This is a genomic window from Erwinia sp. OLFS4 (assembly GCF_002752165.1).
GTDB lineage: Bacteria > Pseudomonadota > Gammaproteobacteria > Enterobacterales > Enterobacteriaceae > Izhakiella.
This window is the reverse complement of the sequence record NZ_MOMB01000058.1, coordinates 1-57,671: the sequence shown is the minus strand read 5'-3', so window position 1 is coordinate 57,671 and position 57,671 is coordinate 1. Positions and strand designations below refer to the sequence as shown.

Annotated in this window: 48 protein-coding genes and 1 pseudogene; 26 read left to right on the top strand and 23 right to left on the bottom strand. The window is 46.7% G+C overall.

Annotation, left to right across the window (positions count from 1 at the left end; translation table 11 throughout):
* Nucleotides 1-55 precede the first annotated feature (55 nt).
* The 7 genes from BL249_RS14880 to BL249_RS14850 all read left to right on the top strand — a co-directional run bounded on the left by BL249_RS14880 (nucleotide 56) and on the right by BL249_RS14850 (nucleotide 8,172).
* Nucleotides 56-1,984, top strand: coding sequence for a PTS mannitol transporter subunit IICBA (locus BL249_RS14880; protein ID WP_099707375.1), 1,929 nt, complete (start codon nucleotides 56-58; stop codon nucleotides 1,982-1,984).
* 60 nt (nucleotides 1,985-2,044) lie between these two features.
* Nucleotides 2,045-3,193: a mannitol-1-phosphate 5-dehydrogenase gene (gene mtlD / locus BL249_RS14875; RefSeq protein WP_099707376.1), complete on the top strand. Its 1,149-nt coding sequence runs from the start codon at nucleotides 2,045-2,047 to the stop codon at nucleotides 3,191-3,193.
* Between the two features lie 65 nt (nucleotides 3,194-3,258).
* Nucleotides 3,259-3,804, top strand: a complete 546-nt coding sequence (locus BL249_RS14870; protein ID WP_099707392.1) for an MltR family transcriptional regulator — start codon at nucleotides 3,259-3,261, stop codon at nucleotides 3,802-3,804.
* Nucleotides 3,805-3,887: 83 nt separating this feature from the next.
* Nucleotides 3,888-4,250 carry a YibL family ribosome-associated protein gene (locus tag BL249_RS14865; protein WP_099707377.1) on the top strand — a complete coding sequence of 121 codons (363 nt, stop codon included), beginning with the start codon at nucleotides 3,888-3,890 and terminating at the stop codon, nucleotides 4,248-4,250.
* A gap of 335 nt (nucleotides 4,251-4,585) precedes the next feature.
* Complete coding sequence (locus BL249_RS14860) at nucleotides 4,586-5,242, top strand: helix-turn-helix transcriptional regulator (RefSeq protein WP_099707378.1); 657 nt, start codon at nucleotides 4,586-4,588, stop codon at nucleotides 5,240-5,242.
* Between the two features lie 18 nt (nucleotides 5,243-5,260).
* The gene (locus BL249_RS14855; protein WP_099707379.1) at nucleotides 5,261-5,749 is read left to right on the top strand and encodes a hypothetical protein; all 489 of its coding nucleotides are present in this window, start codon (nucleotides 5,261-5,263) and stop codon (nucleotides 5,747-5,749) included.
* Complete coding sequence (locus BL249_RS14850; protein WP_099707380.1) at nucleotides 5,749-8,172, top strand: FKBP-type peptidyl-prolyl cis-trans isomerase; 2,424 nt, start codon at nucleotides 5,749-5,751, stop codon at nucleotides 8,170-8,172. Before BL249_RS14855 ends, BL249_RS14850 begins: the two co-directional genes overlap by 1 nt.
* 55 nt (nucleotides 8,173-8,227) lie before the next feature.
* Here the strand turns inward: BL249_RS14850 and BL249_RS14845 are convergent, their stop codons facing one another.
* The 4 genes from BL249_RS14845 to fdhD all read right to left on the bottom strand — a co-directional run bounded on the left by BL249_RS14845 (nucleotide 8,228) and on the right by fdhD (nucleotide 11,047).
* Nucleotides 8,228-8,506, bottom strand: a complete 279-nt coding sequence (locus BL249_RS14845; RefSeq protein WP_099707381.1) for a FaeA/PapI family transcriptional regulator — start codon at nucleotides 8,504-8,506, stop codon at nucleotides 8,228-8,230.
* 701 nt (nucleotides 8,507-9,207) lie between these two features.
* On the bottom strand, nucleotides 9,208-9,825 hold the full coding sequence (gene sodA, locus BL249_RS14835) for a superoxide dismutase [Mn] (RefSeq protein WP_099707383.1): 618 nt from the start codon (nucleotides 9,823-9,825) through the stop codon (nucleotides 9,208-9,210).
* Between the two features lie 113 nt (nucleotides 9,826-9,938).
* The gene (locus BL249_RS19030; protein ID WP_158233087.1) at nucleotides 9,939-10,103 is read right to left on the bottom strand and encodes a hypothetical protein; all 165 of its coding nucleotides are present in this window, start codon (nucleotides 10,101-10,103) and stop codon (nucleotides 9,939-9,941) included.
* Between the two features lie 116 nt (nucleotides 10,104-10,219).
* Complete coding sequence (fdhD, locus tag BL249_RS14825; RefSeq protein ID WP_099707385.1) at nucleotides 10,220-11,047, bottom strand: formate dehydrogenase accessory sulfurtransferase FdhD; 828 nt, start codon at nucleotides 11,045-11,047, stop codon at nucleotides 10,220-10,222.
* A gap of 151 nt (nucleotides 11,048-11,198) precedes the next feature.
* Between fdhD and fdnG the strand changes: the two genes are divergently transcribed.
* Genes fdnG through fdhE form a run of 4 tightly spaced genes read left to right on the top strand, consistent with a single transcriptional unit; the run spans nucleotide 11,199 to nucleotide 16,710 of the window.
* Nucleotides 11,199-14,246, top strand: a complete 3,048-nt coding sequence (gene fdnG / locus BL249_RS14820) for a formate dehydrogenase-N subunit alpha (RefSeq protein WP_099716799.1) — start codon at nucleotides 11,199-11,201, stop codon at nucleotides 14,244-14,246.
* Nucleotides 14,247-14,258: 12 nt separating this feature from the next.
* Complete coding sequence (gene fdxH / locus BL249_RS14815; RefSeq protein WP_099707388.1) at nucleotides 14,259-15,140, top strand: formate dehydrogenase subunit beta; 882 nt, start codon at nucleotides 14,259-14,261, stop codon at nucleotides 15,138-15,140.
* Nucleotides 15,137-15,784, top strand: coding sequence for a formate dehydrogenase cytochrome b556 subunit (fdoI, locus tag BL249_RS14810; protein ID WP_099707389.1), 648 nt, complete (start codon nucleotides 15,137-15,139; stop codon nucleotides 15,782-15,784). Before fdxH ends, fdoI begins: the two co-directional genes overlap by 4 nt.
* Nucleotides 15,784-16,710 carry a formate dehydrogenase accessory protein FdhE gene (gene fdhE / locus BL249_RS14805; RefSeq protein ID WP_099707390.1) on the top strand — a complete coding sequence of 309 codons (927 nt, stop codon included), beginning with the start codon at nucleotides 15,784-15,786 and terminating at the stop codon, nucleotides 16,708-16,710. The genes fdoI and fdhE overlap by 1 nt, the downstream gene beginning before the upstream one ends.
* A 120-nt stretch (nucleotides 16,711-16,830) precedes the next feature.
* Here fdhE and BL249_RS14800 read toward each other — a convergent pair whose 3' ends face one another.
* Nucleotides 16,831-17,319: a hypothetical protein gene (locus tag BL249_RS14800; RefSeq protein ID WP_099707391.1), complete on the bottom strand. Its 489-nt coding sequence runs from the start codon at nucleotides 17,317-17,319 to the stop codon at nucleotides 16,831-16,833.
* Nucleotides 17,320-18,420: 1,101 nt separating this feature from the next.
* Between BL249_RS14800 and BL249_RS14795 the strand changes: the two genes are divergently transcribed.
* Nucleotides 18,421-18,906, top strand: coding sequence for a winged helix-turn-helix domain-containing protein (locus BL249_RS14795; RefSeq protein ID WP_099706289.1), 486 nt, complete (start codon nucleotides 18,421-18,423; stop codon nucleotides 18,904-18,906).
* 203 nt (nucleotides 18,907-19,109) lie between these two features.
* Here the strand turns inward: BL249_RS14795 and BL249_RS14790 are convergent, their stop codons facing one another.
* From BL249_RS14790 to tssH, 18 genes are all read right to left on the bottom strand, one after another.
* Nucleotides 19,110-19,598 (bottom strand): type VI secretion system baseplate subunit TssE, encoded by a 489-nt coding sequence (locus tag BL249_RS14790; RefSeq protein WP_099706288.1) that lies wholly within the window; start codon nucleotides 19,596-19,598, stop codon nucleotides 19,110-19,112.
* On the bottom strand, nucleotides 19,595-20,404 hold the full coding sequence (locus BL249_RS14785; protein ID WP_099706287.1) for a type VI secretion system accessory protein TagJ: 810 nt from the start codon (nucleotides 20,402-20,404) through the stop codon (nucleotides 19,595-19,597). The genes BL249_RS14790 and BL249_RS14785 overlap by 4 nt, the downstream gene beginning before the upstream one ends.
* 18 nt (nucleotides 20,405-20,422) lie before the next feature.
* The gene (locus BL249_RS14780) at nucleotides 20,423-21,238 is read right to left on the bottom strand and encodes a TagK domain-containing protein (protein WP_099706286.1); all 816 of its coding nucleotides are present in this window, start codon (nucleotides 21,236-21,238) and stop codon (nucleotides 20,423-20,425) included.
* Nucleotides 21,222-21,485 (bottom strand): PAAR domain-containing protein, encoded by a 264-nt coding sequence (locus tag BL249_RS14775; RefSeq protein WP_099706285.1) that lies wholly within the window; start codon nucleotides 21,483-21,485, stop codon nucleotides 21,222-21,224. The genes BL249_RS14780 and BL249_RS14775 overlap by 17 nt, the downstream gene beginning before the upstream one ends.
* 53 nt (nucleotides 21,486-21,538) lie before the next feature.
* The gene (locus BL249_RS14770; protein WP_099716842.1) at nucleotides 21,539-23,995 is read right to left on the bottom strand and encodes a type VI secretion system Vgr family protein; all 2,457 of its coding nucleotides are present in this window, start codon (nucleotides 23,993-23,995) and stop codon (nucleotides 21,539-21,541) included.
* Between the two features lie 73 nt (nucleotides 23,996-24,068).
* Nucleotides 24,069-24,755 (bottom strand): hypothetical protein, encoded by a 687-nt coding sequence (locus BL249_RS14765; protein ID WP_099706284.1) that lies wholly within the window; start codon nucleotides 24,753-24,755, stop codon nucleotides 24,069-24,071.
* Nucleotides 24,756-24,769: 14 nt separating this feature from the next.
* The gene (gene tssM, locus BL249_RS14760; protein ID WP_099706283.1) at nucleotides 24,770-28,678 is read right to left on the bottom strand and encodes a type VI secretion system membrane subunit TssM; all 3,909 of its coding nucleotides are present in this window, start codon (nucleotides 28,676-28,678) and stop codon (nucleotides 24,770-24,772) included.
* 10 nt (nucleotides 28,679-28,688) lie between these two features.
* On the bottom strand, nucleotides 28,689-30,065 hold the full coding sequence (gene tssL, locus BL249_RS14755) for a type VI secretion system protein TssL, long form (RefSeq protein ID WP_099706282.1): 1,377 nt from the start codon (nucleotides 30,063-30,065) through the stop codon (nucleotides 28,689-28,691).
* Nucleotides 30,065-31,411, bottom strand: a complete 1,347-nt coding sequence (gene tssK, locus BL249_RS14750; protein WP_099706281.1) for a type VI secretion system baseplate subunit TssK — start codon at nucleotides 31,409-31,411, stop codon at nucleotides 30,065-30,067. The genes tssL and tssK overlap by 1 nt, the downstream gene beginning before the upstream one ends.
* 7 nt (nucleotides 31,412-31,418) lie before the next feature.
* Nucleotides 31,419-31,976, bottom strand: coding sequence for a type VI secretion system lipoprotein TssJ (tssJ, locus tag BL249_RS14745; protein ID WP_099706280.1), 558 nt, complete (start codon nucleotides 31,974-31,976; stop codon nucleotides 31,419-31,421).
* A 62-nt stretch (nucleotides 31,977-32,038) separates the two neighbouring features.
* Nucleotides 32,039-32,524: an Hcp family type VI secretion system effector gene (locus BL249_RS14740; protein WP_099706279.1), complete on the bottom strand. Its 486-nt coding sequence runs from the start codon at nucleotides 32,522-32,524 to the stop codon at nucleotides 32,039-32,041.
* Nucleotides 32,525-32,675: 151 nt separating this feature from the next.
* Entirely contained in the window at nucleotides 32,676-34,187 is a 1,512-nt protein-coding gene (tssC, locus tag BL249_RS14735) for a type VI secretion system contractile sheath large subunit (RefSeq protein WP_168174293.1), read from the bottom strand.
* Nucleotides 34,188-34,201: 14 nt separating this feature from the next.
* A complete protein-coding gene (gene tssB / locus BL249_RS14730; protein ID WP_099706278.1) occupies nucleotides 34,202-34,732 on the bottom strand; it encodes a type VI secretion system contractile sheath small subunit in 531 nt (176 codons plus the stop codon).
* A 93-nt stretch (nucleotides 34,733-34,825) separates the two neighbouring features.
* Nucleotides 34,826-35,422: a fimbrial protein gene (locus tag BL249_RS14725; RefSeq protein ID WP_143354795.1), complete on the bottom strand. Its 597-nt coding sequence runs from the start codon at nucleotides 35,420-35,422 to the stop codon at nucleotides 34,826-34,828.
* Nucleotides 35,407-38,007, bottom strand: coding sequence for a fimbria/pilus outer membrane usher protein (locus tag BL249_RS14720; protein WP_342633900.1), 2,601 nt, complete (start codon nucleotides 38,005-38,007; stop codon nucleotides 35,407-35,409). The genes BL249_RS14725 and BL249_RS14720 overlap by 16 nt, the downstream gene beginning before the upstream one ends.
* Before the next feature lie 76 nt (nucleotides 38,008-38,083).
* Nucleotides 38,084-38,848, bottom strand: coding sequence for a fimbria/pilus periplasmic chaperone (locus BL249_RS14715; RefSeq protein WP_099706277.1), 765 nt, complete (start codon nucleotides 38,846-38,848; stop codon nucleotides 38,084-38,086).
* 124 nt (nucleotides 38,849-38,972) lie between these two features.
* On the bottom strand, nucleotides 38,973-39,512 hold the full coding sequence (locus BL249_RS14710) for a fimbrial protein (protein ID WP_099706276.1): 540 nt from the start codon (nucleotides 39,510-39,512) through the stop codon (nucleotides 38,973-38,975).
* 68 nt (nucleotides 39,513-39,580) lie between these two features.
* Complete coding sequence (tssH, locus tag BL249_RS14705; protein ID WP_099706275.1) at nucleotides 39,581-42,241, bottom strand: type VI secretion system ATPase TssH; 2,661 nt, start codon at nucleotides 42,239-42,241, stop codon at nucleotides 39,581-39,583.
* A gap of 353 nt (nucleotides 42,242-42,594) precedes the next feature.
* Here tssH and tssF point away from each other — a divergent pair, with 353 nt between their 5' ends.
* The 14 genes and pseudogenes from tssF to BL249_RS14635 form a co-directional block, all read left to right on the top strand.
* The gene (gene tssF / locus BL249_RS14700) at nucleotides 42,595-44,472 is read left to right on the top strand and encodes a type VI secretion system baseplate subunit TssF (protein ID WP_099706274.1); all 1,878 of its coding nucleotides are present in this window, start codon (nucleotides 42,595-42,597) and stop codon (nucleotides 44,470-44,472) included.
* Entirely contained in the window at nucleotides 44,473-45,507 is a 1,035-nt protein-coding gene (gene tssG / locus BL249_RS14695; protein ID WP_099706273.1) for a type VI secretion system baseplate subunit TssG, read from the top strand.
* A gap of 47 nt (nucleotides 45,508-45,554) precedes the next feature.
* Nucleotides 45,555-46,625, top strand: coding sequence for a type VI secretion system protein TssA (locus BL249_RS14690; protein WP_099706272.1), 1,071 nt, complete (start codon nucleotides 45,555-45,557; stop codon nucleotides 46,623-46,625).
* Entirely contained in the window at nucleotides 46,625-47,626 is a 1,002-nt protein-coding gene (locus BL249_RS14685; RefSeq protein ID WP_099706271.1) for a fimbrial protein, read from the top strand. Before BL249_RS14690 ends, BL249_RS14685 begins: the two co-directional genes overlap by 1 nt.
* Nucleotides 47,627-47,651: 25 nt before the next feature.
* Nucleotides 47,652-48,977 carry a GlcNAc-transferase family protein gene (locus BL249_RS14680; RefSeq protein ID WP_099706270.1) on the top strand — a complete coding sequence of 442 codons (1,326 nt, stop codon included), beginning with the start codon at nucleotides 47,652-47,654 and terminating at the stop codon, nucleotides 48,975-48,977.
* The gene (locus tag BL249_RS14675) at nucleotides 48,971-49,588 is read left to right on the top strand and encodes a hypothetical protein (protein WP_099706269.1); all 618 of its coding nucleotides are present in this window, start codon (nucleotides 48,971-48,973) and stop codon (nucleotides 49,586-49,588) included. Before BL249_RS14680 ends, BL249_RS14675 begins: the two co-directional genes overlap by 7 nt.
* A gap of 2 nt (nucleotides 49,589-49,590) precedes the next feature.
* Nucleotides 49,591-51,216 (top strand): OmpA family protein, encoded by a 1,626-nt coding sequence (locus BL249_RS14670; protein ID WP_158233086.1) that lies wholly within the window; start codon nucleotides 49,591-49,593, stop codon nucleotides 51,214-51,216.
* 15 nt (nucleotides 51,217-51,231) lie between these two features.
* Nucleotides 51,232-51,708 (top strand): DcrB-related protein, encoded by a 477-nt coding sequence (locus BL249_RS14665; protein ID WP_099706267.1) that lies wholly within the window; start codon nucleotides 51,232-51,234, stop codon nucleotides 51,706-51,708.
* 137 nt (nucleotides 51,709-51,845) lie between these two features.
* A complete protein-coding gene (locus BL249_RS14660; protein WP_099706266.1) occupies nucleotides 51,846-52,484 on the top strand; it encodes a helix-turn-helix domain-containing protein in 639 nt (212 codons plus the stop codon).
* A 96-nt stretch (nucleotides 52,485-52,580) separates the two neighbouring features.
* Nucleotides 52,581-53,192, top strand: a complete 612-nt coding sequence (locus tag BL249_RS14655) for a glutathione S-transferase (RefSeq protein ID WP_099706265.1) — start codon at nucleotides 52,581-52,583, stop codon at nucleotides 53,190-53,192.
* Nucleotides 53,193-53,203: 11 nt separating this feature from the next.
* A pseudogene (gene selA / locus BL249_RS14650) lies at nucleotides 53,204-54,598 on the top strand (L-seryl-tRNA(Sec) selenium transferase).
* On the top strand, nucleotides 54,595-56,433 hold the full coding sequence (gene selB / locus BL249_RS14645) for a selenocysteine-specific translation elongation factor (RefSeq protein ID WP_099706264.1): 1,839 nt from the start codon (nucleotides 54,595-54,597) through the stop codon (nucleotides 56,431-56,433). Before selA ends, selB begins: the two are co-directional and overlap by 4 nt.
* Before the next feature lie 214 nt (nucleotides 56,434-56,647).
* Nucleotides 56,648-57,214 (top strand): DNA-3-methyladenine glycosylase I, encoded by a 567-nt coding sequence (locus BL249_RS14640; protein ID WP_099706290.1) that lies wholly within the window; start codon nucleotides 56,648-56,650, stop codon nucleotides 57,212-57,214.
* Between the two features lie 326 nt (nucleotides 57,215-57,540).
* On the top strand, nucleotides 57,541-57,671 hold a 131-nt coding region (locus tag BL249_RS14635), incomplete at its 3' end, for an IS1 family transposase (protein WP_342633895.1).

The following is a 57,671-nucleotide window of genomic DNA, read 5'->3' as shown; positions in this document are numbered from 1 at the left end:
AACAAAAATCACGCGCTCTCTTATTTATCAGCGCGTACCAATAAGGGGTGTGTTTATGTCTTCATCAGTCAAGGTCAAAGTTCAGAGCTTTGGTCGTTTTCTGAGCAACATGGTGATGCCTAATATTGGCGCATTCATCGCCTGGGGTATCATTACCGCGCTGTTTATCCCAACCGGATGGACGCCAAACGCCACGCTGGCCAAACTGGTTGGCCCGATGATTACCTACCTGCTTCCTCTGCTAATCGGTTATACCGGTGGCCGGCTGGTTGGCGGTGACCGCGGCGGCGTGGTCGGTGCCATTACCACGATGGGAGTGATTGCCGGGGCCGATATGCCGATGTTCCTCGGCTCAATGATCGCCGGTCCGCTGGGTGGCTGGGCGATTAAAACCTTCGACCGCCAGATTGACGGTAAAATCAAAAGCGGCTTTGAAATGCTGGTTAACAACTTCTCTGCCGGTATCATTGGCATGTTGTTGGCGATCCTGGCCTTTCTTGCCATCGGTCCGCTGGTAGAAGGTCTCTCGCATATTCTGGCCACCGGCGTCAACCTGATGGTAAAAAACAATCTGCTGCCGTTGACCTCCATTTTTGTCGAACCGGCGAAAATCCTGTTTCTGAATAACGCGATCAATCACGGCATTTTCTCGCCGCTGGGCATCCAGCAAGCCAGTGCAGAAGGAAAATCCATTTTCTTCCTGATTGAAGCTAACCCCGGTCCAGGCATGGGGGTACTGATGGCCTATATGTTCTTCGGTCGCGGTAATGCAAAACAATCGGCCCCAGGCGCGGCAATTATCCATTTTCTCGGCGGTATTCATGAGATCTATTTCCCCTATGTTCTGATGAGCCCTCGCCTGCTGATCGCGGTGATTCTCGGCGGTATGACCGGCGTATTTACCCTTTCAGTACTGCACGGTGGTCTGGTTTCACCGGCGTCCCCTGGCTCAATCCTCGCCGTCCTGGCCATGACCCCTAAAGGCGCTTACTTCGCCAATATTGTTGCCATTATCGCCGCTTTTGCCGTCTCTTTTGTTATCTCTTCAATTCTGCTGAAAACCAGCAAAGCGAAAGATGAGGATGACATTGAAGCCGCAACGCGCCGCATGCAGGACATGAAAGCCGAATCTAAAGGTCAGTCTTCCAGCGCGGCAGCCGCAACTAACGTCAAAGATTCTGACCTGAGCCACGTGCGTAAAATTATTGTGGCCTGTGATGCCGGAATGGGGTCCAGCGCAATGGGCGCAGGCGTGCTGCGTAAAAAAGTCAGTGATGCCGGTCTGAGCAATATCTCGGTGACGAATACGGCCATTAACGCCCTGCCTGGTGATGTGGATTTGGTAATCACCCATCGCGATCTCACCGAACGAGCGATACGTCAGGCACCGCAGGCCCAGCATATTTCGCTGAGTAATTTCCTCGACAGCGCCTTATACAGCGATTTGACCGCGCGTCTGCTGGAAGCCAACCGGACAGAAGCCCATCGGGAAAAGGTTGACCAAACGCTGGCTGACAGCTTTGATAATAGCGGCGAAAACCTGTTTAAACTCAGCGCCAGCAACGTGTTCCTCGGTCTGAGCGCCAGCGATAAAGAACAAGCAATTCGTTTTGCCGGTGAGCAGCTGGTAAAAGGTGGCTATGTGCAGCCGGAATATATCGATGCCATGCTGGATCGTGAAAAATTAACCCCGACCTATCTCGGAGAGTCTATTGCAGTACCCCACGGTACTATAGAAGCCAAAGATCGGGTGCTGAAAACCGGCGTGGTGTTCTGTCAGTATCCGGCTGGCGTCCGCTTCGGTGAAGGGGAAGATGACATTGCCCGCCTGGTTATCGGCATTGCGGCACGTAATAACGAACATATTCAGGTTATTACCAGCCTCACTAACGCACTGGATGATGAAAGTGTGATTGAAAAACTGGCAAATACCCACAGTATCGATGACGTAGTAGATATTCTCTCCGGACCACGCACTGCATAATCGAAGGGGCCGGGTTACCCGGCCCTTTTTCATTTCGGGGTTATTGGTAAAGGTAGCATTATGAAAGCATTACATTTTGGAGCAGGTAATATCGGTCGCGGCTTTATTGGCAAACTGCTGGCCGATGCCGGCATCGCACTGACGTTTGCCGATGTTAATCAGACGGTACTTGACGCGCTTAATGCCCGTAAAGGCTATCCGGTACGGGTGGTAGGCGAGCAGGCACAGCTGGAACAGGTCAGCGGTGTCGACGCCATTAATAGCACCAGTGAAGAAGTTATCAGCAAAATTGCCCAGGTTGATATCGTTACCACGGCGGTTGGTCCGCAAATTCTGGAACGTATTGCGCCGGGAATTGCAAAAGGGCTGGCCAAACGCAGTGATAGCGGTAATACCCATCCGCTGAATATTATTGCCTGTGAAAATATGGTGCGTGGTACCAGCCAGCTAAAAGGCTATGTTCTCAACGCGTTACCGGCCAGCTATCATCCGTGGGTTGAACAGCATGTCGGTTTTGTTGACTCCGCCGTCGACCGGATTGTGCCCCCGGCAGAGTCCGCCAGTCAGGATCCGCTGGAAGTCACGGTAGAAACGTTCAGTGAGTGGATCGTCGACAAAACCCAGTTCAAAGGCGCGCTGCCGCAGATCCCGGGTATGGAACTGACGGATAATTTAATGGCATTCGTTGAGCGAAAACTTTTTACGCTCAACACCGGCCATGCCATCACCGCTTATCTTGGCCAGCTTTACGGTCATAAAACCATCCGTGATGCCATTCTGGATAAAAAAGTACGCACTATCGTCAAAGGTGCAATGGAAGAAAGTGGTGCCGTACTGATAAAACGCTACCAGTTTGATCCGGCGAGACATGCCGCCTACATCGATAAAATTATTGGTCGCTTTGAGAACCCCTATCTCAAAGACGACGTTGAGCGTGTTGGCCGCCAACCGCTGAGAAAACTTAGCGCCGGGGATCGTTTAATCAAACCGACGCTGGGCACACTGGAGTATCATCTGCCGCATGCTAACCTGGTGACGGGGATTGCCGCTGCCATGCACTACCACAGTGAACAGGACCCGCAGGCGCAAGAGCTGGCAACATTGCTGGCAGAAAAAGGACCGCAGGCTACGCTGGTACAGATTTCCGGTCTCGACAGTCACAGTGAGGTGGTTGCCGCGGTGGTTAAGGCTTACCACACCATTAAGTAATGCCCGCGTCAGCGCTTCATCAGGAAAAAAACTCAGGGTGCTGCTCACAGGCACCCTCCGCCGTTATGCAACAGTTACGGGCCGTTATGGAACAACCCCAGGCATTTGAAAATCTGGTCCTTGAACGTCTGAATGCAGGCAGAACAGTGCGAAGCTTTTTGATCGCCAGCGTCGAATTGCTGGCCGAAGCGGTCAATATGCTGGTGATAAAAGTATTTCGCAAAGATGACTACGCGGTAAAATACGCCGTGGAACCGCTATTACTGGGAAATGGCCCACTTGGCGAACTCTCTGTGCGTTTGAAACTGATTTACGGTCTTGGCATTATCAGCCGCCATGAATATGAAGATTGCGAACTGCTCATGGCACTGCGGGAAGAGATGAATCACGATGGTAACGAATACCGTTTTACCGATGACGAAATTATCGGCCCCTTTGCCGAACTTCACTGCGTGAACACTTTACCCACGCGCCCACCGCTGACCGGAGAAGATGTCGAATTACAGATGATGCAACAACAGCGTTATCAGCAAATGGTCCGTTCCACCATGGTCCTTTCTCTGACCGAGCTGATTGCTCGCATCAGCCTGAAAAAAGCGTTTCAGAAATAGCCAATTTACCCCGAAGGCTCCCCTTTAGTGTATCCTTAGCCTGATCACGCATTTTATGACAGGATTGATTGCCGGATACCCGAATGAAAGAGCAAGAAAAAGCAGAAATTAAGCGTCTTAGCGACAGACTGGATGCACTGAACCGTAAAGAACCCGTGCTTCTGGCGGCCGGAGACAGCGAGAAATTAAGCGAACTGCTGGCAGAAAAAGAGAAGCTGGCGGCAGAAATCGAGCGTCTGCGCGCGCTGCGCGAGCAAAAACTCAGTAAAGAAGCGCAAAAGCTGAACAAAATGGCGTTCCGCCGCCCTATCAGCCGTAAAGAGCAGGCTAACATGGGGGCCCTGAAAAAATCGGTCAGAGGCCTGGTCATTGTCCATCCGATGACGGCACTGGGACGCGAAATGGAACTGACAGAAATGACCGGTTTCGCCGATAACCGCTTCTGATCCCCGGCAGGCCTGCCCGTCAGGCTTGCTTATTCCCTCCAGACTGACTTCATCTATTCTTAAACGGATCCGGATTTTCCAGCAATATAGATTTTTTTTCACCGTTATTCATGAATAAACATCGCGCCAAATAAATTTACAGTCAAAAATGTCGCATTTTTTCCCTCCTGATTTCCTCCGTCTATTTTGCGGTATATTAGCCAAAATCTTCAAAAGAAGGCTTTTGTGGCACCTTTCTTAAAGGAAATGTCTGGCGAATAGCCACCACAAAAAAGCATCAGGACACTCTGGCCGCAGGACATTGCGTTCAGAGGCAGCTAACAGGGAAGTACAAAATGAAAACAAATCTTTCGGTACTTATATGTGACGACGATCGTTTTTACGCCTCAGGATTACAGGCACTGATAACTGAGTGGGCTGACGCACGTCATCTTCATACTCATTTTGCCGATCAGTTTCAGCCACGGGCACGTAGCGAGCTTATTTTTATTACTCAAAGCGAATTATCCCCTTATCGCCTGCACGCATTGCGCATGGAAATACCTGCTTCTCGCCGTCATGTCTTTATTATTCACGAGCAGGAAGGCGCCAGCACGGACGATTTTAATTCGCTGCAGGAAAATTGTGTCATTATGTCACGCCAGACTCAGCCAGCAATTATCAGGCAACATCTGGAAACCGCATTGCGTAAACTGGAAAATTCAGCCGGACAGACGTTACCCGCTATCGCCACCGTAACCAGTAATTCACCGCTTACTTTTCGTGAAACACAAATACTGCGTTTTCTGGCACGTGGCATCAGTCACGCCACGGTAGCACGTTATTTACAAATCAGTGAAAAAACGGTCAGTACTCATAAACGTAATATTATGACCAAGCTGAATATAAGCCGGACGACGGAGCTGAATTACTGGCTGATTGATGAAGGCTTTTTCCGTCCTCCTCACTCTTTTTCTTCACTAACAAGTAACAGTAACTCAACTAATACATAGATTTTCAGGAAGATGGATATGAAATCCCCTCGGTTTCTTATATTTGTGCTGCTGGTGAGTAGTTCACTGGCGGGTTGCCAGAGTATGTCACGCACACACACGGTGGATAAAACCAGTGAAGTGCCGTCTGCCAACGCCGCCACAGCGCCGTCAGATGATACTTCCCCTGGCAATTCGTCTAAGGCATCACCGTCATCACAACAGATCGAGGCTGAGTCAGCAAAAGGCAACGGCGCGGATAACAGCGATGAAACCATTAAGCTGGAACGCTGTAAGGCACAGCTCGAAGCGTTAAGAACGCTGGCACCGGAGAAATATTCCCAACTGAACAACGCATTTCGTTATATTATGCGCGGTGCCGCAAGCTATGCCTCGATCCGCTCTGAAACCACCAGAGAGACCCAGGATACAATAGATGCGCTTTATCATTATCGTTCCAATCTGATCTGTTCACAGATTGGGCAGACAATGATGAATAGTCTGAGCCTGCATGGAGCTATGCCATAATGCGGGCTGCGCTATATCTGAGTATTGCCGCCAGCCTCAGCCTGAGTCAATTGCCACTGGCGGCCAAAGCAGACTCAACACCACCACTTCTGCGCTTTGCCGAACGCTATGCTGCTGAACATCCCCCCCATCAGCAGAAATCATCAGCCCGGCACGTTACGACTAAGAAAAAACCAGCCGTAGCCAAAAAAAAGCACACAACCCGGCAAAAAAAACAGGCAACCACCGCGGTCCAGAGCCTGCAGCGTCAACAGCAGGAAATCGTCGCGCTAAAACGGGCGCTCAGTAAAGCACAGGAGCAGGCCCGACCGTCACAGCAACAACAGAGCCAATTGGATCTTAGCGCAGTGGCAACCGGCGTGAAGAAGCTTCGCCAGTTAACCGGACTGACCAGCAGAGAAAAACAGGCGCGGGAAAAAATTGCTGAGTTGTCACAACAGCTGGCACACAGCCAACAGCGGGCCGGAGCACTGGTGGCAAAATATCACCAGATGGTGAAGCAACGCAGTTTGCTGGAAAAGCAGATACAGCAATATCGTCAGCAGCAGCATAGCGAAAAAAACAGCGGACAGACGGCCGCCTCCAGACAGCTGAAAAAATTAGAGCAACAGCTGGCCAGAGCGCAGGCCGACGCCGAAGCTGCCCGGGCAGCCAGGCAGCAGCAGGACAAAGAAATAAAAACCGCACATAGCCAGCTGGCGCAACTGCAGGCGGCCAGTCAGGAAAGCAATAACAAGGTGGCGGCAGCAAAACAAGCGTCGGCAGAGATTGTCCGCTTGCGTAACCAACTCAACGCCGCCAACCAGCAGCTGGCCAGTGTGGAAAAAAATGTCAGCGTTGAGCAACAAAAAAAAATTCAGGCCCTGACATCCTCGCGTGAGCAGCTCAAAGAAAAACTGGACGACGCCAACCGGCAGCTGACGCAAACCCGCCAGGACGCCGGAAGCAAACTGAAAAAAATCACCCAGACATTAAAAACAACGCAAGCGCAGCTCGAAGCGGCCAATCAGCAGCTGGCCAAATCGCACAGCCACCCCAGTACTGAACAGCAGAAAGCCCTCCAGGCACTGCAATCAACCCGGGAGCAGCTCAGTCAAAAGCTGCAGGATGCCAACCAGCAGCTGGCGCAAATCCGCCAGGATGCCGCGAGCAAACAGCAACAGGCAACACGCCGCTTACAGGAAACACAGGCACAACTTGATAAGGCCAATCAGCAGCTGGCACAAGCCCAACAGGATGCCGACAGTAAGTTGCAAAGATCGGCACAGGCATTAAAAACGCTGCAAGCGCAGCTCGATACCGCCAATCAACAACTCAACCTAACCCAAAAAAATGCCGATGCCAGTCAGCAAAAATCGATTCAGGCCTTAAAAGATTCTCAGCAGCAGCTCAACAACCAGCTTAAGACGGCCAATGACAAGCTGGGCAAACTGCAGGAGCAGCTGGCGCTGAGCCGCAAAGATGCAGACAGCGCCGAAGCTGAGCGCCAGCAAACCCTTGAGAAGTTACAGGACGCCCATAACCGGCTCAATCTGCTGCAAAATCAGCTGGCGCTCCTGCGGCTAACCAGCAACCACGCAAATGCAGGGGCTGACAACAAACAGCAATCCGCCGGGGTCAGTGAACTGCAAAAACAGCTGGATGAGGCTAATGCCCGGGCCACCGCGTTACAACAGCAGCTCAACGCGGCACCATTCAAAAGCATACCGATTTTGAATCAGCAATTGTTAGAAAATCCGGCTATTCGCCAGGGCTATGCCATCGGTATATCCCTCGGTGCCGAGATTCTGCTCTTACAGCAAACGCATCAGGCTGCAGGCGATAAAGTTGATAAAAATCTTATTCTGGCCGGCATTATTGACGCCTTTAATCATCAGCCCAAACTCGATGAAAAAAGCTTTACTAAAGCGCTGGCCGATGCCGACAAACTTGCAGGTAAGCACTCGCTGACTCAGACCGACTCGAAACCACAGATAAACGCCTGGCCTCCACCGGATTTTAAACCCACCATTCGCAAACAGGATCGCGGCTTTCTTAACGCTTACAGAAAACGCAAAGGGGTTAAGAAATCTCAGTATGGCTTCTGGTACGAAATACTTAAGCCAGGCATAAAACCGCTGAAACCTGACGACACTGTCGCTATCGTGATTGAAGAGAGCCTGACGGACGGTACGGTTATCAACGACATGGAAAAAACCCGGCAAATGCTGAGCGAAAAGCTGAAAGACTATCCGCCACTGCTGAAAGCCGCATTGTCTAAACTGCGCAGCAAAGGGGTAATGAGTATGGTGGTCCCCCCGGAACTGGCCTACGGTAAAAAGGGTCTGCCACCTAAGATTCCGGCGAATGCGACAATGGTTTATCAGATTCGTATTGCCGAAGTCTGGCCGGAAGGAAAAGCGCCGTCACAACAGAAACGTTAATAAAAGCCAATATTATTTAACTAAAAGCCATCTTAATTAAAGATGGCTTTTATAATCAATGCTTAAGACCAGGGCTCTCCGTACGTTTCCAGTACAGATGTTTGGCATGTTTTCCTTTTACTGAATCAATTAAGCCCTTTTCCTGCAATAACAAAAGAATATGACGCGTTGAATAAATACTCAGACTACAACGGTCTGCAATATCACGCGTGCTGGGAAATGCGTTGCAGTCGACTGGCGATTTATCAGGTGAATCCATCATCTCTTCTATTACCTGTAAAACTTCAACGATGGTGGCCAGCCTTTTGCTGCTGCGGACATTAAATCTATCCATATTTATTGCTCCCGGAAGTACTTCAGCTGTCCATATTGGTACTGCGGCATAAAAACACCGCCGTTAACTTTATTGCGAATAAAAACAAAAAACAAATATGCCAGAATATTAGCAAATAACAAGGTGGCAAAATGATTTAATAATATTATCAGTAAGGGTATAACATGTTTTTTTGTTAGATAACATGCGTTCAATGATCATGTATATTGAATAAACAAGACTAAAATCCCGCCAATCATTAACAATCAAACAATAATATCAATCTTTACATGCTTAATGGCCCGTTTTACCTGCTTCAGAATCACCTGTCTGGTTGAGAGAACAGCATGATTGTATAGGTTATATTTAATATAATGATTAAAATCAGCCTAAGTAATGCAATGGGAAATAAACAAAAAAACAGAAAATAATAATAACTACAGAATATTTAATACTTAACCACCAGGATAACTTTTTTACCTGGTGTTGAAACATAAGTAATAGCACTGTTTTATAGTGCCTTCTCTCCGGCACCCGGTCAGGTTCTGATCAACGGAGGCCGGTTTGCCGACAAAATAAAGGGCAAACGCCAACGGAGTACCCTGATGAAAGCATCATTGTTATGCCCGCAACCGGACAGCACCTGAAGGGGAAAAACAACGGGCATAAAAAAGCCGGCAGACCAAGGGCTGCCGGCTTTTACACCAAATCAACGCGTTGATTTACTTAGCTGCAGCAAAGCGGCTGGCCGCTTCGTCCCAGTTAACAACATTCCAGAACGCCTTAATATAATCAGGACGTTTATTCTGATACTTAAGATAGTAAGCGTGTTCCCAGACATCCAGCGCGATAATTGGATAACCGGAAACACCGCTTATCGCCTCACCCATCAGCGGACTGTTCTGATTAGCGGTAGAGACCACCGCCAGCTTATCGCCTTTTTTAACCAGCCAGGCCCAACCAGAGCCAAAGCGGGTTGCCGCGGCTTTTTCAAATTCTTCTTTGAATTTTTCCACGCTGCCAAAATCTTTTTCAATCGCAGCCTTCAGCGGCCCCTGCAGCGTCGTACCGGTTTTCAACCCTTTCCAGAACAGGCTGTGGTTGGCATGGCCACCTGCATTGTTACGCAGCGCTGTTTTTTTGTCAGCGGGCACCTGATCCAGCTTAGCGATCAGCTCCTCAACCGGCAGATTTGCTAACTCAGTACCTTCCAGCGCAGCATTGGCGTTATTGACATAAGTCTGATGGTGTTTAGTGTGGTGGATCTCCATCGTCTGTTTGTCAAAGTGCGGCTCCAGCGCGTCGTACGCGTAAGGCAGGGATGGCAGTGAATAGCTCATGTTCTCATCTCCATGTTATCGAAAAGCGTGAAGACCAGTTTGCTGGCCGTCACCGCGTAAGCAGTGCGATCATTATAGTTAAATTCAACACCCGTGAAAGGGATATCAATGCGTTACAATCTATAAACAAATGCGTTTTCCAAAAAAGCGAAGGCAATATTGAACATCCTGGTATTGCCGCCGACCGCCGCCACCTTGCTGACAGCCGGGATAAAACAGCCTCTGCCCGTCGGGGCGTCATCCCGCCAGTCGGCGATGATAGCCCCTGAAACGATCATCAGAATAAATCACCACACCGCACAAATAGCTACGCCACAGACACTGGCGTCAGACTGACTCGCACGGTGATTAGGAATCCTCTGTTTTTCGCCCACGCCCCGGGCAATCGGTATGCTCAGCGTAAGCGTTGGGGATGCGAATAAATAGTGGCCCGCCCCGGCTGACAGAAACCGACCAGCGTCAGATTGCTGCGCACGGCCACCTCAACGGCCAGACTGGTCGCTGCCGAGACGGCAAACAAAATTTCCACGCCACAGATTGCAGCCTTTTGAACCATCTCATAGCTGGCCCGGCTGGAAATTAACGCAGCGCCACTCTGCCATGCGGCCTGCTGGCTGCGCGCGCCCAAAAGTTTATCCAGCGCAACGTGCCGGCCAATATCTTCATAACCGCCAACCAGCTGACCTTGCGGGGTTAACCAGCCTGCAGCATGGGTACAACCGGTGATTTTGCCCACCGGCTGGCAGGCTTTTAACTGCGGTAACGCCGCATCCAGTTGCGACAGCTGAAACCGTTGTGTAAACGGTAATGGCTTAACGGGTTTACCAATTTCCGCCAGTTGCTCCACGCCACAAACACCGCAGCCGGTGCGTCCTTCCATCGCGCGGCGTCGCGCCTTAAGGGCCATAAAACGCCGGCTGGAAAGTTCGATCTGTACTTCAACCCCCTGGCCGGTGACGTTGATATCAACGCCATAAATCTCCCCGGGCGAGGCAATAATGCCTTCTGATAAGGAAAATCCGATAGCCAGCTTATCAAGATTGTCAGGTGTCGCCATCATGACGACATGAGAAATACCGTTGTAGACCAGCGCAACCGGGACTTCTTCGGCCAGCCAGTCCATGCTGGCTTCTGCCGGCGCTTTTCTCGACCAGACTGACCGGCTAACTGCACCGGGCGGCGCGTCCGGCCCCTTATCATTTTGTGGTTTTTCAGCACGCAATCTTGCCACCTTTTTCAACCCTACAGATTATGTGGTAATATTTTAACCATAAAGCGCGGCCTAATCGCTCCATTGTGGCGCGCAGCTCCTCCCGACGCAACGTCGGTAAAATGACAAAATAAAGCAATGTCGAAACACAGGAAGGTTACTGATGAACGTCAGTCGCAGAAAATTCTTCAAAATCTGTGCAGGCGGTATGGCCGGCACAACGGTCGCGGCGCTGGGGTTTACCCCTGAAGCGGCCCTGGCAGAAACCCGCCAGTACAAACTATTACGTTGTCGCGAAACCCGTAATACCTGCACTTATTGTTCGGTAGGCTGTGGTCTGTTGATGTACAGCATGGGCGATGGCGCAAAAAATGCCAGACAAACCATTTTCCATATTGAAGGCGATCCCGATCATCCTGTCAGTCGGGGCGCACTCTGCCCGAAAGGCGCCGGCCTGATTGATTTTGTGCATAGCGAAAGCCGTCTGCACTACCCTGAATATCGTGCGCCAGGGTCAGACAAATGGCAGCGTATCAGTTGGGATGAAGCCTTTACGCGTATTGCAAAACTGATGAAAGCCGATCGCGATGCCAATTTTGTCACCCGCAATACGGCGGGCGTCACGGTCAACCGCTGGTTAACGACCGGCATGCTGTGCGCCTCTGCTGCCAGCAATGAAACCGGTTATTTAACACAAAAATTTACCCGGTCGCTCGGCATGCTTGCCGTCGATAACCAGGCGCGCGTCTGACACGGACCAACGGTAGCAAGTCTTGCTCCAACATTTGGTCGCGGTGCCATGACCAACCACTGGGTCGACATCCGCAATGCGAATCTGATTATTGTAATGGGTGGCAACGCCGCAGAAGCACATCCGGTCGGATTCCGCTGGGCAATGGAAGCCAAAATTCATAATAATGCCAGGCTGATCGTCATCGATCCGCGTTTCACCCGTACTGCCGCCGTGGCGGACTTTTACACGCCAATACGTTCCGGTAGCGACATCGCGTTTCTGTCCGGGGTGATAAATTACCTGATATGCCATGATAAAATTCAGCATGAGTACGTAAAAGCCTATACCAATGCCAGTCTGATTGTCAGATCGGATTACCGCTTTAGTGACGGCCTGTTCAGTGGTTACGATGCAGACCGACGGCAATATGATAAAACCACCTGGGCCTATGAATTAGATGAACAGGGTTATGCAAAGCAGGACGCCAGCCTGACGCATCCCCGCTGCGTATGGAATCTGCTGAAAGCCCACGTCAGCCGCTACACCCCGGAAGTCGTAGAGAATATTTGCGGTACGCCCAAAGCTGATTTTCTTCACGTTTGTGAGGCGCTGGCCAGCACCTGTGTCCCGCACCGCACCACCACCTTTCTCTATGCCCTTGGCTGGACCCAACACTCCATTGGCGCACAAAATATCCGCACCATGGCGATGGTACAGCTGCTGCTGGGCAATATGGGCATGGCCGGTGGGGGAATCAATGCCTTGCGCGGTCACTCCAATATACAGGGGCTGACCGATCTGGGCCTGCTGTCACAAAACCTGCCTGGTTATATGATGCTTCCCTCTGAGAAACAACCCGACCTGCAAAGCTATCTTGCCGCCAGTACGCCAGTCCCCCTGCTGGAAGGCCAGGTCAATTACTGGAGCAATTATCCGAAATTTTTTATCAGTCAGATGAAAGCGTTTTACGGTGACAAGGCACAAAAGGAGAACGACTGGGGTTTCAACTGGTTGCCCAAATGGGACAAAAGCTATGATGTCCTGCAGTATTTCGACATGATGTCCCAGGGCCTGGTTAACGGTTATCTTTGCCAGGGCTTTAATCCTGTCGCCTCGTTTCCTGACAAGCATAAGGTGGTGGCGGCACTGGCCAGACTCAAATTTCTGGTGATTATTGACCCGCTTAATACCGAAACCGCTAATTTCTGGCAAAACCATGGCGAGTTTAATGATGTCGACAGCGCCGCCATCGGCACCGAAGTTTTCCGCTTGCCTTCAACCTGCTTTGCAGAGGAAAACGGTTCTATTGTTAACTCTGCTCGCTGGCTGCAATGGCACTGGAAAGGGGCGGACGGACCAGGAGAAGCGAAGAACGACGGTGAAATCCTTGCCGGAATCTTTACCCGCCTGCGTGCTATGTATGCCAGACAAGGCGGAGCAGCGCCGGAACCGGTGCTGAATATGCGCTGGGATTACCTGACGCCTGACAACCCGGCGGCCGAAGAAGTCGCTATGGAAAGTAACGGTAAAGCCCTGGCCGATCTGTTTGATGACCACGGTACGCTGCTGGCCAAAAAAGGTCAGCAGCTGAGCTCGTTTGCCCAGCTCAAAGCCGACGGCTCAACGGCCAGCGGCTGCTGGATTTTTTGTGGTAGCTGGACCCCGCAAGGCAATCAGATGGCCCGGCGCGACAATACCGATCCATCCGGTCTGGGTAATACCCTCAACTGGAGCTGGGCGTGGCCCCTTAACCGTCGCATTCTGTATAACCGTGCGTCCGCCGATCCGCAGGGGCAACCCTGGGATGCTAAACGAACCTTGCTACGCTGGAATGGCAGTAAATGGGAAGGTGAGGATATCCCTGACTACAGTACTGCACCGCCGGGTAGCGGCGTCGGGCCATTTATCATGCAGCCAGAAGGCATGGGGCGCCTGTTTGCCCTCGACAAAATGGCCGAAGGTCCTTTCCCGGAACATTATGAGCCGTTTGAAACACCGCTCGGCACCAATCCGCTGCACCCCGCCGTGGTGTCTAACCCGGCTGCGCGGATATTTAAAGACGACCTGGCGGCCATGGGAACAGCAGCCCGGTTCCCGTATGTTGGCACCACCTACCGTCTGACCGAACACTTCCATTTCTGGACCAAACATGCCCTGCTTAATGCTATCGCACAGCCGGAACAGTTCGTCGAGATTGGTGAAGTGCTTGCCAGACAGCTCGGCATTACCATGGGGGACATGGTCAGGGTCAGTTCAAATCGCGGCTTTATTAAAGCCAGGGCCGTTGTCACTAAGCGTATACGCCGCCTGCAGGTGAATGGTCAGACAATCGATACCATTGGTATCCCTATCCACTGGGGTTTTGAAGGTGTGGCAAAAAAAGGTTTTCTGGCCAACACCCTGACGCCCTTTGTTGGTGATGCGAATACCCAGACGCCGGAATTTAAAACCTTCCTGGTCAATGTGGAAAAGGTGTAACGGAGAGGTAATATGGCTTATCAATCACAAGACATTATTCGCCGGTCCGCGACAAACGGCTTCACCCCCGCACCTCAGGCACGCAACCATCAGCAGCAGGTCGCCAAGCTGATTGATGTAACCACCTGCATTGGCTGTAAAGCCTGTCAGGTGGCCTGCTCAGAATGGAATGATATCCGCGACCAGGTCGGCCATAACGTCGGGGTGTATGACAATCCAGCCGATCTGAGCGCTAAATCCTGGACGGTCATGCGTTTTTCGGAAGTCGAACAACAGAACAAGCTGGAATGGTTAATCCGCAAAGACGGCTGTATGCACTGCGCAGATCCTGGCTGCCTGAAGGCTTGCCCGTCCGCCGGTGCAATAATTCAGTACGCTAACGGCATTGTCGACTTCCAGTCTGAACAGTGCATTGGCTGCGGTTACTGCATTGCAGGCTGTCCGTTCGATGTACCCCGCCTGAATCCGCAGGATAACCGGGTGTACAAATGCACGTTGTGCGTCGATCGCGTTAGCGTTGGCCAGGAACCTGCTTGTGTTAAAACCTGTCCAACCGGTGCCCTCCATTTTGGCAGTAAAGCGGAGATGAAGCAGCTGGCTGGCGAGCGCGTGCGCGAACTGAATTCACGTGGTTACCTGAATGCCGGCTTGTACGATCCCGAGGGCGTCGGCGGCACACATGTGATGTACGTTTTGCATCATGCCGACAAACCTCAGCTCTATCACGGCCTGCCACAAAATCCGGCCATCAGCCCGGCTATTCATTTCTGGAAAGGAATCTGGAAGCCACTGGCAGCATTAGGATTCGCTACCACCTTTGCAGCCGCAGTGTTTCATTACGTCGGCGTCGGACCTAACCGGGCTGAAGAGCACGAAGAAGAGGAAAAACCATGAAGCAAGCGCCGGATATTCAGCGCTACAGCGCCCCTGAACGCCTCAATCACTGGCTGGTTGCCGGCTGCTTTTTGCTGACAGCCATCAGCGGATTGGGTTTCTTCTTTCCTTCATTTAACTGGTTAATGAACATTTTGGGAACCCCGCAGCTGGCGCGCCTCCTTCACCCGTTTACCGGTGTGATAATGTTTGCCGCCTTTCTGATCATGTTTTTTCGCTACTGGCAACACAATCTGATTAAACATGACGACCTGATCTGGGCAAAAAATATTCATAAAATTGCCCGTAATGAGGAAGTTGGCGATACCGGGCGCTATAATTTCGGACAAAAGTGTGTATTCTGGGCAGCGATAACATGTTTATTGCTGCTGCTGGCCAGTGGCATTGTGATTTGGCGCCCCTGGTTTGCCGCGGCCTTTCCGCTGCCACTGATCCGTGCCGCGCTGCTGCTCCATTCGATATCTGCGGCGATATTAATCATGGTGATTATGGTTCATATATATGCCGCGTTATGGGTAAAAGGCACTATTACCGCGATGGTTGAAGGCTGGGTCACCGCCCGCTGGGCAAAAAAACATCACCCCCGCTGGTACCGGGAATTACAACAGCAGGATCCACCGGAACAACAGGAAAAACGTCGCTGATGAGTATTCGCATTATTCCACAGGACGAGCTGGCAAAGAGTGAGAAAGCAACGGCGGAGACAATTCCGCCGTTGCTTTTCCCCCGGCTTCAACATCTATACAGCCGCAGAGCAGCGCGACTAAGACAGCTGGCGGATAAAAATCCCCTGGGTGACTATCTGCGCTTTGCCGCTAAAATTGCTCAGGCGCAGGAAATTGTACTCTACGATCACCCGCTGCATATCGACCTCTATCCGCGACTTAAACAAGCCGCCAGCCTTGGAAAACCACCGCTGGATATACATAGCCTGCCGCGTGACAGCCACTGGCAACGATTACTGCACTCTCTGATAGCCGAACTAAAACCGGAAATGACCGGGCAGGCACTGGCAGTACTGGAAAATCTTGAAAAAACCGCGGGTGGTGAGCTGGAGTCAATGGCCGATGCGCTGTTCAGTCAGGAATTTGCCCGAATCAGCAGTGATAAAGCCCCTTTTATCTGGGCTGCGCTGTCTGTTTACTGGGCGCAAATGGCCGCGCATATCCCGGGTAAAGCCCGCGCCGAATATGGTGAACAACGTCAGTTTTGTCCGGTTTGTGCCAGTATGCCGGTCGCAGGCCTGGTGCATATGGCGAGTCAGCGCGAGGGATTACGTTATCTGCACTGCAATCTGTGTGAAAGTGAATGGTATGTCGTAAGGGCCAAATGTACCAACTGTGAGCAGACCAAAGATATTCATAGCTGGTCACTTGAGAGCGAGCAGAGCGCAATAAAAGCAGAAAGCTGCGGTGATTGCGGCACCTACCTGAAACAACTTTATCAGGAAAAAGATCCCGCACTGGAGCCCGTTGCTGACGACCTGGCATCGCTGGTGCTTGATGCGCGCATGGAACAAGAAGGGTTTGCCCGCAGCAGCCTGAATCCTTTTTTGTTTCCCGGTCAGTAGAGCCGCCGCTATCAGACAGCGACGGCCCGGCATGCCATTCCATAGCGCCGGTTCCAGCCAGCTAGCCACGCCTAACCCGCCTTTGACTCTACCACTGGCGTTGAGAGTCAAAGCAAGCAATTAATTGCCCGCCGACGCAATAGTCCCTCCGTCAGAAACCGCAGCGAGTTTATTTTTAACCAGTTGATATCCTTTGTATTTTATTTCTTCACACAAGGTATTTAAACGCATGTTAAGAGACATAGACAGAACTTCTCTTGCATCCGGATCCATTATATTTTTATTCTTATTAAGGAAACTATAAATTCGACTTATTTTACTGTAGCGGGTTTCAAATTCCGTGAAATCATCGGGGCTTTCACTTTTTAAAAATTTAAAGTTATCGATACAGGAATTAGCTGAGGATGGTATAGATGCCCAGTAAGTTTCCGGGACCTTTTTTCTGGGTTTACTGATTGATGTATATTGATCATGGCCTATTTTTGTAGTGATCGAACCACCAACATTTCTTACTGTCGGAATAGAACTCTCAGTATCAACAAGAGAGCATCCAGCCAGCATGAAAGTGATATAAAACACCACGATTGAACTAAATCTGGAAAAAAACACCACTGACCTCCGTGTAATGAATGGTCGTTATTAAAATAAATACGGACATTATTACAAATTCAGCATCATGGCAAAAAAATATTTTTCCATTAAAAAATGAATCACCATTATATATTTTCATCTATCAGAAAATAAATAATGAAATTATCATATTAAATTAAGGTTAAATAAAAATAAATACTGAAAATTACACAGTGAGAAACAAAATAAAAAACATCATAGTGAAGAATGATGAATAAATAAATATTATCAATAGAACAAAGTAAGTAAAATAAATTTATAAATTAAACAAAATGCGAAATATAACCATACTAAGGGAACGGTCAATAAAAAACATAGATTCTTTGTTTAGAATTTAATAACCATTCAATTTTTAGGGAAACTAAAAGTAGTTGCTTTTGTAAATCATTACCATTCAAAACAATTCACCAGGAGAAAAAATAAATAATTGCCAGCTCACCGACATTTTTAATGTTAATCGGTAAAACCGATATAAAAAGCTCATTATGCTAAAAAAATCACGGTCTTTTCAGAAGGAAAAATACGTTAAAAAAGTATGATTTTTAATCATTATCGATGGAAATGAGATAATTATAATTAAATAAAAAAAGATTATAACCATAACCACATGATCTTAGCCAATAAATCTAAAAAAACATTACTGGCAAAAAATTTAATTGTTAATAACGATCAATATTAATTATTTAATTGTTTTAATCTATTTTACTTATTGATTCTTTGAATGTAATATTTCTACATTGATATATTTCTGTATTCGCGCACGCTTTATCATTTATTAGCTCAAAGTAAGTGTCCATACTGATCTTTTATCAAATAAAAATATCTTAACCCTAAGACCACTGAAGTCATTAGTCATATATCACTAACGTCTATAATGGAAAAAGAGATAAGTTTTTTATAAAAAACATCTCATTATAAAAGGAAATTACATAAAATCTTCCTTTGTACGATGCACTTTACAATGATTCCTGATCAATCTTCAGTAATCCGAAGCAACATCTGACACCGTGCTTCATCAACAAACTATCCTTTTAAAATACACAGAAAGTATAACCGGTGAACCTATAACGAGAGTCATTTATGTCAGTTAGAATAAACAATGAAGTTGAATTTGACCAGGACAAAAAGATACTTAAATCCGATCTTGCCAGCTATGAAATTAGCACACCAGCATCGTATTGCTTGATGCTGTTGCTTGAAAAACGAGATCAACTTGTCAGTCATGAAGAACTCTATGAATGTGCATGGAGGCGTTTTGGGATGGAAGTTACTGCAAATACACTTTATCAAAATATATCGGAGTTAAGGAAAGCATTAAAATCCTGCGGTATCCAGGAAAAAATTATTCAGACTATTCCCCGAAGGGGATTTTCCCTTTTGTCGGATAATCAGGGTGAAGCGGAGAGTAAAGCAGATAACCCTTTTCTGGTAGAAGAAAAACGGGCGGGTAAAGTAAACAAAACTGACATAAGTAATAAATTACCCTGGAACAGGTACAACTATCTCATTCTGATGATTATAATGATTAACCTAATACTTACGCTATCGCTTTTCATCACTTACTAAGACAGAATACTGTACATTTTCGAATAAAAAAACATATTATAAGCTATTTTACATCCAGTAAAAATATCGTTTTCATAACATGAAAACACTTAAAAATACGAAGCACACAGATAATATTAAAAGACTCCATTTAGCCAGGGAAATAAAGGATAAGCCCGCAAGATTAGTAAACCTTGCGGGCTTATTTATATCTTGTTCACCAATCACGACAAACCAGCCCGATCAGTTTCAATGTCATAACGGGCTTTAATCGCTAAATCAACAGGCTGGGGATGCCAGTCTATTAAACCATAGATATCAAAATTAATTATGCCATGATGTACCGGAGAAAGTACCTCTCCTGAAGGAACGATGACAATTGAATCAGCGATCAGTCTGGGTTCAAAGCGAAGCAAGGCGTTTCTAATCTTAATCTCAAGATCATTCCAGCTATGTGATGCGGCATAACCACCAATCAAAGGAGAGATACCATAATTAAGAGTGGATGAAAATATTTCACGGTGCCGGTTTTCATCAAGCCTCTCCTCAAAGTTGGCCGTATTCAGCAATTCGGCAATATTGCGTTGCACAACAGCACGCATCGCCCGGCTATCAAAATGGTACTTATCCCATACTTCGCTCTCAACTTTGGGTTCATTGTCAAACAAACGTTCCAGTAAACAGGGCGGGAATGGATTTCTTCTTAAGGTCATGCAGATTCACCTTCAAATCCTAAACGACCAATTTCAAAAAGTGAAAACTCACCATTATCACTGACCCACATTTTTCTGCCAGAGCCAATATAGCGGCCATCACCTTGCTTCTGCCATTCAGTTTTCGTCCCTATCTTCATATCCAGGCTATCAGATATCACTACCGGATAACGTGCTGGAATGTAACCACGCAACGTTTGTTCTTCAAACGTTATTTCTGCTGGCGCCCAGACTAAATCACTGCCCTTTTGCGGCGCGGAAATTTCCAGTGCCTGCATCTCAGCGAATGGCACCCAGTGATAGCCACCGGCACAAATAAATTCACATACGGGTCCCAGACGGTCATCACCATCGGCCAGCCAGTTAAACGCGCCCCACACTGCACTACGCCCCGAGCGCGGCTCTGCGTCTGACAGTGCCTGCATTCGCATCGACTCACCTTCGGCATACTGGCCTTGCTGATACAACGCGTTCGCCTGATGCAAGCTATTTATCCATTGCTGATGAGGTTTACCCAGTGAGCCCGCTGTTTTCTTACCGGCCAGCACCAATTCTCTCATGCGTTCACTGAAAATAAGGTTTTTATATAACTCATATTGCTGCTGCACTTCAGATTCAATCTGGAACAAAATATCAAGCTGTTGCAGGGCACGATCCCAGTCTGCTTGTAGCATATACATCTTACAAAGCGCGAAGCGGGCATCAATGCTCTGGGGATTATTTTTAACTATTTCAACCAGCTGTACCAGCCGGTCTTGTAAGTTTATTTCACTATCGTTAATCCTGATTATATCATCAGTTATCATATTATTTCCTTAGTATTATTAGAGCGGGCTTTCCAGCCCTAATTTATATAGTTCCCGATAAAGTAACTCTGGTAATGGATGTGTATCAATTCTTTCCATATTTTCTGGAGCTAATGCTGTCAATAAATCAGGTGGCGAGTCATCCATGTTTTCCTCCTGAGCAACAGACATTAAATCATCCAGAATAATATTAATAAGATTTTCATCGTTAAAAATACATTCAGGAATAGTTTTATCCTTTACTCTTTCAGTAATTCCGTCCAGAAAGACATCCCGCTCAGGTAAAAAATTCTCATCTTTCCCATCCACATCGTAAAGGTCCTGGTTACTACTACCCCATAAAAGAAAATGTTTATATTCATAAGCCAGCCTTTTCAAAATATCATCCTGGTGTGATTCACTTTCTACCCAGGGAATATACTGACCACCATGCAAAATAATATCATCCAGTTCAGGAAGCTCAGCATCAGTACCAGGAAAATTTGTCGGGCAGACATCTTCATCCTGATCATTTATTGTAATGCTCAGTCTGAACATTCCGGCCTGGAGTGTCATGCCATTTTTTAACGTTAAAATATGACCGGTTTTGATCGATTTCCCTTCAGCCAGACAAACATGTTGCTTACAGTGGTTTTCCATTATCACTGTCATCTCTGCCCAGTAGAAACACAGGAAGTCGCCCTCCTGCACAGGGAGGGCCTGGCTTATTTCTCCTTTCTGTAAATCAAAATATAGCCGCTGTTCCGCAGCGTCAGAAATCCCATCCAATACACATGACGGGATCCCTGGCGGCCAGTTGATGGCTAAAATGGCTCTGTTATCCGATAAAGACATTTCCAGAACCACTGGCTATTACGGCACCACAGCCGGTAACATCCCCTAATCGGGCAGAAGGTAAACTATTAATAAAGACCGTTCCCGAACCGCTGGCAACGCTGGCGGCACCATGTAACAGGGAACAAGTCGCAACACTACCCCCGACGATAGCGGCAGGAATGCTGTTAATAAAAACCGTTCCGGACCCGCTGGTAATTGCACCGCCATGACTGGTTGCATCACCTATCTTTGCTGCTGGTTGCATTTTCTCCTCCTTGCTGGTTGATATCCATTGTTTCTGTCTGGCCAACGCCGGCTTCAGGGTTCAGGCGTCTGGCTGTGTGTCGGCGTTGGCGTTGGCGTTGGCGTTGGCGTTGGCGTTGGCGTCGGCGTCGGCGTTGGCGTTGGCGTCGGCGTTGGCGTCGGCGTCGGCGTCGGCGTCGGCGTCGGTGTCGGCGTCGGCGTTGGCGTTGGCGTTGGCGTTGGCGTTGGCGTTGGCGTTGGCGTTGGCGTTGGCGTTGGCGTCGGCGTTGGCGTTGGTGTCGGCGTCGGCGGTGGCGTCGGTGTTGGCAACGGCGGTAACGGCGTTGGCAGTCCAGGGCAACCATCAATCAAAGGTATGGTTCTTAATGATACCAGTCCGGCAAGTGCTGCCAGCCCGGAAAGACCACCACCACCACCGCCGCAGCAATCATCATTGTCACCCGGATTAATATTAACGACACCTCCCTGAATAATGACCGCATCTTTGGCTACCATCCTGATCACTTTTGCCGACAAAACCAGCTCTCCGCCGGCACCGACAGAGACAAAACCAGCACCAAACAGAGTTGCTGCACCACCCGCTGTTGCCTGCCATGCGCCGCCAGCAGTGGTGCCACAGTAACCACCCGCATTAGTTAAATGAGCACCGCCAACATTGGTTGCTATCGCACCACCAACATTTAAGCTGTAAGCCCCCCCTACTGCGATATTGTAGGCAGCTGCAACCTGCAACGAAGAACAACCTCCGATGAGGGTGGTAGAAAGACCGGAAATACTGGCGCTGAAATTGACACCCACCGCAAGATTGTAACTACCGAAAATACAGTAATCAGTATCTGCACCAACAACATAGGATGAACTCCGGGTAACGTGTTCTGATAAATCGCCACCAATAGTGGAATCACGATTATTACCAACGAATATCGTTGAGTTAACACCTACCGTCTGACTTTCATTATTCTTAGTCAGCCGCAGCATATCCCTCTCAGCCTGTTCCCAGTATGTTTCCAGACCGGGCTTATCTTCAAACCGGACACCATTATAATTCAGATATCCCCCCCCAATAGTGCGGCTAATCATTCCACTTTGCGTTGAATTAGTCGGTAAATCCCATGGGGGTTGTGTCACGTTATTATAGAGGCTACCCATAATAAGCGGACGATCAGGGTCACCATTGATAAATTCTATAATTACTTCCTGACCGACACGGGGAATATAAATACCGCCAAAGCCGTTACCAGCCCATGCCTGGCTAACGCGCACCCAGCAAGAATCATCTTCACGATTTTTACCGTATCGATCCCAGACAAAACGCACTTTGACCCGACCATAAGTATCTGTCCATACCTCCTCGCCAGGAGGCCCCACGACAATCGCACTCTGCGGACCGTGTGTTCTTGGACGTGGAATAACCTGAGGATGGCGATATATCTTACTGGTAGGCTGAACAGTAAAAAAACAGTTAACGCTGAACTGGTCACTCCTCGCGCCCTGATCAACCTCCTGCATCAGTAACCGGCTGGAAATAACCATATATTCACGATTAACTTTACTAACCGGATAGCCCTTCAATTCAAAATTAGTGCCACATACAATGCCGCGAACTTCTCCGCTGCCACTTGCGCGTGAACCTTTTGCCCCAATTTCTTCAATACGAATTCGTGCCAGCTGTTCACCAATTGATGGCTGATCATAGTCACCAGGCCAGCTATAGATTTCCATGCTATTAAAGCTGGTCCGGCGTGGTTTCGTGTCCAGCGCCATAATATCCGCGCGGGATTTAGTAAAGTCATAATCATTGGTAACCCAGCGGCTGCTGACAAGCGTTTCTTTATGATAAAACTGGCTAATATATTCAGCTCCGGCTTTTGGTGAATCAGGAAGATACTCAATAACACGGTAGGCTTCACTAAAATAGGCTTTGTGCGCACCAACATGATCCACCATCACTAATCGGTGCTTCTGATCCTGATGCTCAAAAAACCAGTAAATTCCCCACTCTTCCATTAGCCTTTCAATGAAATCGAAATCACTTTCGCCATACTGAACCTGAAAATTAAGCGAAGGATAAACCGCAGATAAGCGTTTCTCAGTGGGGAAATTATATTCCTGTAAAACTTCGTCTATGATATCGACAACTGTTTTATCCTGAAATATTTTAAAATCTTTAGTCAGTGTTGCAAGATAAAGCCACGGACGAATAATAATTTCATACATAGCCTGATTAGCATCGCGCCCAATAAAGCAAGCTTTTTCTACAATTCCTGAAATTTCCCGCTTTCCTTTACCTACGCCATGAACCTGATCGAGACCGTTGCCATCTAATTCGATTACAACTGTCATCTCTTTACCAATCAAAGCTTTCATATCAATATTTGCTGCTGATTGCCATGGAATCTTAGGATTATCTGGCGTTTTGCAGGTTAATTTATAGCTATACAGGGTTGAAAGGGCTTCTTCTCCCTCCACCCTGAAGAGTACTAAAGCAGGCTCGCCTAATAAAAATGGCATCGCTGCAGTTTCGAGTGTAATCGTACGGGACATAATCATACCTGATAATTAGTTAATTCCTGAGTCTAAAAAATCACTTTTCAGCCTCATCCTTATACGGTCCGTCTAAAATCTGAGATTCAATAATCCTGCCAACACAATTTTGCCTCCATAGCCATATTTTATTGTTATTTAAAATACAACCAGGCCAGTTAATCCATGGCATATTCTCTACACCGCATTCATCCTGATATTTAAAATCATCATGTTGTAAAAAAACATCAGCCGGCTCTATATTAACATTCCCTCTATGCATCCTTTTATAAAGTCCGCGTCTGGAAGACAAAGAAGCCGTAAGCAAAGAACACATTTTTTTGAGATCTTTTTTATATTCTTTAACATTTCTTTTATTGTTAACTAAAGATAATGTCCTCATCAAAAAGAAAGGGAGGTTATTCTTTTTCACATCATCTAACATGCTGATAATTTTTATTTTTTTTACAACGCAATAGAGTGCCACCGGCCGATCAGCCGTCTCACGCCATTCTGGTAAAAAAGTACCGAGGAAAAAAAAGTGTTGTCTGACTTCTTTCACAGAAATCACGAAACACCATGGTGTTATTTCGTCTCCGACAAGTTTTGAAGGGGCCATGTTGTCAGCTATATATCTTAAATATTGAGAAAACTTCCGCGACATTGTGCTATTAATATTTAATTTTATTTTTCGTATCGATTTCTCATGTGAAAAAAACCTTATTCTGACGACATTATCATTAAACATAACTATCACTCCCCTTAATTATAAAAATCACCAGGACAATGAAAACTATGTAATACTTCTGTAGGTGAACCGGCTGAAGCATCCAGCCCTTCTATCTGCATATCTACCCGACCCGATCCAATATTCCAGCTAAGTAGCTGACTACCGTCCTGCAGATTAGATATTTTTTCAGCGGAATCCAGCCAGCGTAGTATTGCCCAGGGGCCCTGATAATTAAGATTCGCGCTGGCATGATGAGGATTGGCCAACGGCCTATGTGGTTGCTTATTTTTATCATCCAGCCAACGCAATGCATCCCAGCGATCATTCTGCTGTGTAATAACAGGTTTTACCGTGGTAACCGGTTTATCATAAGCCATCATGCTGATAAAGGTTCCCCGGGCACTACCTGGCCAGCTAAAAAACTGGGTTGTCAGTGGACCATGTGCATAGTTAATCTTTTTTCCATCAATATCGAGCGAAAATTGTGTTATTGATGGCGATATATAACGTATTGATACAGAAAAATTAAAGGCTAACTTTTTCCCATTATCCGCAGTCAGAAAAGTATTACGAATACGGTCAACGCGCTCAAAAAAGCTCAGATCGCGGGTATCCATACTGCCTTTAAAACGCCACGGATGGCTGGAAGTATCCACTTTATCTGCCAGGTTCTGGCTAAACCAGCTATCCACAATGCCCCCTGCAGCAAAAAAATGTTCAAAATCCACCAGCCGCACATTACGTTGACTGGCTGAAAACGGATAGCGCCCCTGTAATAACATACGGCAGGTTTCCCCAGGACCTTTACCGATAGATTCTACACTCCGGGCTATCGCACTGGTTTTCAGCTTTGCAGCAGAACGCGTTAATAAGGGTGAAATAATATTCTTTACCGGATCCGGCCAGGTACGCGATTCCGCTATCAACCGGGCAGTCGCCTCATTAGCGGGCAAGGTGTCGCCATCTTTTAGCGCATCATTGTAGATAACCAGTTGAGCATACTGATCGTTAAGCCGCCCCATCAGCCGCGTCAGGGGCGTGGCTGAAGCGGAAAATTGTCCACCAGCAGAAGGGCCGCTTTGCGTTTGTCCTTTAACAAAAACACGTAACGCATTAAAATGATCATCCACATATTGTCGAACCAACTTTTTCTCATTTTCACTGATATTACGCGTTATTCGCTTAGCCGTTTCCACTGTCCTGCTATGCTGTATTTTCAAATCAAGCTTTTCTGTTAACGTCTTTTTATCTGGCTGAAGGGTCGTTTGTTGAACAATATTATTTAGTAACGTTATTAGTGGGGAATTACTTTGCACAATAACTCTTAAAAGACCGATATTAAAAGGCATATCGGGTGAGCGCCGCGAACCGTCAGAAAAAGAGCTAAGCTGAATATCTGAAAGGAAATCTTTCCAATGATTCGTATATTCCTGAAAATAGAGAGTCATGATTTCCTCTCGTTGCGCTAAAAGATTTTTAATTTTCTTTCTGCCACCGCTCACCCATTCATCTTCATGCTGTAACGTTACAAGCTCTGTTAAGAATTTTTTTTTAACCAGTGAATTCCATGCTTCACGTGAGTAAATACCAGGTATGCCGTCAGAGACACCGGAACGGTCTTCCAAAGAAAAAAGCTGTGGTGAACTTTTTTCAGCCAGTTGGTCCAGCGTAATTTTCTCAGGAAAATCCTTCATCATCCGGCTTTTTAACTGTTGCCAGATACGTAACGTTGCCGATGTTTTATTTAAGGCACTTCGTGCCTCGCTTATCAGATTAGTATCCGGCTTTTTAGCCTGATGCTTCCACTGGGGAATATCAAATATTTCATTAAGATGATGGACAAAATCATTCGTACTGGCATAACTTTCAATGAAGTCATTATCACTCCATAACTTAACAATTTCTTTTATCATCCACTTTTTATTTATGTTTCCCTGCCCGGAAAGCATCAGATATAACTTTAAATTTTGCCATATTCTGATTTCATCATCAGACTGTATTGCGGACAACAAAGCTTTACCACTTTCAACCTCAAGCTGTGGTAAAAGATAATTCAGCAGAAAGTAGTGATATAATTTGTTTGATCCTGTTGAGATATCGTCGGCGGTATATAAACCATAACGCCATGAAAATTGAGGGTGTTCAACGTCAAGCCCTTGGTATGAAGGTAAGGATTGCGTCGCACTCAGTAGCCCCGGTAATAATTTATTTTCCGGATGTTTTATATAGCCACTGACTTTCTTTCCTAGCAGGTCAACACTGCCAAAAATAGATTTAAGATAGCCCTGATTTAACTGAAAGCTCGTGGAAAAGCCCATCATTAAAATAACACCAAAGCTCCAGACAAGAATGTGACTGACAACATTTTTTAACCAGTATGACGTCTGTAGCGGTCGGTTATAGCTGAATAGATCCTTATCCTGAACAATAATGTCACTAAAGAGTGTGGTTAAAAAATAACTTTTACCCCAAATAGATTGATTAACTAAGCCTACTTTATCCTTTTTATCCACAATCGATGCTGGCGTAGCAGGCGTTTCATGCATAATGAGATTATTCCATTTCCTTAGTAACGTATTGTTATTCAGTAAACTGACAACCCCTGCCTGACAACTACTTATAAAATAAACACCTCGCAAGGTTGAATTAAATTGTGTGTCATCATAACGCGAAGCAATAAATATATTTTTGACAATCTCAATCACTCCCTGAGTAAGCAGCTGAAAATCCTGAGGCAGTGCGTACATTTTTTTCCGGTCATTTACCTCATATTCTTCCTGCTGTCGCAGATACATCACGCTACTCAGCCGTTCTACCAGAAAAGAGAATTCACTATTTAATGTCTCCAGTAACGCCGCTGTCGTAATCACCGTCCCTCTTTGCCAGGGGAGGGTAACTCCCCATACTTGCTCGCGCTCTGCAGTGGTCAGATTACGAAAATATTCATCAAAGCCACACAATAAATCCAGTTTGGTTACGGTAAAATAAACCGGAAAATGCTCACCGGTCTGATGACGTAACTCATATAAACGTGCACGCAATGTTGCTGCGATGGTGAGTAACTCCGCTTTATCTTTGTGCAGAATATCTTCAGCCGATAACACCAGTAAAACACCATTAACACTGCAATCCAGCTGATTCTTTTTTATTGTTTGCACCAGTAAATCCCATTCCTGCTGCGCACTGTCATCATCGCTGGAAGTATATTTACCGGAGGTATCCAGAAACAGGGCATTATTAGTAAATAAACATTCACAATGCGCAGTGGGAGGATTTTCTTTATCTTTGCGATTAAGTTGTTCTGGTAAAGGAAACTCCTGGCCTGATGAAAATAACATGGTTGTCTTACCGGCTCCCGGCGTACCCATAACAATAAACCACGGCAGGCGTTGCCGGTTACTGACAAACAGAAATCGTTTCCATAAAGGCGCATTACGCTGGATACGCTTGATATAGTTAATACCTTCTTTGATAACGGCATGCATGACACCCCGCTGACTCGCTGGGGCTACCGTCTTATTTTTATTTTTAACAAACTTATCCAGTAGCGCCGGGTTCGCAGAAAGCGCACGCAAAAGACGCCAGAGGGCACAAAGCAGCGTAACCGTCAGGATAATTGTCAGGCCGGCAAACCGCGGTGCCGTGTCTTTCAGCGGATAATCTTTGCCAAATAACAGATGAGGACCGATTATCCACAGTGCTGCGCCTGAAAGCAGCGCAATAGAAATAAAGATCGGCAAGTGATACCAGCAGGCGATCAGGATAAAAAAAAGAACAACTAACAAAATGACCCGATTTTCGACCGGTTTAAGGGGAAGGACTTCACCAAATCCTAATAATGGCCCCAAAAACCAGATGGTTGCACCCAGCAGACAAACAAAAATAATAAGTGATAACCTTTTTAATCCCTGCCCGGTAAATAATCTATTAAACACTGACATGATAAGTCCATTAGTAATTAACAAATATTTCTACACGCCGGTTTTTTGCCCGACCTTCTACTGTTTTATTATTGGCCAGTGGATTCTGGTCACCGCGTCCTTCAAAACGAATATTCTGGGCTGGGATACCTGATTGTTTTAAAAACTGAGCAACATTAGCCGCGCGCTTTTCTGATAAAACCTGATTATTAGGAAATCCCGGTTTATTAATTGGCATCGTATCGGTGTAGCCAACAACAAAAACACGCCCTTTGACCCGGCGAATCTCATCGGCAACCCGCTGAAGAATAGGTTGCATCCCGGTAACCACGTTGTCACCACCCACAACAAACATGGCATCGCCACGGAAAGTCACCTGACTTTCCTTATCCGTTTCAACTACTGCGACCAACCCCTGGCTTATTTCTTTTTTCAGCAGCACCGCCAGCCGCAGACGTATCGGTTGGCTTACTGGTAGAACCGGCATCCGCTTCAGACTCTGCATATGTTCCTGCAGCTGCGTCACCGGTGCTATCAGCAGGTACTTAAAGGCAATAAAACTCACCGTCAGTATTACCCCGGCCAGCAATAACGATACCCGCACCGGAACATAAATCCGCTGACGGCTTTTCCCGCTATATACCGGCATTGCATGCGCAGACAGTTTATCTGGTGGACTATCACGAATACTTTGTAACAACACCAGCAGACGTTGTCTGATACGCGTCAATTGTCGCTCACCATTTTCAATAATGCTGTAGCGGCCTTCAAACCCCAGTCCGAGAATACGCAGCAATATTTCCAGAACATCACTATATTCGCGGGGGTTCATTGATAACCTGCCAACTAACAGAAAAAATTTATTTCCGCCGTCATTGTCTCCTTCAAAATGGTTAAGAAGATTACTTTGCGACCATCCTGATTCAATGCCCCAGGGTTTACCATGCGCCGCTTCATCTAAAGAAGTGCACAGGCAATAACGCACTATCGCCATTTTTTTCCATGAAATATCCGCTTCATCACACACCACACTAAAAAGCGAAACTTCATTCTTTAATGCCTGTTTAAGCAGCCACACCTGATCTTTACTTGTTACCGTGTCCGGCATTTCACTGAGTGCACGCAGCAAGGGCTGCGCCGCTTCCAGTAACGGTACTGGTGAAGTCATAACCATCGCTACGCGCTGCTGAACACTGGCACTTCGTAACTGACTGACGTCATAAAGTGATGACGCCTTGGCCTGATCTGCATCCGCTTCGCTTTTATTTTTACTCTTCCCGGCGAAATTGAACAAATCGTCACGGTCAAGTAAAAACCCCCCCTGCGACTGCGGATCGTTTCCATCTAATTTGTCGGATGAAAACCCAGAAAACTCTTTGGCCGGGTTTGGTTCATTACTCACAGCCATTAGTCTCTGATTCCCCAAAGTTCCATTTTTAATCCAGGAAAATCACCAGCAACATGGATCGCAATTGCGCCAGTACTGGAGACTTTTTCCCAGAAAGGACCTGATTTATTGAGTTCAAAATAGACATAACCGGCACTGTATGGAATTTGCCGCGGAGGCACCGGCAGTGCGTTAATTTCAAGTCCCGGCAAGTGCGAACGTACCAGCTCACGTAGCTGTTGTGGCGCACTGATTTTTGCCTGAGCTGCATACTGATGTTGCAATACGTCCATTGGAATCTGAGCAGATACCGCCAGTACCAGACTGGAGAAACTGCGTAATTCTGCCGGCAGTAACGTTGCCGACCAGACACCGTTTCCTCGCGACTCCAGATCAATCACCTGACCAGCCCGCACCAGAATCTGATTAAGCAACTCATGCACATCATCCACTAATGGCCGGATTGAGGCATACAGCTGAGCATGTTCATAACCAGGTGCCTGGCGAGGCCGTCGTGTCTTCACGCGGATAAATGTCGAGAGCTCACCGGCAAACTTGGCCAGCTCCTGATAAAAAGCAATCGGCGGTAATTCAGGAATATGGCGAAAGTGATCAAACACTGGCTCATATTTATTAAAAATCTGCAGCAATAAGTAATCGACGATTTCCGCACTGGCGCTGGCTTTGCCGTCGCTACCAGATAAACGTCCCGCCAGCATATCGGCGCGCATTTTGACTAAGCCATTAAGATGAGTCAGCCATTCACGCAGCAAGCCGTTCGCCGCATACCCTGTCACCGGCGGAATATAATCATCGGCATGCAGTAATACGCTGCCATCTGGCTGAATTGCCCGCACGCGTGTCAGAGGTAAACCGATCCATGACTCGGTCATCTCGCCTTCAGAGACCAGTCTTAGCCTTAACTGCGCCAGCTGAACCGGTTTCGGTCCTTGCCGGATAGCATTGGTATCATTTAATTCTGCTTCTATGGCATAGAAACGCGCCAGTGAACCACTGTCATTGCCGTCAAATATCGTTTCGTCACTGTTATCCAGCCGCAGTGGAACCGCGAGATAAATCAATTTTCCCAGATGTTCGGGCAGAATGGTCAGGGGATCAGGCAACGCAGCATGGTCGGGAATATCAAATGGCGTGCCATCGGGTAACACCCCGCTTCCGGAGCGCATGACCAGTTTGCCGTACGCTAACGCTTCGCGGTCAAGTTCATATTTAGAAAATCCCCAGAAAAATGGGGTAATCACCGCCGCCCGCTTATGAGCGAAATATTCATGATAACGCTCTTGTTGCTGAAATAACTGGGGACGAAGGAAAAGGCCTTCACTCCAGACGACTTTGTTCGTTCTCATAGTCAATTCACTTTTCTATTGAGGTCGTCAAATATTCCATATGAACTTTGACGACTGGACGCCATTTCTTATTTGACGGCCAGAATATCCTGTACCAGGCGTCCTTTGGTCTCTCTGGTATTTTGTATACCGTTTTCCAGTTTGAACGTGTGATATCACGATACTCTGTTACAAATCCCATCGCGCTGGTACCATCATCAACAGGTAATTTAATTTCAATGTCTTCCCCTGGCGTAATAATAAAACTTTCCGTTTTCATCATTGCAACTGCCTGACTATTGCCACTATTAACATCATCAAAATCGGCATAAAAGGCATTCTGAAAATCACTGATGTTTTTCAACTTATAAATTGCCACTCTCACCGGCGCAGGATAATTATCATTGTCAGGGTTAATATTATTATCTGCTTGAAATTTTATCAGCACCTCTTTCGCTGCGTCCTGTTTTTTTTCATTATCACTTGCACTACATGATGCGATTAACAAACTTAATGTGATTATTAGCAGATTTATCGCAAAGTGATAATTAAAAAAAACTCCATATTTTTTATTTTTTGTGATCATGTTTTTTTCACTGCTTTTTCTATAACCCCTGCGGCAGAAGTCGCAGGGGGAAACAAGGGCAATCAGGAGTTCAGATTAGCTTTAACATCATAGCTAGCTGAAATAGTACCAGATTTATGTCCTTCCGCATTCTGCATGACGTAGTCCTGCGTCATCTTAGTGAATGAGAATTTCACGCTTTCACGCGGACGCGTTTCGTCACTAATTGATCCGAGCATTTCAACATGAGTAATAATGACATCAGTAAATTTAATAGTCAGATACTCAAGAGGATTACCTCCTGCTTTACGCACCACAAACTTAATATTTTTGATATGTTTTCCTGATAAACAATAACTCAAAAGATTAGGGCTGGCTTTATCAGTGTAGTGTTCGAAAAGAAAATCTGAAACCGATGCTTTGCCTGAGCCACCACCTGAACCACTGTGCATATTAGAATGCTGTGACACATCCCACTTCCATGCTAAAACCTGAATTTCATCTTTATGATTGGAATCTAAAGACTCACCGTCGATTCCATCAATTTTAATGAACATATCTTGAGCCATAATGTCCTCTTTTATAACGTTGATTGATATTCCCTAATACGACGTATAGGTAACTAAAGTCCTTATGTGTTATTCACATAATTCCTGTATTTTTCCTTTTAAGAAAAATTACACACACTATCACCTGTATGGCGATATTTAAAAAATATAATCAGGCAACGTCTTTCAGCGATGGTAATTTAGCAACCATACGCAAAGAAACAGTTAAACCTTCTAGCTGAAAATGTGGCCTCAGGAAAAATTTCGCCTGATAATAACCAGGATTTCCTTCAACATCTTCAACAATAACTTCAGCTGCAGCGAGTGGTCGACGAGCTTTATTTTCCATGGTTGAATTAGCCGGATCGCCATCGACATAATTCATTATCCAGTCATTTAACCAACGCTGCATTTCATCACGTTCTTTAAAAGAACCGATTTTATCTCTCACGATACATTTTAAATAATGTGCGAACCGCGAGCAGGCAAACAGGTAAGGCAAGCGTGCCGATAGATTCGCGTTAGCGGTTGCATCAGGATCATAATATTCAGCTGGTTTTTGCAATGATTGTGCGCCAATGAAAGCTGCATAATCAGTATTTTTACGGTGTACCAACGGAATAAAACCGTTTTTAGCTAATTCGGCTTCCCGGCGGTCGGAGATAGCAATCTCAGTCGGGCACTTCATGTCAACGCCACCATCATCTGTCGGGAAAGTATGACAGGGCAGACCTTCTACCACCCCTCCACTTTCCACGCCGCGGATCAGCGTACACCAACCATGCTCTTTGAATGAGCGGTTAATATTTACAGCCATGGCATAAGCGGCATTTGACCAGACATATTTACTGTGGTCGGCACCGTCTGTGGTCTCTTCAAAGTGAAATGCATCGACCGGATTGGTGCGTATACCATAGGGCAGACGCGAGAGAAATCGTGGCATCGCCAGACCGATATAGCGTGAATCCTCTGATTGCCGCAACGAACTCCATGCAGCGTATTCCAGATTCTGAGTAAAAATTTTCGTCAAATCGCGCGGGTTGGACAGTTCCTGCCATGAATCCATTTGCAGCACCGTCGGAGAAGCACCGGCAATGAAAGGAACATGTGCGGACGCAGCCACTTTGCCCACCGAAGCCAGCAGATCAACATCCGGAGCAGAATGATCAAAAAAGTAATCCGCCACCAGGCAACCGTAGGGTTCACCCCCCAGCTGACCGTACTCTTCTTCGTAGATCTTTTTAAATAGCGGGCTTTGATCCCATGCCACACCTTTGTAACGCTTCATACTACGGCGCAGATCATCTTTCGATATATCCATAAAACGCAATTTGAGTTTTTCGTCTGTCTCAGTATTAAAGACAAGGTAATGCAGTCCTCTCCAGGCACTTTCCAGAGACTGGAATTCCTTATGGTGTAATATGAGATTAATCTGCTCAGATAGTTTATGATCTATAGCCTCAATAATAGAAGCAATTGTTTTATAAGCGTCATCAGACATTGTCAGGCTATTTTGCAGAGCCTGTTCAGCTAAGGTTCTTACCGCGCCTTCCACCGCCGCTTTTGTCTGTTCAGATTTCGCCTTAAACTCTTTGCTGAGTAACGTATTAAAATCATTAAATTTTACTTCTGAGTGTTCGACTAGCGGCACATCCTTATTGGATAGTTCTTTTGTTGTGGCCATAATTCCCTCTTTTCCTATTTATCCTGAAGCTCACCTGCATGGCTCTCTTGCTTCTTTGGGGAAGCCGCCAGTGCTTTAAGTAACGCTTTGTCCTGCAGCATTTTCATCACTAAATCTTCAGCTCCGGATTTACCGTCCATATAGGTCTGTAAATTTGCCAGCTGCGTCCGCGCATCCAGCAGTTGTGCCAGCGAATCCACTTTTTCAGCGATGGCATCTGGTGAAAAATCACGCATAGATTCAAACGTCATATCCACCATCAGCTGTCCTTCACCTGTCAGAGTGTTCGGTACAGCAAAAGCCACGCGCGGGCGCATCGCTTTCATTCGCTCATCAAAATTATCAATATCAATGTCGAGAAAATGCCTTTCAGCCACCGAAGGTAATGGCTCCAGCGGCTTGCCGGATAAATCCGCCAGTACCCCCATGACAAAAGGAAGTTCGACCTTTTTCTCAGAACCGTATATTTCGACATCATATTCTATTTGCACTCTCGGCGCCCGATTACGTGCAATGAACTTTTGCGAGTTGTTTTTGCTACTCATAATATTGTTTCACCATTTTTAACTTGGCAATTGAAAAAAACATCATCTAACGTTTCTTAATAATAATTAAGAAACGTCATGGGCATAAAAACCTTAGTTATAAACCAGATCTATTCCAGAAAATGCATATACGCTACCTGGCGTAACACGTCTGGAACCATTTGCGTAATAGGCTGCACTAAAAAAATGTGTCACATCGTCGCCTCCTGATGGAATATTATATGATTGATAGCTATAAGGATCATCAACAACCATTTGTATCGATGCCTCATTACGAATTCGTATCTGTACAGCTTTACTCATTCCGCTAGCGGTACTATTTAATAAATTACCTGTTCTTTTATCCACCTGATTACCAGCAGAGACAAAACGAAGATTAATTTTTTGACTCGCCGGACAGGCGCGCAGAGTAATATTAAACTGCTGACTACCCGCTTCATTACCATCATTTTGTAGTTTAGTGGTAGACACGCTGGGCAAATTAACCGTTTCGTCTGAACTACCTTTATTTATACTGATGCGACAGGTTTCATCCTTATAAATCCCACTGAACTGCACCGGAATGCGGCAGGCACCGGAAGATGAGCAGTAATCGCTGGCCAGAAGCGCAAAGCTGCTTAATATTCCTGTCGCCAATACCATCAGCCTGACAAATTTTCGGTACGCTTGTCGCATTAATTTTGCGTGCATATTACCTCCAATTGAATAATTTTTCCTCGCTTAGACGTTGACTTAATTTCAGCAGATGAAAGGGCATGGCAATGCATTTTTTTGCCGTTAACCATGGCAAACAGCGCTTCTTTGCCCGGTTGCCAGCCACGCACAAACGCCTGACCACCCTGCCCGACAATGCCCTGGCTGATACCTTTTGCATTTTGCAAATCGGTACCAATCGGTAAGGTTTCGCCTTTATTATCCTTAAGGGTTAATATCATTGGATGACCCGTGATCGTTTTGACCTTGACAGGCACCGCAGCCCCTAATCTCGGCACAACGACCTTTTCGTTTTCAATAAGATCAACATCCATCGGTAATCCTCTGGCATTCAGCGACACCGTATTTTCCCGGTAAGGTGTTAATGAAGGCATAATCGCATAGCCGAAACCATCTACCCGACTGCCATATCCATTCAGCAGTCTGGCGCCTTTCGCACCCTGAGCATCAATAATGGCAAAAGGCGCGTCACCCAATGCTGGTCCCATCGTGACCCCTCCCGGATGCGCTACTACACTGCCATCTGCCGATAAAGAGAGCTGGCTGGCGCTATGATTATTCACAGAAGCTGTTGCGGAGAAACGACCCATGCCTGACTGATAACTCATATTTCCGGTCAGCATATTATTCGCCTTATTACCGGTATCATGATTCATGGTACCGCCTATGCCATAATTAAATTCGTTCTGGTCACCCTGACTACCATTAAGTAGCGTCTGGAATTGTGTATTACCATTATTATTGTGTGACACACTGCTATACAGCGAATTGAATACTGGCTTCTTATTAATAAGATCATTACCAAGCGGCACATTAATTGATAAAAGAACACTATTTTCATTTTTATAATCTTTATTAAGTGTGCGCATTGCAGTCAACGCATAGCTGAAGTTTTTCAGCTGCTGGTTCAGCGTTAAAGTATACTGCCGCAACGAACTGCGATTACCCCAATAGCTATACTGATTTCCAGTAAGATACAGGGAAATATTTTCAGAGATCTGTTGTGATAATGTGAGAGAAATACGCTGACGCTGCCTGAAATCAATAAACCTGAAGTTATCCTGATCGACATTATTACGCGCCATACTGGCTTCACGAAAGGAATAATATCCCCCGGAAGAATATCTGTAAGCACCAATAAGTAAATTTGTCTTAAGACTACTAATATACTTTGTATAATTTATTTGATAGCTGGTTCCTGCTGATTTTTTATTGTCTGATAATTCCGATCGTGCATGAATGATAGACAATGAAATGCCACCAAAGGGGGTGTTAATGGCATTACCTGCCGCTACTGACTGATATTTTTCACCAATCTGAACGCCACTAAACAGTGTCATCAGATTAGACAAGCCATAACGATAGCTGCCCTGTACGATAAACGGATGTTTTTTTACCATTTCATCTTTAAGTTGTCCGACGGAGAGTGCGAAATGGGAAATGCCCTGATGCAATAACATCGGAGGGGCAGAATAAGGAATATTTATTCTTTTTATACGTCCGTCTGCTTCGGTAATAATCATTTCAAGATCACCACCGTAGCCCATTGTACCAATATTACCTAATTCAAACGGGCCGGGCGGTACCACTGTTTCATAGATAATCGACCCACGTTGCCTGACGGTCACTTTAGCGTTAGTTTCTGCAACACCACGCAGCACGGGAGAGTAGTTACGCAGAGAATCGGGCAGCATACGCTCTTCAGACTGTAAAAGTATCCCACGTAGACCGTAACTATCAAAAATATCACCGGAGGTATTTTTCTCACCAAAAACCAGCTGACTTTTTAATCTGGTAATATCACGTTCGGCATAAGCATTGAGGTTACGGGTAGATGAAGGTCCCTGGCTGCTCAGATTGGTATTGAGTCGGTTTCGCAAACGCCACTGGCCAATATTCACGCCAGCGAACAGCCCAAGATTGCCGGTGTAATTATTTTTCCTGGCATCGTTGTTTCCTCCATTGTGCATGGAAAAAACGTTAGCACTATAATCAAGAAAACCAACCGTTTCACCTGCTTCCCATAAGCTGGGATCGGTATAGCCACGGGGTAGCTGGTTGATATAAATTTGTGGGATTTTTATATTTAATTCAAAGTCACCGGCATTGTATTCACTTTTACCCCATGGCACCCATTCATTGATAAATCTGCATTTATCTAAATCCATGCCATCTTCAGCCTTGATGCGAATACCGAGTTCTTTTAACTGGCGAAATGACAGGCAGGCCTCTGCGCTTTTTTTATCCTGGCGCAGAACAAAATCCACCGTCATCTTTCTTCTGGTCTCACCGTTAACCAAAACGGTCACTTTCTGCTTGCCTGGCGGTATAGGATTGTTTTCGCTAAAGCGTGATACATCAATGCCATTGCCATGCAAAAATTCTGGATTAAAATCCATTGAGGCTTCGTTGTTTTCTTCATCAGATAATACAGGTTGCTGAGGGGCAGCCCATCCCTGACGAAAAAAAAGAACACTGCCAATTAATGTTATGGTGAATGGCAATGATATTGGGCGGTATTTAATAAAAGAACTTGTGCCGGCTGCTCCTGGAAACCTCACGTTCTATACTCCCTGTATGTAGTCTGACATTGTTTTTATGTCAGTTCTTCCTAGTTTAATACTATGAAACCATACTTTATTTCTTCGCATCCTCACTATAGATACCAGAAGGCAATAAAGTTAGCCTGGAATTTATAACTGCGCCGTAATCATTAATTAATCCATAATAAATTCCAGTGATTTTTTCTCCGGAGATGGTCTTTTTTATTGGATAAAAAATGGCAGATGAAAACGGAGAAACCATTTTAACATTTAGTTCTGTTTTTTTTCCCTGACTTTCCACGGTTAATTCATCAAATGAAAAATAATATGGCGTAGGATTGGTAACTTTAACACCAGTCCCCTTTTTTGGGGTATTCACCACCTGCCACTTCAGATTTTTCTTTAACATTGATGAGTTGCTATTAGAAATAGAGGATGGACGATAAAATATTTTTATTCGGGTCCGAAAGGCAAGATCCAGCCGCTGCTGACTAACGTGTTCAGTAACTTTAGGAGGAATCTCCAGCATATTAAACCAAAAAACAGATTCACGATTCTGTGGTAAGTTCATTCCATTGTATATTAATCTGACACTTTGCCCTTTTCCAGGTTCAACCCGATAAATTGGTGGCGTTAAAATAAATGGAACTTTAATATTATTAAGATTACTATTCAATTTATCCTCATCAACCCATACTTGCACAAGCGCAGGCTGACTTCCTTTATTATTAGTACGAACATCCACTTCATTCTCGTTCGCAGGAAATATAATTCTGGTACCACTAATAGTCATATTTGCGATAGATGGAAAGCTACATGTCAACATCGCTAATACGAATAATATTATCCTCATTTTCATTTAACGCCCTTATTTCATTCCAAATTGTCTGATTTCACTAACGCCTGTATTCCTGTACGATAAAAATGTGACTCGTCGATTGACGAGTCACAACTGTAAAAAGCGCTGTTACAGTCCGTTAAAATCAGGGATATGCAATTACATATTGTACATTCGCATTTACTTTCCCTGCTTCAGCTGTTCCTGTAGCATAATAACCGCCGGCAAAATACATGGTGGCTTCATGTGAACTATCGTTAACCTGATAAGGATGACCGGTCTGACCAATATTTACCTGGCTGTTGTCATCCATGTTATAAAGCCTGACCTGAACATTTGAAGCGCCACCACCGGTTTTGGCAATGATGTTGCGTAAATTACCGGTGGTCGGATCATAACCACTGTTCTGAACGGCTTCAAAATGCGCGGATACTCTTTTTACAGATACCGGGCAACTGACTACTTCTATTTTAAAAGCGGTTGTCCCGGCAACATCTCCGGCAGATGCCAACCTTGCAGTTGCAATGGTTGGCAGCGTAACAATGATATCTTTACTGGATTGCTTTACCTGACAGGTATCATCAGTGAGAGTTCCATTAAACGTAACTCTGCCATCGGGTGCTGCATGGACATTAAAACAGGCAGCAGCCCCTACCATGAGCAATGCATTTTTTAATTTATGCATACTAAACTCCATTTATTTAGACAAAGAATAAATAATTACCATTTAAGCACAAGTGATTAAAGCTTAAGTTATCTTCCCTCCTCTACAGTTACCTTTATTTCATTATTAATTGAGTCAACTTCAAGACTGACCCTGCCATTATCCGGCAAGTCCTGGCTACTCAATATTTTCTTGCCAATTTTAGGTAGGATATTTTTTTCAATAAATCTAATCAGAAGACGTGCTCCTGTTTCACCTACCCGGCACTGAGAAACAATAAACTCAACAACATCCTCACCATAATTCAGTATCAACTTATGCTGTTGGAACAGGCGATTGTTTACTCTTTCCAAATGTAAACTAACAATATTATTAAGAATTTTTGGTTGTAAAGGTAAATAAGGAATGATGGTCACTCGTCCGAGAAATGCTGCCGGAAAAGATTTCAGCAGTGCCGGCTGGAGTGCGGTTAACAGTGCTCCTGGAGTGGGTGCTGTTTCTTTATCAGCATAAAGCTGTTCAATCAGTTCACTCCCGCTATTACTGGTTAATAACAGGACGCTATTTTTAAAATCAATTAATCGCCCTTCACCGTCTTCCATCTGACCTTTGTCAAATACCTGGAAGAATAATTCATGTACATCGGGGTGGGCTTTTTCAATTTCATCAAGCAAAACCACGCTGTAAGGACGACGGCGAACCGCCTCAGTTAACACCCCGCCTTCGCCATAGCCCACATAACCCGGAGGCGATCCTTTCAGGGTCGAAATAGTATGCGCCTCCTGATATTCACTCATATTTATCGTTATCAGATTTTGCTCACCGCCGTACATACTTTCAGCAATTGCCAGGGCCGTTTCCGTTTTCCCCACGCCAGAAGGACCTACCAGCATAAAAACCCCAATTGGTTTACGGGGATCCGCCAGTCCGGCACGGGCGGTCATTATGCTTTCGCTCAGTTGCTCAAGGGCATACTCCTGCCCAAACACGCGATCGTTGAGACGCTGCGGTAATTCCATTACTGCACGCACTTCATCCTTCATCATCTGACCGACGGGGATACCGGTCCAGTCACCAACAATGCGGGCAATAATCTCTGCGCTTACTTCTGCATGCACCAGCGCTTGTTCCTGACGCAGCGAAGCCAGCATTTGCTCCTGTTCCGTCAGACTTTGCCGTAACGCCGGCAACACCGCATCGTTATTTTCAATCGCTTCAACAATTTGCTGGCGTTGTATCACGATACTCACGACGCACTCGCGTTCTGCCTGCCAGCGTTGTTGCAATTTTGCCTGCGCCGCCTGGGTTTCGCGAATCGTCGCATTGAGCTGTTCAATGCGTGCCTGATGCTCGGTACCGAGATAACGCGCTTTGTCCAGCGACCTCCGTTCTTTTTCAGCCACTTCACAACGCCAGTTTAGCTGCTGTAATTCTGCGGGCGGGGTAAATTGCGCCATCGCGACGCGCGCACAGGCGGTATCGAGTAAACTGATTGCCTTATCTGGCAGCTGGCGGGCGGGAATATAGCGGTGCGAAAGATGTACTGCCGCCTGCACAGCATCATCGCTAATTAACACATTATGATGCTTTTCCAGCGAAGGAATCAGTCCACGCAGCATTGTTGATGCGCTTTCTTCGTTAGGTTCTTCAACCTGTAATACCTGGAAACGTCGGGTTAAAGCCGGATCTTTTTCAATATGGCGTTTAAATTCAATCCAGGTTGTCGCACCAATAATACGAATCTGCCCCCGTGCCAGCGCCGGTTTAAGCAGATTGGCAGCATCCCCTGTACCAGCATTGCCACCGGCTCCAATCAGAGTATGGACCTCATCAATAAATAAAATAATGGGGTCTGCGGAAGCAATTGCTTCGTCCAGTACCGATTTCAGTCGGGCTTCAAATTCTCCTTTCATACTGGCGCCCGCAGCAAGCGCAACAATATCCAGTGACAGCAACCGCACTTCGCTGAGTGCCGGCGGAACTTCACCCGCAACAATGGCCTGGGCAAATCCTTCCACCACTGCCGTTTTACCGACGCCGGCTTCACCGGTCAGCAACGGATTATTTTGTCTTCGCCGTAACAAAATATCCGTCATGGTGGATATTTCATGGCTGCGACCTGATATCAGATCAATCTTTCCTTCTTTAGCTAACGCAGTAAGATCTGTCGTAAACTGAGCAAGTTTAGCGTTGGTCTGATCATTTAGCGCCTGGCTAGCTTCACCAGGAAGAGAGCCATCATAATAATTTGTCCCGTCTGTAGCGGACTCATTGGCTTCTGGTGAATCACGCGTAATGTATTCAAGATCGCTACTTAACGCATCCAGAGCGACATTTTCCAGTGTGGGTAAAACCGTCAGTAATGCACGCCGAAGTTCCATATTGGTCAGCAATGCCAACAGCAGATGTCCACTACGAATCCGACTTTCAAAGTATTCGAGACTGGCACATACCCAGGCGCGCTCAATGGCCAGTTCTATATGATAAGAAAAATCAGATATTGCTGTAGCGCCAGCAGGCAAACGGGTAAGTTCACGGGTCAGCGCCCGCTCCAGCTCTTCGCCATCGATATTAAAATAACGGACAATACATTTTATGTCGTTGTTATCATGATGCCACAGTTGATTAATCCAGTGCACCAGCTCAACATAAGGATTACCGCGCATTTTGCATAACGAGGTCGCGCTTTCAATTGTATTGAAAAGTGTATAGTCTAACTTTCCGAATAGATTCTTCCTTAAAACAGCCACAATTATCCCTTTACTGATGAGAGTTATTCCATAATCTTTACCGACTATACTATTCACATTCAATGAAATTAAAGCATAACTTTAAAAATCAGAATTAAAGAAAAAAATAAAAATAGTTGGGATTAAAAAAGATAAAAATCGACAACAAGTCACTTTTTCATTGCGGACAAACATAATATTGTATTATCTTACCTAGCAATTGTGTACCGCAGGGATAATATAAGTCAGCGGCAATAATCATATCGAAATGACTTTATTCATTACAAAAATATATTCTCAGTAACAGTAAGACAGAATCATTATCACAACGGTTAACAGTAACAGGGAATCTCACTAAATATCGTCGGTTAAAAATGAATAACATCTTTCTTAATTACTATAATCAGGAACTCACCTTTATCCGCGAAATGGCACGGGAGTTTGCTGACAAACATCCGAAAATTGCCGGCAGACTGGGGATGCAAGGCCTTGAAACCACTGATCCTTTCGTGGAAAGGCTGATTGAAGCGTTTTGCTTCTTATCGGCAAGAACTCAAATAAAGCTGGATGCCGAATTCCCACTATTTACCCAGCGTTTACTGGATATAGTTTATCCCAACTATACCGCACCAACGCCATCAATGAGCGTTATTCAGCTCAAACCTAACCTTAAAGAAGGTGACCTGACACAGGGTTATTGTGTGCCAGGAAACAGCGCTTTTTTTATGCCGATAATAAAGGATGAGACCACGCGTTGCGAATTTCGCAGCGGGAAAGACGTGCAGCTCTGGCCGATGGAAATCACTGAGGCACGCCTGAGTTCGTTACCGCCCGACATGCCAAGACTGGAGAAGCATCATATCAACGCCAATAAGTTAAAAGGAGCGTTACGCATCACACTCAGGCTAAACGGGGATATAAAATTTTCTCAACTTGAAGGCTTTGATAAACTTCCTGTTTATATTAGCGGCGAGGAAAGAATCGTTTCGCATATTTTTGAGTTGATTCATGCCGGACACATTGCCACTATTTTAAGATCGGGAAGCGGTGAAGATAAAAACGATTATATTATAGAAAAGGATGCCCTCTCGTTTGAAGGTCTTGAGCCAGGCCAGGGTTTGCTACCTGTTTCATGGAATATCTTCCATGGTCACAATCTTATCCAGGAATATTTTTCTTTCCGTAAGCAATTTTACTTTTTTACACTAACACAACTGGCTGATTGTGTTAAAAAAAATGATTCTTCAGAAATGGAAGTTATCATCTTACTCGACCGGTTGTCGCAAAACCTTATTGGCCATATTTCCCCTGCCTGCTTCCTGCTTTACTGTACACCAGTGATTAATCTTTTTTCCAGGCAGCTGGATAAGCTGGAAATCAATCGGGCGATGAACGAATTTCATGTGGTACCGGACCGCAGCCGCCCCCTTGATTTTGAGATATTTTCTGTCAGCAAAGTATTTGGTCAGCAAGCGGAGACAAATAATAAAATTATTTTTAATCCCCTTTACCAAACTCAGCATTGTGACAACGGTAATTTTGGTCGTTATTTCTCCATCACCCGTAAAGATCGCCAGGTGAGTAATGCGCGCAAATACGACACGCGCGCAGCATATTCGGGCACTGAAGTCTTTATCTCCCTGGTTGATCAAAGGGAAGCGCCCTATAGCGGCAATATTCGCTATTTGTCCATCAACGCCCTGGTGACCAATCGCGATCTGCCTATGCTGGTGGCTGCCAGTGGTAATCTGGAACTGACTATGCTTGATTCCGCGCCGGTTGAAAACGCCCGCTTAGTCTGTCAGATAAGCCCCCCCAGAGCCCCTTTCGCCGTCAGAGAATCCGCCTGGCGTCTGATAAGACAACTCAGTTTTAATTACCTGCCGTTGTCAGATATGACGCACAGCCAGGGGGGCGAATCACTACGTAATATGCTGAAACTGTTTATCAGCGATGTGGATTATGACTCAACAGCACAAATCAATGCGCTGGTCGGCTGCCACAGCGAACCGGTAATAAGACGTTTACCGGGGAGTGGCTTACTGATCTACGGACGCGGCATACGCTGCACGCTGACGGTCGACGAAGAGGGTTTTTCAGGCGTCAGCCCCTACCTCTTCGGCCTGATCATGGAAAACTACATTGCCCGGCATGCTGCAATTAACGTATTTACTGAAACCGAACTCAGTTCAATGCAGCGCGGTAAAATTGCCTACTGGCCGGCGCGTCCCGGTCGCCGGGAGGTACTGTAAATGTCGCAAACCACAAGGTCGTTACCCACCGTTCCGCCACAGTTAACCTCCTGGTATCAGCAGGATAAACCGTGGCAGAGTGGATTTATCAGCATCATGCGTACCCTGGCGGCTCAGACACCGGAATGGCCAGCACCGGGAACCGCATTATTACCCTCACAGGAGTGCTTTCGTCTCCGTCAGTTAGCGCATATGGTTTTTGCGCCACGTGAGATTGCCCGTATTGAAAAAGAAGCGGACAAATTACATCTCTATCTGTTTGGCTTAGGTGTCTGGGGCCCGCAAGGGGCGATGCCACTGCATCTTTCAGAGGTAGCCTATACCCGCAGTGAAAACCACGACAATACGCTCAATGAGTTTGTTGATATCTTTCATCACCGCGCCCTGTCGCATTTTTACCGGGCCTGGTTCCTCTCTCAGGATACCGCCTCGCTGGACAGACAACACGAAGATAAATTTTCGTTTTATGTTGGCAGCCTTGCCGGATTAGAACCACAGGAGCTGGCCGGAAGTGAATTACCGCTCCACCCCCGGCTGGCGTCGGTCTCCCACCTGATACGTGAAGCACGTAATCCCGAAGGCCTGGTCGGCGCGCTTCATTATTATTTTGAAGTGCCGGTTCAGATTAGAGAATTCGCCGTACAGTGGATTTTTCTGCAAGCAGAAGATCAAAGCCAGCTGGGTAACAATCTCAGCTGCCTGAAATTAGGTGATGGCGCAATTCTTGGCGATACGGTGCAGGACCGGCAGCATAAATTTCAGCTGCTTTTTGGTCCCCTGAGCCTAAAACAATATTTGCATTTCAGCCCCTGGGGCAAAGATTTACCGGTACTACGTGAATGGGTACGCAACTTCGTCGGCTTTGAATACGCCTGGGAAGTCATTCTTGTGCTCAGCGCCGATGAAGTCCCCTGTGCCACCTTAGGTGAACAACATCAGCTGGGTTACACCGGCTGGTTAGAACGCGCCGACTGTTCCAGTCCGCTTGCCGGCATGAGTTTTGACCCGGAAATGTACTGTCAGCCATCCACATAAAACCAGAATGTAGTCAGGGATATAAACGAAAGATAAGGAAAGATCAGATGCAACAGCAGAATATCACAGCATGTCCACAAGACTATGCTTTGCTAGCGGAATCGGTGGCTGAGTCGCCACCTTGCGGTGAAAGTCTGGAATACGACGCTGATTTTATTATGTTGCAACGTGAGCTGCAGCCCAGACTAGGCGCAGAATACGGTGACTTTGTTGAATCGGTTAATCCCATAAACTGGGCAGACACTGAACGGCAAACCCAAAAGTTACTGCAACGCTCAAAGGATATCCGGTTAGTAATTATTCTGATGCGTTGTCGCATGCGCCAGCACGGTTTCTCTGCCCTGACCGACGGGATAAAAGCCTTAACCTGGGCGCTGCAACAGTGGCCAGAGCAGCTTCATCCTCAGCTGATGGATGAAGGGGAGTTCGTACCCATAATGCGAAATAATGCGCTGGCAGAACTGGAGTCTAATGACGGCCTGCTGGCTGACATTCGCCAGCAGTCATTACCGTCGGTGGCCGGCCTGCAATTAACCGTGCGTGATATCGAGCGCGCCAATAGCGTGCCGCGTGCCGACGATGCGTTGCCGGAAGAAACCCTGAGCCAGATATGGCAACAATGGCAGCAAACCCAGGCGCCGATCATTGCGCAGTTTAATGCTTTATTTCAGGAAGTTAATCAGCTTAAAACCACGCTCAGACAGCAGATGCCCGATGAGGATGTGCCCGACTTTGCCCGGCTGCTTAACCTGCTTGGTTACTTTCTTTCACCGTCTGCCCCCGAGGCTGAGCGTCCGGCGCAGGAAAACGACGACGCCGTGCAGCAGAGAAGCGAAGAAAACCACACGCCGGTAACAACCGGTAGTGAATTTATTGCCGAAGCACCGGTAATGCCGGCCTCCGCCCACGCCGGTGAAGTCGCCACGGTTGCTAACCGTGGCGATGCGATTCAGCAGCTGCGTGAAATTCGCCGCTGGTTTAGCAGAATGGAACCCAGTAGTCCGGCGATTATCTTACTGGCGTTCACCGAACAGATCATTGGCAAAAGTTTTACTGAATTACTTCAGTTATTACCAGCAGATGTTATTGCCAAAATCGCAACTTCTCAGGAGTGCTAATGTTGAAAAAAAGGATGGCCACCATACTGGCAATCGTCAGTATATTCATTACAACACCGGCTTTAGCACAATGTGTCCTGGATACTGTTCCACCGGAAGGCGGTGGGCAACCGGTAATTCTTAGCGTGCCCGCCTTCACTGTTTTTGTTGATGCTGATGCACCGGCGGATCGTTCAACACCAATAGGTAGCTGGGACTCATCTCATGGCACAAAAGTAAGCTTTAAATGTCTGAAAGGGGACCGATATGGAAAGGATGTTTATCCACCGTTGTTGGGCCAGGCAACCCAGCAAAGAATGTATGCAACCAAAATAGACGGCTTAGAAATAATGCCAATGTGGTATAACGGTGTAGCTTTTGGCAAATTCCCCACGAATTCTGTAACAACAGAGATGCGTCTCGATTACCCGCCAGCAGCTTTTTACCGGGTGCAAATATTTAAAACAAAATCACAGCTTAAACTCAATAACCCCCAGACCGGAGATGTCATTCTCGATCCGGGTAAGATTGCTTATAACTGGGTTAACAACAGCGGTATTGGACCTTTTCCGCAGACGCTGATGATTGGACAAATACGCATCATTAGTACACCGGTTTGCAGACTGGATGGCAAAAAAACGGTCAACTTTAATACCGTAACGCCCGATGATCTTGCAAAAGGTGTCAGCAGGCCCCTTAATTTCTCTATGACCTGTGCCACAGATTACGGCCACTACTCGGCTACAGCTAAATTAACCACCACCACACCAGACAGTGATAATAATTATATTAAGGTTACTGACAGTGCAGGAAACGATGATCGGTTAAAAATCCGCATTGACGATAGCAGTGGTTCAATAATGCATGTCGACGGCACCAATGCAGAAATCATTAACTCACTCAATAGTAATGTTCCCGCTCAGTTCAAATGGACGGCGACAATACTTAAATCCGCCTCCACTCAGCCTCCAAAAAGAGGACCGTTTTCAGCTTCCGCTGAAATCATTCTGGAAATGAATTAATAAAACTGATGAACAGGGAACAGTTATGCGACAGGAAAAGACAATCTTTATCAGCATTGCCAGTTATCGTGACTCAGAATTACTGCCCACGTTACGCGACATGGTGAGCCAGGCTAAATATCCAGAAAGACTAAATATAGCCATATGCTTACAGTCAGATTTGAATACACAGATTTTTATTAATGAAGGGATGAAGCTGGTTGAGAGCACAATATCTGGTTCTTACCCATGCTTTAATTTTATCTGGCGGAATACTACGGTCAGGGTAATCAATATTCATTATCTTTCAAGTCAGGGGGCCTGTTGGGCAAGGCATCTTCTGGACCGTTGTTATGATCAACAGGATTATTTTCTGCAAATAGACTCACACTGCCGCTTTATCCCGGAATGGGACAGCGAAATGATAACCATGCTGGAATCACTGCGGCAAGAAAGTCAGTGGCCGGTGCTTTCCAGCTATCCGGCGGCCTATACGCCTGGCGAACCAGAAACGCGCAGAGATTTTGTTAGTCGTTTGATTTTTAATGGATTTACTGATGATGGCATCGTCAGTCTGACCTCAAAACCCTTTATTGCGGATACGCCGCAGCGCTGCGGTTACCTGGCGGCAGGATTTATTTTTGCAGATGGGCATTTCATTACCCGTGTCCCCAATGATCCGAATATTTTCTTTATGGGTGAAGAGATCTCAATGGCAGTGCGTGCCTGGCTTCAGGGATATGAATTCTGGTCACCACATAAAATATTATTATGGCATTTTTACACCCGGGAAAACTCACCGAAAATCTGGGAGGATCATAATGATGAGGCTAAGAAACACGGTTTAGTCAGTCAGACATGGTGGGAAAGAGATCGCGAAGCAAAAAAAAGCATTCATAACATGCTTACCTCGACAAAAATACAGACTGGAAATCAGGATATTGAACGTAACTTACAGTTATACCAATACCATATTGGTATCGATTTCTCTACTCAGAAAATACACCCTGAAATATTAGAACCTTTAACGGTAAACTGGTTTAACGAGTTACCCTCCTCACACGAACAATGGCTGGAGTCATTAGTTTATTCCTGTAAAAATGAGCTTATTCTTGAAAAAAACGAAGTACATTTAAACAATCAGGATATTGCCAGCTGGCAGGTTAACGTATACAGCACAGACAACACGACCGTATTAACAAAAAATTATACTGCACAATCACTCCAGGAAAATACCAGCACTCAGCATGAAAATAAAATAGTGTTAAAGTTAAATGTGATAACGCATGAAAAAACATGTCCGGCATATATTCGTATTTGTCCCTATATGAATAATGACAGCTGGGGTACTATGCTGGAGAAACCGTGGTAAACAATAAACATCTTAATGAAATTATAGCAATCCACAGTCTCATTTCAATGAGTGGGATTGTGCCATCATTATTAAATCTTCAGGAAAAACTGATTGATATTACCGAAGATTTTTGTCAATCGACAGGTTATGATGTGAAAATTACCGACGCAATACGTCGGCTTATCAGCGTGGTGATGGATACAGAAATAAGAAACAGTCTGGCATGCGGAAACTTAAAATGGAACGGTTATGAGCTGACACATTTTTTCTATGGACATAATGAAGATAAAATTTTCCGAACAGAACATGCCGGCATATTATTTAATAAAAATAAACCTGAAGTTGCCTTCTGTGCCTTGCGGTTGATCACCCTGTGCCCGACATTATCAGCATCGAAGGAATTACAAAAAATATATATCCCACTCACCGAAGAGTTAAATAAAAAGACACATAGTCTGGCAACACATACACAAATAAAATCCATCGATCAAGAACCTAATATATCCTATGAAGAAATAATTGAGAAATATACATTCTGGACACCATTTTTAGCACAACTCTCGGTCTGTGCGCTAATACTGATTGTGTTATGGGCGTGCTGCCGAACCTTTCTTCAGGGTGGACTATAATAATGAACAAAAAAATGACATTTTATCTGCTGGTTAGCGCGAGTTTTCTTGCCATAGCAATATTCATATTTGGCCTGATATATCCGCAAACGATGCCAGGCAGCACAAATATTCTCTTTCTTCTGGTCATTACTGTGCTGATAGCGCTTCAATGTCGCTATCAACTACTGGCGGGCATTTCCCAGGTTAATGAACAAATTACTCAGCCGGTTATTACTCAGAATAAACCGGTGATTCTCCTGCTTGGCCCACATACCGCCAGCTGGTTTCGCCAGGTGAAGCAAAGCGAAAGCGTTCGCTATACCGGCACGGTTACCTGGCTTCAAATCACCTCGCCGCACGAGTTAGAACAGCGCCTTAACTATCTGCAGCAGCATTATCCGACTACGCCGGTTTACACCTTTTTTCCCTTTCTGCCCGATGATAATGAAACCATTGAACTGACAATAAACAAGCTGAATAGCTGGATGACAAGCTTTAAGCCGGTGCTGGAAAAATCTGCGCTTCCCTGTACCTTTGCCATCTATGCCCGCCTGAGCAATGAACGCCGTAGCCAGGCCGTCAATAACGCCAGCTGGAACGACGTACTGGTGGCGCAACAGGCACAGAGCGTTGATTTTAGTCAGGCGCTGCACGACCTCGGATTAACGCTAAAAAATGCCTGCGCAATAAATCGTTCAGAAATACAGCGTACGGTGATGAGTCTTACATTAATACAATGGATGACGGAAAGCGGACTTCTTCAGACGATGGAAAAATTCTTTTCATTTTCTGCTTTACGGCTTAATAAAATATTGTTGTGTGACTACGGTACCGGCTTTACCCGTCACGGGGCATGGTCAAACTGGCTTGAACAACAATACGCTATTTTACCGTCGCTGAGTGCAGGTATCACTTTACCACCGTTACCTGCGGTCGTGACGCCAGTAGCGACGCCGGCGATTGTAATCCGTAAAACCACCAGGATGACCTTACCACCTGTCTACTGGACGCTTTGTTTCTCAACATTATTAATTATGGCAAGCTTATTTATACATACCTTCTTTGTATATGAAAAAGAAATAAAATTTAAAGCAGAAATTAATCACGTTGCTTCAATGAAAGATATTTCTGCAATCAGACTGGAAGAAAAAATAAAGACTCTGAGCAATGTTGAAAAAGTATGGATACAACGCTGGTCCACGGATAAAAATCAACACTGGGGGCTGTTACCTTATGCTCTGTTTATTTCCCGTATTAGTACATTACTGGCACAGCTAAAATCTATTAACATATTTACGTCGTCTGCATCACAAGCATTTTTCAATTCGGGAAGTGCCGTCTTACTGCCCGCTTCAGAACAGCAACTACAACCAGTTATTACGCTTGCAAAAAAACACCCTGATAGCAGGCTGTTAATCACCGGACATGCCAACAGTACCGGTAATACAGAATATAACCTGTATTTATCAGAGAAGCGTGCTTCTGCCACCCGCAACTGGTTAATAAAAAATCATATTGCGCCAGAAAGAATAATGATTAATGCAGCAGGAGATGCAGAGCCCGTCGCCAGCAATAATAGCCCGACGGGTCGCCAGCTTAACAGGCGTATTGAAGTTTTAATTATTCCATCCACCATCAAAATCTAACAGGAGTCATATATTATGAGCAAAAGTGATAACTCATATACTATTTTTGAAGGTTCATTTCTGACGCCACTGCCGGTGCTCGACAGAACCATTAATATTCTTATGTACCGCGACCCGGATAATCATGAATACCAGTTCATTATTAATCGTGCGGTTCTTGAAGAGGAACAAACGATAGAGGAGTGGTGTCAGTCAGAAATGGACAGCCTGCTTAACCGGCTACCTGGCTTTCAGATTGAGGGCAAGCTGCTTAAAGATGAGATAGGCCCGGCAAAATTAAGTACGGTTCAGGTCGCCAACCGCTACCTTAATAATGGAAAAGTTATCCGTCAGGTTCAGTCAATTTTAAGACTACCACAAAATAAACATTACAACCCCGGCGGCAGAGACATTATCATTTTTACCTTAAATGCAGAAGATGAGTTCACCGAACATCAAAGGCGTCATTATGTCAGTGTGATAAATAACTTTACGCCTGATACGGATGACTGAAAACCATCACGCCATTATAAAAATATTACTTATATAAGAAGCATCCCTCCGCTGGATAATCCACAACACGATTTATTCTGAGGGATATCAATTTATAGAACATCTACAACATCCATGAGTACGATGGAGTACAAGTCATGTTGGAAATATCAGTTGTCACCAAAAATATATATTATAAAAAAGGCCTTCATGAAGTTATTTCTCATGAATTTGAAGTGGAAAACATAACGAACAACCCACAAGGTTGTGATTATGTAATAAAAAATAAAAACCCAATAAAGCTCTATCTTTATGATGAATTTGCCATTCTTGCCACAATTGAAAGAACAGAAAAAAAGATGTCAATAAATAACCTGTATGCACGCGACGTTATGATTAAAAAAAATAGCAACAAAAACATCGCCGACATCATCAAAGAAATATTAACTAAAATTAAAAATGACAACAACATTACTTCCCAAAAAGCCCCATTAAAAAATAAAAACAGGAACGCACACGCCAGAGGGTTTTATCTGTTGTCATTACGTGAAAAAGTTGTGATGGATTTAATAGGCAAGGGAATAAAACAGGAAAAAATATCCAGCTTACTGGGATGTTCGGAAAAAAGTGTTTACAACTACAAACGAAGTCTGATTAGCAAACAGCGTCTGCGCAGTAAATACCAGCTTTACCGGTTGGCCACAAGTATTGCTGCTAATAAAGAAATGCAGCAGTATCTGTTTTGGGAAATGTATAATCTCATCACTATCAACAATTCGCCACCGAATACCGATTGAGACTTGTCATCTGCAGTGGGCGCAGACAGAATGATTATGTTTCCCGGGAAAAATTTCCCCATCCTCTGAGCCCCTACGCCTGGACAGGAGAGCATAATGAAACTTATCGGCAATTACACCAGCCCCTTTGTGCGCAAGATAACCATTATGCTGATGGAAAAAGGCATTCTCTTTGAATTTGTAAATGAAAATCCCTGGCTGGAAAGCAGCCAGATGGCTGACTATAACCCGCTGGGTAAAGTCCCCGCACTGGCGGTCAGTGAAAATGAAGTCTGGTATGATTCACCAATCATTGCCAGCTGGCTGGAACTGCAGGATAAGCCGCCGTTTTTTGTGCCGAAAGCGCCCATGGCGGCGCTGCGAATACGCCAGCTGGAAGCGCTGGCCGATGGCCTCTGCGAAGCCGCACTGATGATTGTCCGTGAGCAGCTGCGCGCCCCCGAAAAACAGTGCGAATCACTGCTGACCCGCCAGCGGAAAAAAATTCACCAGGGGCTGGATGAACTGGAACAAGCAGCGGCAAAAGGTGAGGAGCTTAACGGCGAACAGATAAACCTTGCCGATATCGCCTGTGGCTGCATGCTGGGCTATCTCAATTTTCGTCATATTTCCCCTGACTGGTGTGTAAACCGGCCTGCGTTGGTGAAACTGGCAGAAAAACTTTTCCAGCGCGACAGCTTTGCCCGTACCCGTCCACCGGCACCTTAGACAGGGATCTCATGAACACGCTTTACAGTCAGCTACCGGCCATTGACAGCCTGTTACGTCAGCCGGCATTTGCCGCGCTGATTGCACAGTACGGCCGCCAGCATGTCACCGCCATATTACGCCAGCAACAGCAGGACGCCCGCCATTTGATCAGCCGTCAGCAACGACTGCCCGACTGGTATCCTGACTGGCATCAGGAAACCCAGCGGCGCCTGTGCAGCGCCCAGCGTCATGCGCTGAGTCAGGTTTTTAACCTCAGTGGCACCGTGCTACACACCAATCTCGGCCGCGCACAGCTGGCAGAACAGGCCATTGCCGCCGCCTGTGTCGCCATGCGTGAACCGGTGACCCTTGAATACGATCTGAGTGGCGCCCAACGCAGCCATCGCGACCGGGCGCTGGCACAGCGCCTTTGCCAACTGACCGGGGCAGAAGATGCCTGCATTGTTAACAATAATGCCGCAGCGGTCCTGCTGATACTGTCGGCACTGGCATCGGCTAAAGACGTCCTGGTGTCACGTGGTGAGCTGGTTGAAATTGGCGGATCTTTTCGCATACCTGACATAATGCGCCAGGCTGGCTGTACGCTACGCTAAGTCGGCACCACTAACCGCACGCATTTGCATGATTATCAGCAGGCTATCGGTGAACAAACTGCCTTGCTGATGAAAGTGCATACCAGTAACTATCAGATTAACGGTTTTACCGGCTGTGTCAGTGAAAGCGCACTGGCGACGCTGGCACAGCGCCACGGGCTGGTACTGGTCGCTGATCTCGGCAGCGGCTCCCTGATAGATTTAACCGCCTACGGCCTGCCAGCAGAGCCAATGCCGCAGCAGCTGATCGCCGACGGCGTCGACCTGATCAGCTTTTCTGGCGATAAACTGTTAGGCGGCCCTCAGGCCGGTATCATTGTTGGTAAGCGCGCCCTGATTGCCCGGCTACAGCAACACCCGCTCAAACGTGCGCTTCGTGCCGATAAAATTACCCTCGCCGCGCTGGATGCAACGCTGGCGCTGTATCAGCAGCCAGAACTCCTCGCTCAGCAGCTGCCGACACTGAATAAACTCACCCGCAGTCAGCACATCCTCGCCGAACAGGCACAACGCCTGCTGCCTGCATTACGCGCTCATTTTTGCGCCGGCTGGCAGGTCAATGCCGAACCTTGTCTGTCACAAATCGGCAGCGGGTCGTTACCGGTTGACCGCCTGCCTGGCTACGCGCTGACCTTTATGCCCACGGCAAACGGCGATAGCAGCCTGCATGCGCTGGCAGCACAACTGCGCCAGCGCGAAATACCGGTTATTGGCCGCCTGCACAACGGTAAGCTATGGCTGGATTTACGCTGTCTGGAAAATGAAGCGCTATTTCTTGAAACCATGCTTGCGCCGGATAGCGCGCCGTGATTATCGCCACCGCCGGCCATATCGATCACGGCAAAACCGCCCTGCTTCACAGCCTGACCGGTACCAATGCCGACCGGCTGCCGGAAGAGAAAGCGCGCGGTATGACTATCGATCTCGGCTATGCTTACTGGCCTCAGCCAGAAGGGCGGGTTATCGGTTTTATTGATGTTCCCGGCCATGAAAAATTTATCAGCAATATGTTAAGCGGTATCAACGGCATTGATGCCGCACTGCTGGTTGTTGCCTGCGATGACGGCGTCATGCCACAAACCGAAGAACACCTGTCACTGCTCAGCCTGCTGGGGCGCCCGACGCTGAGCGTTGCCCTGAGCAAATGTGACCGGGTTTCCTCGCAGCGACTGGCCCAGGTACGCCAGCAGGTTATCGGGCTTGCCCGGCATTACGGCTGGCAGAACATCACCTGTGTGGCTACCAGCATCTATCAACCGGCGACCATCGCCACGCTGGCCGAGCATTTACGCCAGCTGAAAGCACGAACACCGGCCAGCGGGCGCCCCTTTCGTCTTGCCATCGATCGGGTATTTACCGTCAAAGGTGCCGGGCTGGTAGTAACCGGCACCTGCCTGGCAGGCGAAGTGGCACTGGAAGATAGTGTCTGGCTGACCGGCGCTGACCGCCGGCTGCGGGTGCGCGGCTTGCACAGCCAGAATCAGCAGACCGCACGCGCCGTCGCTGGTGAACGTATTGCACTGAATCTGGCGGGTGATATCAGCAAACAACAGGTCCATCGCGGCGACTGGCTGCTCACCCAGCCGCCGCCTGCGGCTGCACAGCGCTTCATTGTCAGCCTGGATATACGTGCGCCAATTCATCACTGGCAAAGCGTACAGATTTATCATGCCGTAAGCCATGTAACCGGGCGCATTGCCTTACTTGGCGACGATCTCGCCGAGCTGATCAGTGAACGTCCTTTATGGCTGGCAGAAGAAGACCGGCTGATTGTGCGTGATAGCCATACCCGTCAGACGCTGGCCGGGGCACGTGTCATACTGCTGACCCCCAGAAAACGCGGCAAACGCCAGCCCGACTATCTGGCGTGGTTACAGCAGCTGGCAAACACCCAGGATGAGCAACGTCGTCTGGCAATCCGGCTGTCTGAACAACCCGGTTCCCTCAAGCAGATCGGCTGGGCCAGACAGCTTACCCCGCCGGCATTAACCACTTTACTGGCCCCCCTCAGACCACTCATTGCCGGCGATCACCTTATACTGCCGCAGCAGGCGGCGCAGTGGCGTCAACATCTGCTTGAGGCACTGGGCCGCTTTCATCAGACACAGGCCGATCAGCCTGGCCTGGCAAGCGACAGGCTGCGACGTATTGCACTGGCGGATAAACCGGCGCCATTAGTGCAGACACTCATTATGCAGCTACTGGATGAAGGCAAAATTAAAAACCAGCGCGGCTGGCTGCATTTACCCGGCTTCAGGCTGCATTTTACCGCTGAAGAACAGGTGCTGTGGCAACAGGCAGAAACGCTGTTTACTGCCGACCCCTGGTGGGTGCGCGACCTCGCCCGCACCCTGAACTGCGAAGAAACAGTGCTGCGCCTGCTGCTAAACAAAGCCGCCCGCTGCGGCTGGCTGATCGCAGTGATTCCCGATCGCTTTTATCATCGCGATCGGATAAACCAATTTGCCCGGCTGGTACGTCATCACTGTGCTGAACACGGCGGCGTCAGTGCGGCTGACTTTCGTAATGATTTAGCCATTGGTCGTAAGCTGGCGGTGCAGATACTGGAATATTTTGATCACAGCGGTTTCACCCGGCGTAAAGGCAACCTGCACCTGTTGCGCGATGAATCACTGTTTCAGTAAGCCTGTCCCGTCGGGCTTAACCGACCATAGCGGCCAGCCGCTGCGTTTTGGTACCGATGACATAACATTAAATGACTTCAGGGCGCAGCCGAATACCCCTAAAACAGGCTATAGTGAAGAGAAAATTAACCGGCATAATGACACTATGACAGGTTTGCGGCTAACGCCAGGCGCAGCGCAGGCCTGCCGGCATCATCATGAAGGAAAACACGCAATGCAACGCTGTGGCTGGGTAACTGACGATCCGCTATATCTGCATTATCACGATAATGAATGGGGTATTGCGCAAACCGACAGACAGGCGCTGTTTGAAATGATTTGCCTCGAAGGCCAGCAGGCCGGACTCTCCTGGATTACCGTTTTAAAAAAACGCCAGAATTATCGTGAGGCTTTTCATCAGTTTGATCCCGACCGGGTGGCGCTGATGAACCAAGAAGATGTGGAAAATTTGCTGCAAAACGCCGGAATTATCCGCCATCGGGGCAAAATTACCGCCATCATTACCAATGCCCGGGCGCTGCTGGCAATGGAAAGTCAGGGGGAGAAATTTGCCGCTTTTGTCTGGTCATTTGTTAATAACCACCCGCAGCAACATTATTATACCGACTACCGCAGCGCCCCCAGCACCAGCGCAACCTCAGATGCGCTATCCCGGGCGCTGAAAAAACGCGGCTTTACCTTTGTCGGCAGCACCATCTGCTATTCCTTTATGCAGGCCTGCGGACTGATTAACGATCATGTCACCGGCTGTTTCTGTCATCCGGATAACCAGGTGGGGTAATCACCCTGTGTGGGCCTAACCCCCTTACAGGCGCTGACTGTTACCACCGTTCAACATCTGCTGTAGCGGGAATAGCCAGCTGCAACCAGTGGTCTCTGGCCGCAGCTGCAGTCATCATCTCGTGCACCTTGTGCCAGTTATAAGACGGCGTTTTTTTAATGATCTTTTTAATAAAGCGGTAATTTTAACCGGCCGGGTGACTGCAACAATTTCATTATGGTCATACTGCGTTTTTTTTATATTTCCTCCGGTGATTTTATGCAAAATTTGGTGATGCCTCTAATTGGTTGAATCTGATGTATAATGCGGGCTTTTGAGGTTCTCTTATGGCCAGCGTTAACGTTCATTGTCCCCGTTGTCAGTCTGTTCAGGTTTACCGCCATGGTCAGAACCCTAAAGGCTATGACAGATTTCGCTGCCGTGACTGCCACCGCGTGTTTCAACTCACTTACGCTTA

Excerpts from the sequence above, each read along its gene's own strand:
- BL249_RS14880 (WP_099707375.1), top strand. The coding sequence starts at position 56 with ATGTCTTCATCAGTCAAGGTCAAAGTTCAGAGCTTTGGTCGTTTTCTG.
- mtlD (WP_099707376.1), top strand. The coding sequence starts at position 2,045 with ATGAAAGCATTACATTTTGGAGCAGGTAATATCGGTCGCGGCTTTATT.
- BL249_RS14870 (WP_099707392.1), top strand. The coding sequence starts at position 3,259 with ATGCAACAGTTACGGGCCGTTATGGAACAACCCCAGGCATTTGAAAAT.
- BL249_RS14865 (WP_099707377.1), top strand. The coding sequence starts at position 3,888 with ATGAAAGAGCAAGAAAAAGCAGAAATTAAGCGTCTTAGCGACAGACTG.
- BL249_RS14860 (WP_099707378.1), top strand. The coding sequence starts at position 4,586 with ATGAAAACAAATCTTTCGGTACTTATATGTGACGACGATCGTTTTTAC.
- BL249_RS14855 (WP_099707379.1), top strand. The coding sequence starts at position 5,261 with ATGAAATCCCCTCGGTTTCTTATATTTGTGCTGCTGGTGAGTAGTTCA.
- BL249_RS14850 (WP_099707380.1), top strand. The coding sequence starts at position 5,749 with ATGCGGGCTGCGCTATATCTGAGTATTGCCGCCAGCCTCAGCCTGAGT.
- BL249_RS14845 (WP_099707381.1), bottom strand. The coding sequence starts at position 8,506 with ATGGATAGATTTAATGTCCGCAGCAGCAAAAGGCTGGCCACCATCGTT.
- sodA (WP_099707383.1), bottom strand. The coding sequence starts at position 9,825 with ATGAGCTATTCACTGCCATCCCTGCCTTACGCGTACGACGCGCTGGAG.
- BL249_RS19030 (WP_158233087.1), bottom strand. The coding sequence starts at position 10,103 with ATGATCGTTTCAGGGGCTATCATCGCCGACTGGCGGGATGACGCCCCG.
- fdxH (WP_099707388.1), top strand. The coding sequence starts at position 14,259 with ATGGCTTATCAATCACAAGACATTATTCGCCGGTCCGCGACAAACGGC.
- fdoI (WP_099707389.1), top strand. The coding sequence starts at position 15,137 with ATGAAGCAAGCGCCGGATATTCAGCGCTACAGCGCCCCTGAACGCCTC.
- fdhE (WP_099707390.1), top strand. The coding sequence starts at position 15,784 with ATGAGTATTCGCATTATTCCACAGGACGAGCTGGCAAAGAGTGAGAAA.
- BL249_RS14795 (WP_099706289.1), top strand. The coding sequence starts at position 18,421 with ATGTCAGTTAGAATAAACAATGAAGTTGAATTTGACCAGGACAAAAAG.
- BL249_RS14790 (WP_099706288.1), bottom strand. The coding sequence starts at position 19,598 with ATGACCTTAAGAAGAAATCCATTCCCGCCCTGTTTACTGGAACGTTTG.
- BL249_RS14785 (WP_099706287.1), bottom strand. The coding sequence starts at position 20,404 with ATGATAACTGATGATATAATCAGGATTAACGATAGTGAAATAAACTTA.
- BL249_RS14780 (WP_099706286.1), bottom strand. The coding sequence starts at position 21,238 with ATGTCTTTATCGGATAACAGAGCCATTTTAGCCATCAACTGGCCGCCA.
- BL249_RS14775 (WP_099706285.1), bottom strand. The coding sequence starts at position 21,485 with ATGCAACCAGCAGCAAAGATAGGTGATGCAACCAGTCATGGCGGTGCA.
- BL249_RS14770 (WP_099716842.1), bottom strand. The coding sequence starts at position 23,995 with ATGCCATTTTTATTAGGCGAGCCTGCTTTAGTACTCTTCAGGGTGGAG.
- BL249_RS14765 (WP_099706284.1), bottom strand. The coding sequence starts at position 24,755 with ATGTTTAATGATAATGTCGTCAGAATAAGGTTTTTTTCACATGAGAAA.
- tssM (WP_099706283.1), bottom strand. The coding sequence starts at position 28,678 with ATGTCAGTGTTTAATAGATTATTTACCGGGCAGGGATTAAAAAGGTTA.
- tssL (WP_099706282.1), bottom strand. The coding sequence starts at position 30,065 with ATGGCTGTGAGTAATGAACCAAACCCGGCCAAAGAGTTTTCTGGGTTT.
- tssK (WP_099706281.1), bottom strand. The coding sequence starts at position 31,411 with ATGAGAACGAACAAAGTCGTCTGGAGTGAAGGCCTTTTCCTTCGTCCC.
- tssJ (WP_099706280.1), bottom strand. The coding sequence starts at position 31,976 with ATGATCACAAAAAATAAAAAATATGGAGTTTTTTTTAATTATCACTTT.
- BL249_RS14740 (WP_099706279.1), bottom strand. The coding sequence starts at position 32,524 with ATGGCTCAAGATATGTTCATTAAAATTGATGGAATCGACGGTGAGTCT.
- tssC (WP_168174293.1), bottom strand. The coding sequence starts at position 34,187 with ATGGCCACAACAAAAGAACTATCCAATAAGGATGTGCCGCTAGTCGAA.
- tssB (WP_099706278.1), bottom strand. The coding sequence starts at position 34,732 with ATGAGTAGCAAAAACAACTCGCAAAAGTTCATTGCACGTAATCGGGCG.
- BL249_RS14725 (WP_143354795.1), bottom strand. The coding sequence starts at position 35,422 with ATGCACGCAAAATTAATGCGACAAGCGTACCGAAAATTTGTCAGGCTG.
- BL249_RS14715 (WP_099706277.1), bottom strand. The coding sequence starts at position 38,848 with ATGAAAATGAGGATAATATTATTCGTATTAGCGATGTTGACATGTAGC.
- BL249_RS14710 (WP_099706276.1), bottom strand. The coding sequence starts at position 39,512 with ATGCATAAATTAAAAAATGCATTGCTCATGGTAGGGGCTGCTGCCTGT.
- tssF (WP_099706274.1), top strand. The coding sequence starts at position 42,595 with ATGAATAACATCTTTCTTAATTACTATAATCAGGAACTCACCTTTATC.
- tssG (WP_099706273.1), top strand. The coding sequence starts at position 44,473 with ATGTCGCAAACCACAAGGTCGTTACCCACCGTTCCGCCACAGTTAACC.
- BL249_RS14690 (WP_099706272.1), top strand. The coding sequence starts at position 45,555 with ATGCAACAGCAGAATATCACAGCATGTCCACAAGACTATGCTTTGCTA.
- BL249_RS14685 (WP_099706271.1), top strand. The coding sequence starts at position 46,625 with ATGTTGAAAAAAAGGATGGCCACCATACTGGCAATCGTCAGTATATTC.
- BL249_RS14680 (WP_099706270.1), top strand. The coding sequence starts at position 47,652 with ATGCGACAGGAAAAGACAATCTTTATCAGCATTGCCAGTTATCGTGAC.
- BL249_RS14670 (WP_158233086.1), top strand. The coding sequence starts at position 49,591 with ATGAACAAAAAAATGACATTTTATCTGCTGGTTAGCGCGAGTTTTCTT.
- BL249_RS14665 (WP_099706267.1), top strand. The coding sequence starts at position 51,232 with ATGAGCAAAAGTGATAACTCATATACTATTTTTGAAGGTTCATTTCTG.
- BL249_RS14660 (WP_099706266.1), top strand. The coding sequence starts at position 51,846 with ATGTTGGAAATATCAGTTGTCACCAAAAATATATATTATAAAAAAGGC.
- BL249_RS14655 (WP_099706265.1), top strand. The coding sequence starts at position 52,581 with ATGAAACTTATCGGCAATTACACCAGCCCCTTTGTGCGCAAGATAACC.
- BL249_RS14640 (WP_099706290.1), top strand. The coding sequence starts at position 56,648 with ATGCAACGCTGTGGCTGGGTAACTGACGATCCGCTATATCTGCATTAT.